The 55,964-nt window shown below is 64.6% G+C and carries 57 protein-coding genes (2 of these 57 running past the window's edge); 21 read left to right on the top strand and 36 right to left on the bottom strand.

The window, feature by feature from the left end; all coding sequences use genetic code 11:
• On the bottom strand, positions 1–719 hold the 5' portion of the coding sequence (locus ACOGXH_RS03925; RefSeq protein ID WP_419927813.1) for a Zn-dependent alcohol dehydrogenase. It extends 364 nt beyond the left edge of the window; only the first 719 of its 1,083 coding nucleotides appear in the window; its start codon is at positions 717–719; the stop codon falls past the left edge of the window.
• A gap of 72 nt (positions 720–791) precedes the next feature.
• Here ACOGXH_RS03925 and ACOGXH_RS03920 point away from each other — a divergent pair, with 72 nt between their 5' ends.
• Entirely contained in the window at positions 792–1,949 is a 1,158-nt protein-coding gene (locus ACOGXH_RS03920) for a hypothetical protein (RefSeq protein WP_419927812.1), read from the top strand.
• A 2-nt stretch (positions 1,950–1,951) separates the two neighbouring features.
• The gene (locus ACOGXH_RS03915; protein ID WP_419927811.1) at positions 1,952–2,962 is read left to right on the top strand and encodes a TIGR03617 family F420-dependent LLM class oxidoreductase; all 1,011 of its coding nucleotides are present in this window, start codon (positions 1,952–1,954) and stop codon (positions 2,960–2,962) included.
• A gap of 32 nt (positions 2,963–2,994) precedes the next feature.
• Here the strand turns inward: ACOGXH_RS03915 and ACOGXH_RS03910 are convergent, their stop codons facing one another.
• The 11 genes from ACOGXH_RS03910 to ACOGXH_RS03860 form a co-directional block, all read right to left on the bottom strand.
• Positions 2,995–4,176, bottom strand: a complete 1,182-nt coding sequence (locus ACOGXH_RS03910; protein ID WP_419927810.1) for a thiolase family protein — start codon at positions 4,174–4,176, stop codon at positions 2,995–2,997.
• Entirely contained in the window at positions 4,173–5,234 is a 1,062-nt protein-coding gene (locus ACOGXH_RS03905; RefSeq protein WP_419927809.1) for a branched-chain amino acid ABC transporter permease, read from the bottom strand. Before ACOGXH_RS03905 ends, ACOGXH_RS03910 begins: the two co-directional genes overlap by 4 nt.
• Positions 5,231–6,109 carry a branched-chain amino acid ABC transporter permease gene (locus ACOGXH_RS03900; protein ID WP_419927808.1) on the bottom strand — a complete coding sequence of 293 codons (879 nt, stop codon included), beginning with the start codon at positions 6,107–6,109 and terminating at the stop codon, positions 5,231–5,233. Before ACOGXH_RS03900 ends, ACOGXH_RS03905 begins: the two co-directional genes overlap by 4 nt.
• The gene (locus ACOGXH_RS03895; protein ID WP_419930316.1) at positions 6,109–6,840 is read right to left on the bottom strand and encodes an ABC transporter ATP-binding protein; all 732 of its coding nucleotides are present in this window, start codon (positions 6,838–6,840) and stop codon (positions 6,109–6,111) included. The genes ACOGXH_RS03900 and ACOGXH_RS03895 overlap by 1 nt, the downstream gene beginning before the upstream one ends.
• Before the next feature lie 5 nt (positions 6,841–6,845).
• Positions 6,846–7,574: an ABC transporter ATP-binding protein gene (locus ACOGXH_RS03890; RefSeq protein WP_419927807.1), complete on the bottom strand. Its 729-nt coding sequence runs from the start codon at positions 7,572–7,574 to the stop codon at positions 6,846–6,848.
• A gap of 63 nt (positions 7,575–7,637) precedes the next feature.
• Complete coding sequence (locus ACOGXH_RS03885) at positions 7,638–8,987, bottom strand: ABC transporter substrate-binding protein (RefSeq protein WP_419927806.1); 1,350 nt, start codon at positions 8,985–8,987, stop codon at positions 7,638–7,640.
• Entirely contained in the window at positions 8,984–10,075 is a 1,092-nt protein-coding gene (locus ACOGXH_RS03880) for a maleylacetate reductase (RefSeq protein WP_419927805.1), read from the bottom strand. Before ACOGXH_RS03880 ends, ACOGXH_RS03885 begins: the two co-directional genes overlap by 4 nt.
• On the bottom strand, positions 10,072–10,839 hold the full coding sequence (locus ACOGXH_RS03875; RefSeq protein ID WP_419927804.1) for a CoA-transferase subunit beta: 768 nt from the start codon (positions 10,837–10,839) through the stop codon (positions 10,072–10,074). Before ACOGXH_RS03875 ends, ACOGXH_RS03880 begins: the two co-directional genes overlap by 4 nt.
• Positions 10,836–11,645 (bottom strand): CoA transferase subunit A, encoded by an 810-nt coding sequence (locus ACOGXH_RS03870; RefSeq protein ID WP_419927803.1) that lies wholly within the window; start codon positions 11,643–11,645, stop codon positions 10,836–10,838. Before ACOGXH_RS03870 ends, ACOGXH_RS03875 begins: the two co-directional genes overlap by 4 nt.
• A gap of 37 nt (positions 11,646–11,682) precedes the next feature.
• Positions 11,683–12,651: a hydroxyquinol 1,2-dioxygenase gene (locus tag ACOGXH_RS03865; RefSeq protein ID WP_419927802.1), complete on the bottom strand. Its 969-nt coding sequence runs from the start codon at positions 12,649–12,651 to the stop codon at positions 11,683–11,685.
• 13 nt (positions 12,652–12,664) lie between these two features.
• On the bottom strand, positions 12,665–13,177 hold the full coding sequence (locus ACOGXH_RS03860; RefSeq protein ID WP_419927801.1) for a hydroxyquinol 1,2-dioxygenase: 513 nt from the start codon (positions 13,175–13,177) through the stop codon (positions 12,665–12,667).
• A 141-nt stretch (positions 13,178–13,318) separates the two neighbouring features.
• Here ACOGXH_RS03860 and ACOGXH_RS03855 point away from each other — a divergent pair, with 141 nt between their 5' ends.
• On the top strand, positions 13,319–14,074 hold the full coding sequence (locus tag ACOGXH_RS03855) for an IclR family transcriptional regulator domain-containing protein (protein WP_419927800.1): 756 nt from the start codon (positions 13,319–13,321) through the stop codon (positions 14,072–14,074).
• 45 nt (positions 14,075–14,119) lie between these two features.
• Positions 14,120–15,424, top strand: coding sequence for a vWA domain-containing protein (locus ACOGXH_RS03850; protein WP_419927799.1), 1,305 nt, complete (start codon positions 14,120–14,122; stop codon positions 15,422–15,424).
• 21 nt (positions 15,425–15,445) lie between these two features.
• Here the strand turns inward: ACOGXH_RS03850 and ACOGXH_RS03845 are convergent, their stop codons facing one another.
• A complete protein-coding gene (locus ACOGXH_RS03845) occupies positions 15,446–17,014 on the bottom strand; it encodes a sulfatase (RefSeq protein WP_419927798.1) in 1,569 nt (522 codons plus the stop codon).
• 111 nt (positions 17,015–17,125) lie between these two features.
• Between ACOGXH_RS03845 and ACOGXH_RS03840 the strand changes: the two genes are divergently transcribed.
• The 3 genes from ACOGXH_RS03840 (at position 17,126) to ACOGXH_RS03830 (ending at position 21,477) form a co-directional block, all read left to right on the top strand.
• Entirely contained in the window at positions 17,126–18,028 is a 903-nt protein-coding gene (locus ACOGXH_RS03840) for a LysR family transcriptional regulator (protein WP_419927797.1), read from the top strand.
• Between the two features lie 63 nt (positions 18,029–18,091).
• On the top strand, positions 18,092–20,791 hold the full coding sequence (locus ACOGXH_RS03835) for an ABC transporter permease subunit (protein WP_419927796.1): 2,700 nt from the start codon (positions 18,092–18,094) through the stop codon (positions 20,789–20,791).
• Entirely contained in the window at positions 20,788–21,477 is a 690-nt protein-coding gene (locus tag ACOGXH_RS03830) for an ABC transporter ATP-binding protein (RefSeq protein WP_419927795.1), read from the top strand. The genes ACOGXH_RS03835 and ACOGXH_RS03830 overlap by 4 nt, the downstream gene beginning before the upstream one ends.
• Here the strand turns inward: ACOGXH_RS03830 and ACOGXH_RS03825 are convergent.
• The 6 genes from ACOGXH_RS03825 to ACOGXH_RS03800 all read right to left on the bottom strand — a co-directional run bounded on the left by ACOGXH_RS03825 (position 21,459) and on the right by ACOGXH_RS03800 (position 25,582).
• Positions 21,459–21,668 carry a hypothetical protein gene (locus ACOGXH_RS03825; RefSeq protein ID WP_419927794.1) on the bottom strand — a complete coding sequence of 70 codons (210 nt, stop codon included), beginning with the start codon at positions 21,666–21,668 and terminating at the stop codon, positions 21,459–21,461. The genes ACOGXH_RS03830 and ACOGXH_RS03825 overlap by 19 nt on opposite strands.
• A gap of 66 nt (positions 21,669–21,734) precedes the next feature.
• On the bottom strand, positions 21,735–22,454 hold the full coding sequence (locus tag ACOGXH_RS03820; protein ID WP_419927793.1) for an alkylhydroperoxidase-related (seleno)protein: 720 nt from the start codon (positions 22,452–22,454) through the stop codon (positions 21,735–21,737).
• The gene (locus tag ACOGXH_RS03815) at positions 22,451–23,146 is read right to left on the bottom strand and encodes a dienelactone hydrolase family protein (RefSeq protein ID WP_419927792.1); all 696 of its coding nucleotides are present in this window, start codon (positions 23,144–23,146) and stop codon (positions 22,451–22,453) included. Before ACOGXH_RS03815 ends, ACOGXH_RS03820 begins: the two co-directional genes overlap by 4 nt.
• A gap of 67 nt (positions 23,147–23,213) precedes the next feature.
• The gene (locus ACOGXH_RS03810) at positions 23,214–24,014 is read right to left on the bottom strand and encodes a dioxygenase (RefSeq protein WP_419927791.1); all 801 of its coding nucleotides are present in this window, start codon (positions 24,012–24,014) and stop codon (positions 23,214–23,216) included.
• A 117-nt stretch (positions 24,015–24,131) separates the two neighbouring features.
• Complete coding sequence (locus ACOGXH_RS03805) at positions 24,132–24,434, bottom strand: muconolactone Delta-isomerase (RefSeq protein WP_419927790.1); 303 nt, start codon at positions 24,432–24,434, stop codon at positions 24,132–24,134.
• 11 nt (positions 24,435–24,445) lie between these two features.
• A complete protein-coding gene (locus ACOGXH_RS03800) occupies positions 24,446–25,582 on the bottom strand; it encodes a muconate/chloromuconate family cycloisomerase (RefSeq protein ID WP_419927789.1) in 1,137 nt (378 codons plus the stop codon).
• Between the two features lie 245 nt (positions 25,583–25,827).
• On the opposite strand from ACOGXH_RS03800, the gene ACOGXH_RS03795 reads away from it, so the two are divergent.
• The 7 genes from ACOGXH_RS03795 (at position 25,828) to ACOGXH_RS03765 (ending at position 33,857) form a co-directional block, all read left to right on the top strand.
• Entirely contained in the window at positions 25,828–27,243 is a 1,416-nt protein-coding gene (locus ACOGXH_RS03795) for a Rieske 2Fe-2S domain-containing protein (protein ID WP_419927788.1), read from the top strand.
• A gap of 181 nt (positions 27,244–27,424) precedes the next feature.
• On the top strand, positions 27,425–28,843 hold the full coding sequence (locus ACOGXH_RS03790) for an ABC transporter substrate-binding protein (protein WP_419927787.1): 1,419 nt from the start codon (positions 27,425–27,427) through the stop codon (positions 28,841–28,843).
• A gap of 24 nt (positions 28,844–28,867) precedes the next feature.
• Positions 28,868–30,280, top strand: coding sequence for a Rieske 2Fe-2S domain-containing protein (locus tag ACOGXH_RS03785; protein ID WP_419927786.1), 1,413 nt, complete (start codon positions 28,868–28,870; stop codon positions 30,278–30,280).
• Between the two features lie 18 nt (positions 30,281–30,298).
• Entirely contained in the window at positions 30,299–31,501 is a 1,203-nt protein-coding gene (locus ACOGXH_RS03780; RefSeq protein WP_419927785.1) for an alkylhydroperoxidase-related (seleno)protein, read from the top strand.
• 76 nt (positions 31,502–31,577) lie between these two features.
• A complete protein-coding gene (locus ACOGXH_RS03775; protein ID WP_419927784.1) occupies positions 31,578–32,294 on the top strand; it encodes an alkylhydroperoxidase-related (seleno)protein in 717 nt (238 codons plus the stop codon).
• 15 nt (positions 32,295–32,309) lie between these two features.
• A complete protein-coding gene (locus tag ACOGXH_RS03770; protein ID WP_419927783.1) occupies positions 32,310–32,762 on the top strand; it encodes a hypothetical protein in 453 nt (150 codons plus the stop codon).
• 9 nt (positions 32,763–32,771) lie between these two features.
• Positions 32,772–33,857, top strand: coding sequence for a hypothetical protein (locus ACOGXH_RS03765; RefSeq protein WP_419927782.1), 1,086 nt, complete (start codon positions 32,772–32,774; stop codon positions 33,855–33,857).
• 23 nt (positions 33,858–33,880) lie between these two features.
• Here ACOGXH_RS03765 and ACOGXH_RS03760 read toward each other — a convergent pair whose 3' ends face one another.
• On the bottom strand, positions 33,881–35,089 hold the full coding sequence (locus tag ACOGXH_RS03760) for an acyl-CoA dehydrogenase family protein (protein WP_419927781.1): 1,209 nt from the start codon (positions 35,087–35,089) through the stop codon (positions 33,881–33,883).
• A 102-nt stretch (positions 35,090–35,191) separates the two neighbouring features.
• Here ACOGXH_RS03760 and ACOGXH_RS03755 point away from each other — a divergent pair, with 102 nt between their 5' ends.
• Positions 35,192–35,812 (top strand): TetR/AcrR family transcriptional regulator, encoded by a 621-nt coding sequence (locus ACOGXH_RS03755; protein ID WP_419927780.1) that lies wholly within the window; start codon positions 35,192–35,194, stop codon positions 35,810–35,812.
• A gap of 18 nt (positions 35,813–35,830) precedes the next feature.
• Here ACOGXH_RS03755 and ACOGXH_RS03750 read toward each other — a convergent pair whose 3' ends face one another.
• Positions 35,831–37,072, bottom strand: a complete 1,242-nt coding sequence (locus ACOGXH_RS03750) for a cytochrome P450 (protein ID WP_419927779.1) — start codon at positions 37,070–37,072, stop codon at positions 35,831–35,833.
• Positions 37,073–37,100: 28 nt separating this feature from the next.
• Here ACOGXH_RS03750 and ACOGXH_RS03745 point away from each other — a divergent pair, with 28 nt between their 5' ends.
• The gene (locus ACOGXH_RS03745) at positions 37,101–37,757 is read left to right on the top strand and encodes a TetR/AcrR family transcriptional regulator (protein ID WP_419927778.1); all 657 of its coding nucleotides are present in this window, start codon (positions 37,101–37,103) and stop codon (positions 37,755–37,757) included.
• Between the two features lie 4 nt (positions 37,758–37,761).
• On the opposite strand, the gene ACOGXH_RS03740 is transcribed toward ACOGXH_RS03745, so the two are convergent.
• Together ACOGXH_RS03740 and ACOGXH_RS03735 are read right to left on the bottom strand one after the other, a co-directional pair.
• On the bottom strand, positions 37,762–38,070 hold the full coding sequence (locus ACOGXH_RS03740; RefSeq protein WP_419927777.1) for a hypothetical protein: 309 nt from the start codon (positions 38,068–38,070) through the stop codon (positions 37,762–37,764).
• Positions 38,071–38,074: 4 nt separating this feature from the next.
• Positions 38,075–39,466, bottom strand: coding sequence for an MFS transporter (locus tag ACOGXH_RS03735; RefSeq protein ID WP_419927776.1), 1,392 nt, complete (start codon positions 39,464–39,466; stop codon positions 38,075–38,077).
• Positions 39,467–39,541: 75 nt separating this feature from the next.
• Between ACOGXH_RS03735 and ACOGXH_RS03730 the strand changes: the two genes are divergently transcribed.
• Positions 39,542–40,390, top strand: a complete 849-nt coding sequence (locus tag ACOGXH_RS03730; protein WP_419927775.1) for an enoyl-CoA hydratase/isomerase family protein — start codon at positions 39,542–39,544, stop codon at positions 40,388–40,390.
• A 5-nt stretch (positions 40,391–40,395) separates the two neighbouring features.
• Here the strand turns inward: ACOGXH_RS03730 and ACOGXH_RS03725 are convergent, their stop codons facing one another.
• Genes ACOGXH_RS03725 through ACOGXH_RS03715 form a run of 3 tightly spaced genes read right to left on the bottom strand, consistent with a single transcriptional unit; the run spans position 40,396 to position 43,149 of the window.
• Positions 40,396–41,532 (bottom strand): acyl-CoA dehydrogenase family protein, encoded by a 1,137-nt coding sequence (locus ACOGXH_RS03725; RefSeq protein WP_419927774.1) that lies wholly within the window; start codon positions 41,530–41,532, stop codon positions 40,396–40,398.
• Between the two features lie 37 nt (positions 41,533–41,569).
• On the bottom strand, positions 41,570–42,757 hold the full coding sequence (locus tag ACOGXH_RS03720) for an acyl-CoA dehydrogenase family protein (RefSeq protein ID WP_419927773.1): 1,188 nt from the start codon (positions 42,755–42,757) through the stop codon (positions 41,570–41,572).
• Between the two features lie 53 nt (positions 42,758–42,810).
• Entirely contained in the window at positions 42,811–43,149 is a 339-nt protein-coding gene (locus ACOGXH_RS03715) for a P-II family nitrogen regulator (protein ID WP_419927772.1), read from the bottom strand.
• A 129-nt stretch (positions 43,150–43,278) separates the two neighbouring features.
• On the opposite strand from ACOGXH_RS03715, the gene ACOGXH_RS03710 reads away from it, so the two are divergent.
• Positions 43,279–43,674 carry a GntR family transcriptional regulator gene (locus tag ACOGXH_RS03710; RefSeq protein WP_419927771.1) on the top strand — a complete coding sequence of 132 codons (396 nt, stop codon included), beginning with the start codon at positions 43,279–43,281 and terminating at the stop codon, positions 43,672–43,674.
• A 3-nt stretch (positions 43,675–43,677) separates the two neighbouring features.
• On the opposite strand, the gene ACOGXH_RS03705 is transcribed toward ACOGXH_RS03710, so the two are convergent.
• A complete protein-coding gene (locus tag ACOGXH_RS03705; protein WP_419927770.1) occupies positions 43,678–44,472 on the bottom strand; it encodes a class II aldolase/adducin family protein in 795 nt (264 codons plus the stop codon).
• A gap of 83 nt (positions 44,473–44,555) precedes the next feature.
• Between ACOGXH_RS03705 and ACOGXH_RS03700 the strand changes: the two genes are divergently transcribed.
• Together ACOGXH_RS03700 and ACOGXH_RS03695 are read left to right on the top strand one after the other, a co-directional pair.
• Positions 44,556–45,212, top strand: a complete 657-nt coding sequence (locus ACOGXH_RS03700) for a nitroreductase family protein (RefSeq protein ID WP_419927769.1) — start codon at positions 44,556–44,558, stop codon at positions 45,210–45,212.
• A 22-nt stretch (positions 45,213–45,234) separates the two neighbouring features.
• On the top strand, positions 45,235–45,642 hold the full coding sequence (locus ACOGXH_RS03695) for a PPOX class F420-dependent oxidoreductase (protein ID WP_419927768.1): 408 nt from the start codon (positions 45,235–45,237) through the stop codon (positions 45,640–45,642).
• 17 nt (positions 45,643–45,659) lie between these two features.
• Here ACOGXH_RS03695 and ACOGXH_RS03690 read toward each other — a convergent pair whose 3' ends face one another.
• Both ACOGXH_RS03690 and ACOGXH_RS03685 read right to left on the bottom strand, forming a co-directional pair.
• Positions 45,660–46,484, bottom strand: coding sequence for an exonuclease domain-containing protein (locus tag ACOGXH_RS03690; protein WP_419927767.1), 825 nt, complete (start codon positions 46,482–46,484; stop codon positions 45,660–45,662).
• Between the two features lie 107 nt (positions 46,485–46,591).
• The gene (locus ACOGXH_RS03685; RefSeq protein ID WP_419930315.1) at positions 46,592–47,728 is read right to left on the bottom strand and encodes an LLM class flavin-dependent oxidoreductase; all 1,137 of its coding nucleotides are present in this window, start codon (positions 47,726–47,728) and stop codon (positions 46,592–46,594) included.
• 113 nt (positions 47,729–47,841) lie between these two features.
• Between ACOGXH_RS03685 and ACOGXH_RS03680 the strand changes: the two genes are divergently transcribed.
• Positions 47,842–49,065 carry an acyl-CoA dehydrogenase family protein gene (locus ACOGXH_RS03680; RefSeq protein WP_419927766.1) on the top strand — a complete coding sequence of 408 codons (1,224 nt, stop codon included), beginning with the start codon at positions 47,842–47,844 and terminating at the stop codon, positions 49,063–49,065.
• Here the strand turns inward: ACOGXH_RS03680 and ACOGXH_RS03675 are convergent.
• The 7 genes from ACOGXH_RS03675 to ACOGXH_RS03645 form a co-directional block, all read right to left on the bottom strand.
• The gene (locus ACOGXH_RS03675) at positions 49,062–49,961 is read right to left on the bottom strand and encodes an SDR family oxidoreductase (RefSeq protein WP_419927765.1); all 900 of its coding nucleotides are present in this window, start codon (positions 49,959–49,961) and stop codon (positions 49,062–49,064) included. The genes ACOGXH_RS03680 and ACOGXH_RS03675 overlap by 4 nt on opposite strands.
• 2 nt (positions 49,962–49,963) lie before the next feature.
• Positions 49,964–51,121: a thiolase domain-containing protein gene (locus ACOGXH_RS03670; protein WP_419927764.1), complete on the bottom strand. Its 1,158-nt coding sequence runs from the start codon at positions 51,119–51,121 to the stop codon at positions 49,964–49,966.
• Positions 51,121–52,188, bottom strand: a complete 1,068-nt coding sequence (locus ACOGXH_RS03665) for a lipid-transfer protein (protein WP_419927763.1) — start codon at positions 52,186–52,188, stop codon at positions 51,121–51,123. Before ACOGXH_RS03665 ends, ACOGXH_RS03670 begins: the two co-directional genes overlap by 1 nt.
• A complete protein-coding gene (locus tag ACOGXH_RS03660; protein WP_419927762.1) occupies positions 52,182–53,177 on the bottom strand; it encodes a Zn-ribbon domain-containing OB-fold protein in 996 nt (331 codons plus the stop codon). Before ACOGXH_RS03660 ends, ACOGXH_RS03665 begins: the two co-directional genes overlap by 7 nt.
• A gap of 107 nt (positions 53,178–53,284) precedes the next feature.
• Entirely contained in the window at positions 53,285–54,412 is a 1,128-nt protein-coding gene (locus tag ACOGXH_RS03655; RefSeq protein ID WP_419927761.1) for an epoxide hydrolase family protein, read from the bottom strand.
• Positions 54,413–54,428: 16 nt separating this feature from the next.
• Positions 54,429–55,283: an SDR family NAD(P)-dependent oxidoreductase gene (locus tag ACOGXH_RS03650; protein WP_419927760.1), complete on the bottom strand. Its 855-nt coding sequence runs from the start codon at positions 55,281–55,283 to the stop codon at positions 54,429–54,431.
• On the bottom strand, positions 55,280–55,964 hold the 3' portion of the coding sequence (locus tag ACOGXH_RS03645; protein WP_419927759.1) for a cyclase family protein. Its footprint extends 356 nt past the window's final position; only the last 685 of its 1,041 coding nucleotides appear in the window; the start codon falls outside the window, past its right edge; it ends in the stop codon at positions 55,280–55,282. Before ACOGXH_RS03645 ends, ACOGXH_RS03650 begins: the two co-directional genes overlap by 4 nt.

Raw genomic sequence — 55,964 nt, 5'->3', positions numbered from 1 at the left:
TTCTTGGCATCCTCTAGATCTTCGGGGAGCACCGCGTGGGTGGCGCCGAAGGAAATGGCCTCGTCCAGCTTGGCCGGGTTCTTGTCCACCGCCACGATCTCGGCCGCACCGGCGATCCTGGCCCCTTGAATGGCGGCCACGCCCACGCCCCCGGCGCCAAACACCACTGCCGACGAGCCCGGGCTGACCTTGGCGGTATTGAGAGCGGCACCAGCCCCGGTCATCACCCCACAGCCGATGAGAGAAGCGACGTCTAATGGGATGTCGGGGTCGATCTTGACAACTCCTTGGCGGGGCATGAGCAGCTTCTCGGCGAAGGTACCCGCTCCGGCCATGCCGAAAAGCTCGGTGCCCGCCTGGCGGAACTTCGTGCGAGCCATCGAAGCCAATGCGATGTTGGGGCACAGATTCGGCTGGTGGCGACCGGCGCAGTAGACGCAGTTTCCGCAAGAGGGCGACCACACCACGATCACATGGTCGCCGGAGGCCAGATTATCCACATTGGAACCGACCTCCTCGATGATCCCCGCTCCCTCGTGGCCGAGTACCGCCGGAGGGGCCTGGGGGATAGTCCCGTTCATGGCCGACACGTCGGAGTGGCACACCCCGGTGTGGGTGATCTTGATGGCCACGTCGTCTGGACCCAAGTCCATCATCTCAACGTCATCGCACACGTCGAGGTTGACGTCGCCCACTTCTCGCATAACCGCCGCAAGCATCCAAGAATGGTAGGCCGAGTGTGACCCCTCCGACACTCTTGGCCGCGAAACCGACCGCTAGCCTCATCAGCCATGCCGCAGACCATGGCGCTGGACACCCAGGAGCTGAACCGAATGGTGGAGTTCTGGGACATCCTGGTGTCGGAGAACTCCAAGCGGCGCACCGGCCTCACCTCGGGGCTCATTCCGGTGCGGGAATACACCAGCTACTCGGGCATGGAGGCCTGGCTGCGGTGGCCCGACATCTTGGCCCGCTGCGACGAGGTGCTGGAGGCATCCGAACTGGGAGCCAGGATGCGGGGTCCGGGCACCCAGACCACCAACGCCCACCCCTTCGCCCTGGTGTGCATACCGTTTGGCGGCTGGAGAGCGCTGGAGGAGCTATCAGCCATGGGGCTCACCACCCAGGTGGACGACGTGGAGGATCGGGTGCGTTTCCTCATGGACTACTGGATCCGCTGGGTGGAGCCCTGGCGGAGCGATGGCTTCCGCTCCTGCTGGGACGCGGCCGACACGCTGCGGACCTGTGACCCCGAGATCATCGACACCCTGTATGAGGCCGCCTGGCCGGTGGAAGGCGACGGCGACAACCGCACAGCCCGCCGTTTTGTAGCCGGACTCCAGCAATACCTCTTCCTGTTGTACCTCGACACCCGGCTGGGCACGGGAGACACCGGCCCCTATCCGCTGCCCAACGGCCGCCACATGATCGTGCGGGAGTTCTCCTCGCTGGCCCAGAGCTGGATCCCGTGGAGCCACGTGGCCGCCGATGTCCCCTACCAGAACCTGGTGGTGGGCTTGGTCTTCCGGCCCGGCATCCACAACCGGGTGAACGATCTGTCCACCACGTTCTCGGTTCCGGCCGACAACCTGGCCTGGCTGGAGGCCATTTCGGTATTCGAGCCCCGGCCGGGAGGCGAACTGGTGCCGGTGGACCGGGAGGAGATGCCCGAAATCCTGGCTGCGATCAAGAAGGCCCAGGCCGACGCCTACCGGTTGATGAACACCTGGACCTTCGAGGAAAAGGTCCACAACGGCACCTATGTCTACTTCCGGGGCCTGATGTGGCCGTTCACCAACATGCTGGGCATCGACGACGAGTTCGACTGGTCGCTCCCCCACCCCCACACCGCCGAGACGGTGTGGCCGATTTTCGCCGGCGGCCTGCCCGAACAGGAGGGCGCCGAAGAGGTCACCTTCCCAATGTTCCCCAGATTGAAAGGCTCCTGACTGTGAAATTCGACATGCCGCTGTCTGCTGATCTGGCTGGGACTCGAGACCAAGCCCAGGCCTATGAGGCCATGGGGGTCGACGGGGTGTTCACCTTCGAGGGCCAGCGCGACGTGTTCTTCCCGCTGCTCAGTGCGGCCCAGGACACCGGCCTCGATCTCTACACCAACGTGGCCATCGCTTTGCCCCGCAGCCCGATGCATCTGGCCTACCAGTCGTTCGACCTCCACCGGCTGTCGGACGGGAAGTTCGCCCTGGGCCTGGGATCGCAGATCAAGCCCCACATCACCAAGCGCTACAGCGCGGTGTGGGACCGCCCGGTGGCCCAGATGCGGGAGCTGATGGCCGCCACCAAGGCCATCTTCGCCCGCTGGCAGGACGGCGACGCCCTCGACTTCCGGGGCGACTACTACACCTTCACCCTCTCCACCCCGATTTTCGAGCCCGAGCCGCTGGAGTGGGGGACGCCGCCCATCTGGGCCGGGGCGCTGGGTCCGAAGATGACCAAGATGGTGGCCGAAACCGCCGACGGCATCCTGATCCACCCGTTCTGCTCCGAGCAGTTCCTGCGGACCAAGACGTTGCCCGCAGTGGAAGCCGGCTTGGCCTCCGCCGGGCGCAGCCGGGACGACTTCCTATTCGGCGTGGGGGTAATCGTCGGTCTGTATGGCGACGACGCCGACGAGACAGAGGCTTGGCGGGTGGAACAGCTCTGCCGCTCGAACTTGGGCTTCTACGGCTCCACCCCGGCCTACCGGGTGGTGCTCGACGCCCACGGCTGGGGCGAGCTCCAAGACGAGCTCAACCGCCTCACCAAACAGGGCCGCTGGGGCGACATCGGCGACGTGTGGGACGACGAGATGGTCCAAACCCTCAGCATCCAGGGCACCCCCGCCGAGGCCGCCGCGGAGATTCACAACCGCTTCGGCGGCCTGGCCGACCGCGTCCACCTCTCCCTCCACGGCGCCCCCCAACCCCTGGTCGCCGAACTGTTCGCCAACCTCAAGAGCTGAGCTTCGACCTCCAGAGGCTCCAGCAGGATCGGTTAGGCCGACTCCAACACCACCGCGATGCCCTGGCCGACGCCGATGCACAGTGCGGCTACACCCCAGCCGCCTACACCTTTGAGCTGATGGGCCAGCGTGACGGCGATCCGGGCCCCCGATGCACCAACGGGATGCCCGATGGCGATGGCCCCGCCGTTGGGGTTGACGATGCCCTGATCCAGCTCAGGCCACTCCTTGAGGCAGGCCAACGTCTGGGCTGCAAATGCTTCGTTCAGCTCCATAACTGACAGGTCCGACCAGTCGACTCCCGCCCGCTTCAGGGCCGATCGCACTGCCTCCACCGGGCCAATGCCGTACATGTGGGGGTCAACACCGGAAACCGCCCGGCTGGCCACTCTAGCCAGCGGAGGTCTCCCGATCAGCTCCAACCCTGCCTCCGAAGCCAGCAGGAGGGCGGCAGCGCCGTCGTTCATCGGCGAGGCGTTCCCCGCGGTGACGGTGCCGTCGGATCGAAACGCCGGCCGCAGTCGGGCCAGCGCGTCGGCAGTGGTGTCGGGGCGAATGCACTCATCAGTAGCCAAGTCCGCGCCCCATGGAGGCACCACCTCATCGTCGAACCGACCCGCCCGCCATGCGGCAGCGGCCTTCTGGTGGCTACGCAAGGCATAGGCGTCTTGTACCGGCCGGGAGATCTCGTACTTGTCGGCCAGTATCTCAGCCCCCTCCCCCAGTGCCACCGTCCACTGGTCGGGGTGGCGGGGGTTGACCAGCCGCCATCCCAGTGTGGTGGAGTGCATCTGCTGATGGCCCCGCTCGTAGGGCCGCTCCGGCTTGGCCACCACCCAGGGCGCCCGGCTCATCGACTCCACCCCGCCAGCGATCACCACATCGGCGTCGCCCACCGCCACCTCCCGGCTGGCTCCGACCACCGCCTCCAAACCCGAGCCGCACAGCCGATTCTGGGAGACGCCGGGCACCGAGGTGGGCAGTCCGGCCAGCAAACTGGCCATCCGGGCCACGTTTCGATTCTCCTCTCCCGCCCCATTGCTGTTGCCAAAGTACACGTCATCGATCCGGGCCGGATCCAACTCGGGACACCGCTCAACCAGCGCGGCAATCACCCCTCCGGCCAGGTCATCGGGCCGAACGCCGGCCAGTGCTCCCCCGATGCGGCCCACCGGCGTCCTCACCGCGTCGACAACGAACACCTCGGCGGTCACTGGCCATCCTCCACGACGGCTTCTGGCTCTGCCGCTTGAGGCGGTGCGTTTGTGCTTGGCCCGCCTGCCAGGCGGCGGCGCACCGGGAAGAACTGCAACGGCCGCCACTGCTGAAGCAAGCCGTAGACGCCCTTGGGAGCAACCGTGGCCATCACCGCGGCGATGCCGCCCAGGATGATGAAGCGCCAGGCATCGGCGTCGCCGAGTTGCTCGTCGATGATCCAGTACACCAGCACGCCGATGATGGGCCCGGTGGTGGATCCGACCCCGCCGATCACCACCATGAATATCACCAGCGCGGTCCACCGGGTGACGCTGAATGCTGACCCCGCGGTGGTGGAAGTGGTGTGAAGCAGAATCACCGCTCCGGTACATCCGGTCCAAAACGCCACCACCACCCAGGTGATCAACTGGGCTCGCCCAATGCTCACCCCCAAGCTTCGGGCCCCGCCCTCGTTGTCCCGGGCAGCCCGCAAGGCCAGACCCAGCCGGCTGCGCAGCACCAGCACCACGATGGCCGTGCCCCCCACCGCCAGAGCCAGAGCCAGCCAGTACACCGAATTGGTGCGGGTCTCCAGCGAGTATCCGCCCAGCGACTCCCGAGTGAGCGCCCTCACGTCGCCGCCTCGGAAATCGTTGCTCTCGGTGGTTAGCAACCGCATCACCTCGGCCACCACCCAGGTTCCGATGGCGAAGTAGCCACCCCGCAACCGGAAGGCGAACGCCGCCACCGGAATCGACAATGCCGCGGCCAATAATCCGGCCAGAGGTATCGCCACATACGGGTCCACGCCCCCCACCTCGGCCATCTGGAGTAGCCCGTATACGCCAATGCCCACAAACATCTGCTGGCCGATGGAAACCAGCCCCGCGAATCCGGCAAGCAGGTTCCACATCTGGGCCAAGGCCAGGTAGTACAGAATGGCCACCAACGGCGTTTGGAGGCTGCCGTCGGAATCCCACCACGGCAGCGTTGCCAACACCACCACCAGGGCGCCGAAGCCGATGAGACCGACGGTGGACTCCGGGGTGCGTCGGGAGATGCGATAGCCGCTCATCCCTGCCTCCGTCCCAACAGGCCCGATGGTCGCACCGCCAGCACCACCAAGAAGATCAGGTGGCCGAACAGCGGCCCCGATAGCACGTTGTACTCCACGTCAACCTGGTTGCCCACCGTCTGGGCCACCCCCAGGATGATTCCGCCTAGAAGCGTGCCCCACAGCGAGCCCAAGCCGCCGATCACCACCGCCTCGAATGCGAAGATGAGCTGGGCCGGGCCGTCGGTAGGACCGAACGTCTGGCGGATGCCTAGGAAGAGCCCGGCCACCGCTACCGTGGCGAAGGCGATGGCCATGACCACGGCATAGATATTGCGGTCGTTGATGCCCATTAGCCGGGCCGTGGAGGGGTTGTCGGAGGTGGCCCGGAAGGCCCGGCCCATTCTGGTGAACGACAAGAAGAGCTGAAGCCCCACCAGCACCACCACCGCCACCCCCAGAATCAGCACTGGGAACCAGCCCACCGCAATGTCATCGGTGAACTCGATGCTGCGGGTCTCGAATGAGCCGACATCGAGGCCTTGGGAATCGGCCGAATACTGCTCAAGCAAGGCGTTTTGGATCACCACCGCCAAACCAAACGTGACCAATATGGATGGAAGGGGATCGGCGCCAATCGACCAGTTGAATCCGAACCGCTGGAGCACATAGCCGCCCGCCGCCATGATCGGCACCACCAAAGCCATGGTCACAAAGGGGTTGACATCCAGCGTGGAAGCAAAGGACACCGCCAGAAAGGCGGACAGGATGGCCAGGTCTCCGTGGGCCAGATTGACGAAGCGCATCACGCCGAAGGCCAATGACAATCCGGTGGCAAACAAAGCGAACAGCCCACCCAGCAAGATGCCCTGAACGATGGCGTTGACCCACTCCATCAGCCTTCGCCCCCGTCAGCTCCAGCTTCCGACCGGTGACCCATGCCGAAGTAGGCCGCGGTGATGTCAGAGCGCTCCAATCCGCCCGACGGCCCTTCAAGAGACACCCGCCCCTCCAGTAGGCACACCACTTGGTCGGCCACGGTCATGGCTTGGCCGATGTCCTGCTCCACCACTAAGGCGGTGGCCCCGTGGGCGGTGATCTCGGGCAGTGCGGCATAAAGCTGGCGCACCACCACCGGGGCCAGCCCGAGCGACACTTCGTCGAGCAAAATCAGCCGGGGGTTGGCCATGAGCGCCCGCCCGATGGCCACTGCCTGCTGCTCGCCGCCCGATAGCACCGACGAAGGGCGGCCCAGAAGCGGTGCCAGCAGGGGGAACACCTCCACCACCCGCTCGACCGTCCAGGGGCCCGGGCGCCGACCGTGGCCTCCCACCAACAAGTTCTCCCGCACATTCAGGCTGGGAAACAGCAGCCGGCCCTCGGGAACCATGGTGATGCCCTCAGCCACCCGCTTGTGAGCCGGAATCGAAAGCAGATCCTGGCCGTCGAATCGAACCGATCCCGACCACGTCGGAACGAGCCCGGTGATGGCCCGCAGCAGCGTGGTCTTGCCCGCGCCGTTGGCCCCGATCACCGCCAGGGTCTCGCCCTCGTTCACCGTGATCGAGATGTCGTAGAGCGCTCGAAAATCGCCGTACCCCGACGACAGCTCCGACACCTCCAGCAACGGACTCACTCCGGCTCCACCCCCATGTACACCTCTTGCACCTCGGGGCTGGCCATGACCGTCTCGGGATCGCCCTCTGCGATCTTGACCCCGAAGCTCATGGCCATGATCCGGTCCACCACTCGCAGCAAAGCGTGAACGATGTGCTCGATCCACACGATGGTGACTCCCTCGGCGTGGATCGATTGGATGGTGCCCACCAACTCGTCCACCTCGCCCTCGGTGAGGCCACCGGCAATCTCATCGAGCAGCAGGATGGTCGGCTCGGTGGACAGCGCCCGGGCCAGTTCCAGCCGTTTGCGCCCCAACAGGGGCAGCGATCCGGCGGTGCGATTGGCATCGGCCAACATGCCGGCTCTCTCCAGAGACGACACCACGACATCCACCGCGTCGGCCTCCCGCCGGGGAATTCCGGCACCAAACACCGCTCCCACCAGCACGTTCTCGAACACGGTCATGCCCTCGAACGGCCGGGGGATCTGCGAGGTGCGGGCGATGCCCTTTCGGCAGCGGGCTTCGGCGGGAGTCCTAGTGACGTCCTCGCCTTGGAACAGCACTCGTCCATCGTCGGGTGACAAGTCGCCGGCCAACAGATTGAGCATGGTGGTCTTGCCCGCGCCGTTAGGACCCACGACACCGAGGGCGTCGCCGGTTTCCACCGACAGCGACAGGTCGTCGATCACCCTCACCCCGAAGGACTTCACCAGCCCTTCGACGGTCAACAGCGCTGACACCTCAGCTCACCCCCTACCGTCCGCAGGCCGACTGCTGGAACAGTCCGACTGCGTCCGCTTTGATCAGCTTATGGGAACGATGTCAGCGTCCTTGGGGACGCTAGGTAGCTGGGAGTTCACGTTGATGGCCAACTCCAGCGGATACCGGGTTCCGGTCACCCACTGCCCCGACACCAACGGTGTCTTGGCGAAGTTGGGGATGGGGAAGGCGCTGAAGTTGATGTTGCCGACGACGGTGTCCAGATTGGTAGCTCCGATGGCGGCGATGAGCGCCTCTTTGTCCGACGAACCGGCCCGCTTGGCGGCATCCACTGCCACTTCGAACAGGGCATGGGCAAAGCCCAACGGCTGGGTCCACTGAGCACCGGTGGCCGACTCAAAGGCCGCGGCCAGCTCGGCTGCACTCTGCCTGGTGACGCTGGATGAGAACGGATGGCGGTTGGTCCACCAAACTTCTGAGCTGAGGCCCTCGCCCTGAGGGTAGGTCTCCACCGCGGAGGGGAATAGCAACGCCTTGGCCATGGTCATCACCGGGGGGTTGAATCCCTGCTGCAAGGCCTGGGCCTGGAAGGTGGCGAATACCGGCGGAGGCACCACACCGGACACGATCTCCACTCCGGCGTCCTTGAACTGGCTGATGATGGCGCTGTAATCCTGGGTGGCCAGGTCGAATCGCCCAACGTCAACCACGGTGAACCCTGCGGCCTCCAGTGCGGGCGGGAAGCCCACCACCGGATCGCTCCAGGCATTGCCGTCGGGATCGTTGGGCCACATGCCGCCCACGACCTTGGCCACGCCAGCTTGGTTCCACAGCTCGATGAAGTTCCCGATGATGTCTTCAAGGCCCCAAAAGAAGTGGTAGTTCCACTCTGAGGCCACCGGGGGCTCGGGAAAGTCTGGGCCAAGACCACCACCGGTGCCCAGATAATGGGCCTGCCATGGGGCCACGCTGGTCAGGCACGGCACCTCGCCCAGATCACAGGCTGCCGCAACCGGCACCGAGATGTCGGGAGTTCCGGCGGCCAGCACGATGTCGGCGCCCTCGCTGATAAGTGCCGCCGTAACCTCGCCAGCCTTGGCCGGGTCCGACTCGGCGTCCTTGTCAGCAATCTCCACGTTGCCGCCCAAGGCCGCGGCCATCGCCCCCAGCACGAAGGTGTCCGCCTCTCCGAAAGGAGCCAGCGGGCCAGTGCGGGGCGTGACGTAGCCGATCTTGATCGGCGGGATTTCCGGCGCGGCAGCCGTTGGTGCGGCGGTGGCCGGAGCGGCGGTTGGTGCCGCAGTCGCGGCCGCCGGTGCGGCATCGTCGTCGTTGCCGCAAGCCGCGGCCACTAGACCGCCGCCTATCGCCACCACCGCGGCATTGCGGATGAACTCCCGCCGGGACGTGCCCGGATTCTGTTGGTTTGTCATGAATTGGTTCCCTTTGTTGATGGCGGACTGCCCGGCCTCCGTCCGAAGTAGGCGTTGTCCAGCATCTGCCGGATGCCGTCTTCTTCGGGAGGCCGCACGTTGGCCGCCGCTTCAATGACGACCCGTCGGGCCGCTTCTTCGAGACCATCAGCAGGCATGCCGATGGCTTCGAGACTGGTTGGCGCGCCGATGGTGGCGGCCAAGTCGAACATGGCGCCAGGCACGCCGGGGGCATCCACCCCCACCGCACCGGCGATCCGGTCCATGCACCTGGGAATGGCCGGGGCGTTGTAGGCCAATGCGTGGCCCAGTACCACCGCATTCATGTCACCGTGGTTCAGGTTGAACATCCCGCCCAACACATGGCAGGTCTTGTGATGCAGGGCGGTCCCGGTGCCCGCCAGAGAAACCGCGGCCAGATAGGCGCCGTAGAGCACATGGGAGCGCCCGTCTAGATTCTCGGGCTCGGCCACCACAACCGGCAGTCCAGTGTAGAGGGCGGCGATAGCCTCGACAGCCATGGCCGAGACCACCGGGTTGGCTCCCGGACCGTAGAGCGCTTCCACCGCGTGGGCCATGGCATTCATCCCCGACGGCCCGGCAATGAAACCAGGCAGTGTCAGAGTCAGCTCAGGGTCGTACACCACCACGTTCGGCTTGACCCGGGCATCCTTGCCGGTCTGTTTGTGGTCGCCCTCGGTGAGACCCCAGATGTCGGTCATCTCCGACCCGGCGTAGGTGGTGGGCACAGCAATCAAGTTGACGTCCAGCGAGCGGGCGATGATCTTGCCAAACCCGGTGGCCGACCCGCCCCCAATGGTCACCACGGAGTCGGCTTCAACTTGGCGGGCCTGAGAGATCGCCGCGTCCGCCTGGGCGATAGGCACATGCTGGGCCACGTCGGAGAACCGCCCGACAACCAAATCGCCCAGGACTCCGGTCACTTCGGCGGCAATGGCATCTTCGGCTACGTCGGCCACCACCAAGACCCGACGGCTTCCCAGTGCGGCTGCCTCGTCGGCCAGCGACCGACGAGATCCAATCCCGAATACCACCCTGCCGGCCAGCACGTCATAGGTGAAGTTCATGATGCCGCCTTCAGCTCTCGCAGCACAGCAAGCTCTTCAGATGCGGGGGGCGGCGTGGTGGACAGGTCGTCGGCCACCGCCAGTTCCCATCCTGTGGCCGACTGCACATCGTCCACTGACACTCCGGGGTGAACGCTGGTCAGGGTCAGCTCCTTGGTGACGGGGTCAGGACGCAGCACGCACAAGTCGCTAATCACCGCCGACGGTCCCCGGCCCCTCAGACCTAACTGCTCGCGGTTTCCGCGGCCAGTGCCGTGCCCCAGCGAGGTGACGAAGTCCAGTTGCTCGACAAAGGCCCGCCGACTGTGGGGCAGGGTGATGATGACCTCCCCGCAATTTGCTGCGATCTCTGGAGCCCCTCCCGCTCCGGGAAGCCGCACAGAGGGAGTGTCATAGGCACCGATAACGGTCGTGTTGATGTTGGCGAATCGGTCGATTTGGGCGGCGCCCAGAAAGCCGACATCGATTCGACCGGCCTGGAGCCAGTAACTGAAGATCTCCACCACGCCGACGTTGGCCACCGCGGTCTCCGACAGCACACCGTCGCCGATGGAGGCCGGCAACCGGTCGGGCCGCGACCCAATGCAGCCGGACTCATAGATGAGCACCGCGTTCGGAGCATGCATCCGCCGGGCCAAGTTGGCCGCAGTGGAGGGCAACCCGATGCCGACAAAGCACACCACACCGTCGCCCAGCTCCCGGGCTGCGGCCACCGCCATCATCTCGTCTGATGTCCACTGGCCGTTCTGGTGGTCGCTGCTCATGACGCCTCACCGGTCACGCCCGCCAGCCAGTCGGCAAAGGAGTCACGACTGCGGGCAATGGGGTCCCACGAGGCATAGAAGTCGTTGTCGCGTTCGCTGTAGTCGTGGGCATACGACGGATGAGGTCCGCCGGGCACCACTGCCACCGCGTCTACCGCCCAAGCCGGCAGCACCACTCCGCCAGTGCGAATTGCGAACTCATCCACCACCTCTTCCACGGTGACAATGCTGTGGCGGCTGGCCAGCACGCACTCCTTCTGCACGCCGGTTATGCCCCAATACATGACATTGCCGTCACGATCAGCCTGCTGGGCGTGGATGATGCCCACATCGGGGTGAATGGCCGGCACCGCGGTGAGTTCCTCCCCGGTGAACGGGCAGGAAATCGAAGCGATGGTCTTGGTGTGGTCGGCCAGGCTGGTGCCCACATATCCCCGCAGCACGCCGAAGGGCAGCCCAGCCGCCCCTGCCCGCCACCGCTCGGCCAGCCCGGCGTGCGAATGCTCCTCCACCTCAATGGGGCGCGGGTACTGGTTCTCCACCGCGTCCCGCATCCGGTGCAGCGACCCGACGCCGGGATTGCCCCCCCAACCGAAGATCAGCTTGCTGACACAGCCGGCTCCAATGAGCTGGTCGTACACCAGATCGGGGGTCATGCGCACCACAGTGAGATCCCGGCGCCCCTGGCGGATGATCTCATGGCCAGCCGAAAACGGGATCAGATGGGTGAAGCCCTCCAAGGCGACGGTCTGGCCGTCCTCCACATAGCGGGCCACCGCCTCTCGAAGTGACAGGAATTCGCCCATCGCCGCTCGCTGCCTTCAGAGTCGCTCGGACCCGGACTTAGAAGGCCACCGGATGGACCGGAGCCTCGCCGTTGGCGATCATCTCGGGAATGCGGGGAGAGCCGTTCTCCCACACCAACAGCATCGAGCGCTTAGGGGCATAGCCCTGGTGGCGAATATCGGCGGGCATAGCCGATACGTCGCCCGCCTTCATGATCACGCGGGCCCGCTTTGCCCCGGTGTCGCGGTCTTCCACGTCCCACTGGATCTCGTCGCTGAGCTGCACGAACCACTCCACTCGGTCGTTGCCGTGGATCACCGGCAAGATGAACTCCTCGGTGGTCGGGCAGTACAGGCTCTCCTTGCAGGCCGACACCACCGACGGGTTCCAGGTGACGTCGGAGCGCGACAGATAGGCAAACAGGTTGAACGAGTTCACCTGGTCCTCGTAGCCGGGTTCGGCTGAAATCACCGGCTCGTCCTGGGAGACATCGGCGAAGCCCCGGTTGATGGGGAAACCAGACTCGTCAGATCGGATGGGCTCGTCACCGGGCATGCTCACCATGCGCTGGGCCACCACCCGCTTGCGGGTCACCGCCTCGTCGTTGTCACCCCGACTCGGCCCGTAGGCGCTGCCCGTCTCCATGGGGGCGGCAAACGGGTCGTAGCCCTCGTTGGTCCAGTCTGAGAGCATGGCGGTGAAGCAGCCCAGCAATTCGTCGTGGTCGAAATTCTCGTTGTAGTCCACCTCGGCCCGGCGATAGGCCTCGTTGAACCGCCCGGCAAACATGTCCACGTTGCCGTAGTGGTTCATGGTGCCGATCACCTCGTCGAAGTTGACGATGCCGTAGAAAAAGCCCCAGGCCACGTCCCGCTGCACACAGCGGAGCCATTGAACGATGTCCATCTGGTGGCTACCGGTGGGCCAAGTGATGGTGACGAAGTACTCATCGCGGCTGAAGGTGAAGCCCCCCACGGAAAAATCTCTGTAGCCGCTGGCGTTAGGGGCCGTCTCTGTCATGGTCATTGCTGGTCTCCTCTCAGACGGTCTGGCAGATATCGGCCCAGCGATACACCGTGTCGGGGCCCTCGATGGTTTGCAGCAGCACGACGGCCACACCGTCGCTGTGGAATCGGTACGCCTTGCCGGCCGGCAGGAGCGTCATATGGCCTTGCCCGGCCTGAACTCGGCCCATGGGATTTCCATCCGGCTGGCCGTCAAGCCCGATGGATCCTGAGGCATCGGGATCCACCAACGACTTCTCAGGGTCAAATAACTCGATTTCCACCGACCCATCCATCACCAGGGCGAACTCGTCGTGGGGGGTGGCCCGCCATTCGCTGGTGCCCTCGGCTCGAATCACTTCCAGCACGTACTCAAGGTTCTTGGCCACCGCCACCTTCTCGTACGGCCTGGCTGCCGATGCCACCTCGAACATGTTGGAGAAGGCGTAGTACTTGGGATCGTCACTGATGACTTCCACTCCGCCTTTGTCGTACTGGTCCAGCGAGCCAAACACCGTGGTGTACTGCCCCCCTGTCTGGTCTGTCATCTGAGTCCCCCTTTGCTCAATCGATCAGGCCTTGTTGGTCCGACAACCTAACCGCGAACCTTGTGCTAGTGTGTTCGATATGCGAACATTTGTTCGTAATATGAACACTAGGGCAATTGACACAACGAGTCAACCCCGACCATGAGCGATTACGTCCAGTCGCTGGCCCGGGGTATTTCGGTCATCCGGTCTTTTTCCACCGAAGCCCCCCGACAGACCCTCTCCGAGGTAGCCCGACAAACCGGACTCACCCGAGCCACTGCCCGCCGTCTCCTCATCACGTTGGAAGAGCTGGGCTATGTCCGCAGTGACGGGCGCCATTTCGAGCTCACCGCTCGAGTTCTCGACATCGGGTACTCATATCTCGCCTCGCTCAATCTCAACGACATCGCCCAGCCCTTCCTGGAGTCATACAGCGAGGCCCTGGGAGAATCGACATCGGTCTCCGTGCTCGACGACACCGACATTGTGTACGTCCTGCGGGTGCCCACCAAGCGGATCATGACCGTGTCCATCGGGTTGGGGTCGAGATTCCCCGCCTACCAGACCTCGATGGGACGAGTGCTGCTGGCAGAACAGGATGACAGCGAGGTGCTGGATCGGTTCAACCGAAGCGATCAATCGCGGACAACCGAGTTCACAGTGGTCACCGGAGAAGCCCTTCTCGAGCGGTTGCACGCGGTACGCCAGCAGGGTTGGGCCCTCGTCGACCAAGAACTGGAGGTTGGGGTCCGCTCATTGGCCGCCCCCTTGCGCGATGCCAGCGGCACGGCAATCGCGGCCGTCAATGTGTCCACCCATGCCGGTCGCACCAACCTGCAAGAACTCACCGAAGATTTCCTGCCCCGGCTCCTGGAAACTGCCGCCAGCATCAGCCGGGCCATCGCCATGCGATGATTGGCATCTCACCGGCGACAAAGCGGAGAGGAGGCGGGTCGGTCGATGGCAGCTGAGGCCTTGAGCGGCAGTGCGATTACTGAGCGAGTAATCCGCCTGGGCCGTTCGTTGCAGGCTGGGGGGGCATCAGTGGCCGTGGTAGAGATCATCGACGCAGTGCGGGCGGCCTCGGCCATCGACCTGGGGCAGAGAACGGAACTGCGGGTAGCTCTGCGAGCCACGATGGTCAAGCATCCCCGCCACAATGAACTCTTCGATGCTGTCTTCGACCGCCACTTCCCCGCCCACCCAGCCGATTCCGGCCCGTCAGGCATTCCCCTCGGGTCATCCGATGCCGCTGACCTAGCCATTGCGAACAGTGATCTGCAGACGCTAGCTGTCAACCTCGTAGAGGCCCACGCCGGGTTGGACGGCGACCGCCGCAGCGAGGGACACCACTTGCAACGGGCCTACCGGGGCGCCGACCTGGCCCGCATGATGAGCGACGCCCGTCGGACCGATCCTTCCTTGTCATCAGCGGAATTGCGGGCGCGGATCGATCAGCTCAAGCGCCTCATGGCCGCCGAGGTGCGGGCGCGCCTGGGTCCGCCAGACCACGAAGTGTTCGCCGGTCCCACCGAGGACATCGAATTCCTCAAGGCTTCGCGGGCTGAACTGGATCGAGTTCGAGAGGCAATCCGGCCGTTGGCCCGAGTCATGGCCGCCCGCCTCACCCGCAAACGGAGGTCGCTCTACCGCGGCCGGGTCAATCTCCGCCGCACCGTCCGACTGTCGCTCAACTCTGGCGGCGTGCCCTTTGACGTGGCCTATCGGCGACCCCGCCCTCACCGACCAGAGCTGTTGGTTCTCTGCGACATCAGCGGTTCGGTGGCCGAGTTCTCCCTTTTCACCCTCACCCTCATGTCAGCCCTCTCCGCCGAGGTGGCCCGTACCCGATCATTCGTGTTCGTCGACCGCATGGACGAGATCACCGATCTCTTGGCCAAGACCGAATACAGCATCGAACCGTGGCAGATCATGCGCAATACCAACGTGATCGCCGACGACGGGCACTCCGACTATGGCGCGGTGCTCAGCCAATTCCGCGACGAGGTGACCCAGTCCTACTGGGGACCGGCACCCACTCTGCTCATCACCGGCGACGCCCGCACTAACTACCGCGACGCCTGCCCCGGCGCGCTGGAAGCCATCTCCCGGTGCTGTCGGCGGGTTTACTGGCTCAATCCCGAGCCCCGGGCCGAGTGGGACAATGAGGACTCAGAAATCTCGACCTATGCGCCCTATTGCCACGGGGTGTTCGAAGTCCGCAACCTTCGCCAGCTCCTTACCTGCGTGGAGGAACTGATCTAGCGCCTGGCCGCTATGGATTGGTCAGGCAATTCCCTGCGGCGGGGTGAGTGGCCCGCTCAGCGGGGGGAGGTTGTCGTAGAGGTCGGCAACGAGGTCGCTGCGCACCGAGGCTGCCGCGGGATCGTCCCACCGGTTCACCATCTGAAGAGGGTCTTCGGCCAGGTTGTAGAGCTCACCCTCGGTTCCCTCGAACTCAATCCTCGCCGGCAGCTCGATCCCCAGCATCTGCCCCAACATGGCCGTGGGCAGTCCCCAATCAGTGGCGTTGGCCTCATAGGCGGTGCAAATCCAGCCGTCGCGCACCAGCGTGCGCATCCGATACCCGGTGTCCAGCGTGCTCTCCCAGTCCACCAGGGCTCGCTCCCGACCCGATCCCGGTCTGGTTGGGAGTGTCTCGCCATCCATCTCCTCGGGGGCTGGCACTCCGGCGATCGAGCAGATGGTGGGGGCCAGGTCTTGCAGGCCCACTGGTTCCGATACCACCGCCGGGTCAACCCCAGCCGATGGAGCGGGTCGCCAGATCAAGGGCACCCGCATGAGAGCGTCCACGTGATAGGGCCCCTTGTACAACAGGCCGTAGTCGCCCTGAAACTCCCCATGGTCGGCGGTGTAGAAGACGTCGGTATCGTCGGACCAGTCCCGTGCCGCGATGGCATCGAGAACACGACAGCAGGCTTCGTCGACCAACTCATTCGAGATGTGAACGATGGCATTCACTTCTCGGAAGTTGTCCTCGGTAAGGCGACTGGGGACAACGCTGGGCATACATGCGCCCTCCAAGTTGGCCCCGGAACCGTCGTACCAGGCCAGCCAATGACCTGGCTTCTGGCCCAGCACTTCGGTGGCCTCATCGGGGGCCAGATAGCCCTCGGGAAGATCCAGGTCCCGCCAATTCACCCGGTGGCGCTCCGACGCGGGCGGATCCCAAGGATGATGCGGGTCGGGGAAGCTCATCCAGCAGAACCAGTCGCAGTCGTCGTCGAGCGAGTCGAGCCAAGCCGTCACCCGCTCGGCCACCCAATCGGTGTGGTAGAGCTCCCGGGGCACCGGGTTGTACACCAGCTCGGGAACCCCCGTGTCCCCGCCAAGGGTGGGATCGAGCGGCTTGACGAAGCCAGCCGCAGCCTCAGGGTGGTGCTCGTTCAACCACTTGGCATAGTGATTCATGCCTGCCGGTCCGTGGACGGCCAGCTCAGCATGGTCGAATCCCCGATACGGTCCGGTGCTGTCTTCGGCGGCCAAACGGTTCTCTGCGAACCGAAGGTCTCCGGCTAGGACCGGCTCGAAGTGGGCCTTGCCCACGATGGCGGTCTTGTAACCGACGCTGCCCACCAGGCTGGCGATGCTCAGAGCGTCTTCAGCCAGCGGTATCCCGCTGGCCACCAGACCATGGGTCCTGGGATGCTGGCCGGTGAGAATAGTGGCCCGAGAGGGCATGCAAATGGTGTTTTGCACATAGGGCCGCTCGTAGCGGATTCCGTCCGCTGCCAAAAGGTCGACCACCGGCGTGCGAGCCACCTCCCCGCCGTTGCAGCCCAGGGCATCCCAACGCTGTTGGTCGGTGGTGATCAACAAGATCTTGCGTCCCATGGCCTTCCCATCTGTTTGTCGAGCCCAATGGCGAGAGGTCAAGGGGGATGATACTGATCACCGAAGTTCACCTGCACGAGCCATGAACAGGGTTTGACTACCGTGTTGGCCGTGGGATTGGACATCCGGCAGCTCGAGTGCTTCATCGCGGTCGCCGAGGAAGGGAATCTGGGCCGCGCCGCCGCTCGGCTCCACATGACCCAGCCGCCTCTCACCCGTCGCATCAAAAGACTGGAAGCCGATGTGGGAGCGACACTGTTCATACGCACGCCGAGGGGAGTAGAGATCACCGCACCGGGGCAGGCGCTGCTGGAGCAGGCCCGCCGCATCGTCGCCTTGAGCGACCTCGCCCTTGAGATCACCTCAGCCGCTCACGCCGGCGAGGTCGGGCAATTGGTAGCCGGCTACTTCGGCTCTCCGATTTTCGGCGACGTGCCTCGGCTGCTGTCCGAGTTCTCCCAGGAGAATCCGGGGATCGAGATTCGGCTAGAGCGAGTTCCCAAGACCGAACAACCCGACGCGCTGCGCGACGGGCGCATCCACATCGGGTTCAGCCGGATTTACTCCCCTGCCGACGACCTAGTGACCCTCGATATTGCCCAAGAAGCGCTGTTCGCCGCGGCCAGCGTCAGCCACCGGCTGGCGAGCAGGGCGTCGATAGAACTGGCCGATCTGGCCAATGAACCGCTGGTGCTGTTTCCCCGGGCCCGACCCAGTTTCGCCGACGAGGTACTGCAAATGTGCGCGGCCGCCGGTTTCAAGCCTCAGGTGCACAGCGAGGTTGAGGACGCGGTCACCGGGTTGGCCAACGTGGCGGTGGGATCGATCGTGGCCATCGTTCCCGCGTCGGCAACCAATATCGCGCTTCCCGGCCTGGCCTTCATCCCCATCGCCGATGCCCCCCGACAGGCGTTGTCTTGCATCTACCGGGCCGACGACCCATCGCCGGTGTTGGCCAAGCTGTTGGAGTACATATCGGCATGGCCACCTCCTGGCGATAGGGAAACGGCATGACTAGTTGCCAATTAGGGTATTGGACGGTATGAGCGAGGTTGCTTAGCCTCGCCAGCGATCGCCATGGAGACTTGGATTCGCTTCGGACTCCTCGGCCTTGGCCCTGGGGGGATCTACGCGTTGTCGGCGCTGGGCATCGTTATCGCTTACCGCGCTTCGGGGACGCTGAACTTTGCCAGCGGTGCCATGGGGGCGTTGGCCGCCTTCCTCTTCTATGAACTGCGCGATGCCTACGGCATCGCCTGGGAGCTGGCCTTGGTGGCCACATTGGGCCTGGGGGCGGCCATGGGGGCCGCCCTGCAAATCGGCGTGCTCAGGCAGCTGCGAACCAGCTCGCCGCTGACCAAGCTCATCGCCACACTAGGCGCCCTCATCGTGTTCCAAGGCCTAGCCGTGGCCATTTGGGACGACGAGCAGCGCTTGGTCCGGCCAGTGATCAAAGCCGTTCAGGTCAACTTCACCGACACCCTCAGCGTGGGACGTGACCGGCTCATCCTGCTCGGGTTGGCGGTAGTCCTGGCCGCCATCCTGGCGATTATCTACCGAAAGACCATGTTCGGGTTGGCCACCACGGCGGTGGCTGAGAATCGACGGGCCGCGGCCAGCGTCGGCTGGTCGGCCCCCCGCATCGAGCTCTACAACTGGATGATCGGCGGCGCTCTCAGCGCCCTGGCCGGGGTTCTGCTGGCCCCCATCACCGGCTTGAAGGCCTCCACCCTCAGTCTCTTGGTCATCCCAGCCCTGGCAGCGGCCCTCATCGGAGGATTCTCCTCGTTCACCCTTACCGTTGCCGGCGGTCTCATCATCGGCATCGCCGAGTCGGAGTTGTCCCGCTACAACGGTGACATCCCCGGCATTTCCCGAGCCGTCCCATTCCTGATCATCGTGGTGGTCATGATCGCTGGGGGCCGGGCCCGTCCGACTCGGGCCGATCTGCCCACCCGATTGCCTCGGCCCGGAACCGGGCGAATCCTGCCCACAATCTCCCTAGTGGGGGGAGCAGGAGCAATCGTCTTTGCCCTGCTGGCCTCTGACACTTGGGTAACCGCGCTGATCTTCGCCGGCATCGCCGGGCTCATGATCCTCTCCGTAGTGGTGGTCACCGGTTACGGTGGCCAGCTCTCGCTGAGCCAGTGGGCGTTGGCCGGCTTTGCTGCGTGGGTGTCGAGCCGCCTGGCCATTTCGACCTCGTTGGGATTCTGGGAATCGGCGATCATCGCCGTCATCGCCACCATTCCCGTGGCCGTCATTGTGGGCCTTCCCGCCTTGCGAAGCCGAGGGGTCAATTTGGCCATCGCCACTGTCGGCCTAGCCCTACTGATCGAGGCGATGATCTTGGGGAACGGCGACCTCACTGGTGGGTTTGACGGTACCAAGACGGTTCCGCCCAACTTCTTCGGGCTGGAGCTGGATGCGGTTATCACCCCGACTCGCTATGCCATTTTCGCCATCGTGGTGGTGGCCTTCTCCGCCATGATCGTCGCCAATGTCCGCAGAAGCCGCACCGGGCTGCGCCTGTTATCGGTGCGAAGCAACGAACGGGCCGCGGCCGCTCTGGGAATCAACGTCTTCGGCGTCAAGCTCTATGCCTTCGCCCTGGCATCGGTGTTCGCCGCCTTGGCCGGTGTGCTGGCCGCGTTCCAGAACCGGTTCGTGCTCTTTCAGCAATTCAACGTCTTCGGTTCGATCGAATACGTCACGTATTCGGTGATCGGAGGCGTCGGCTGGGTGTTGGGAGCGATGTTGAGCGGCTTGGCCGCTCCCAATTCCATATTGCCAAAGGTGCTGGACACCCTGTTCGACTTGGGCGACTGGATCATCGTCCTGCTCGGCGGCGTGGTCTTGATCATCATCATGGCCGCCCCCGAGGGCATCGCAGCCCGATGGGCTCAGGTTGGACGGAAGATCCGAAAACCTCCGGAGCCCAAACCCTCGCCGGTCATCGAGCGGCGCCCCCACACTGATTTGACCATCCGCATCGAGGATCTGTGCGTGCAATTCGGAGGGGTGGTTGCCCTCGATCATGTGAACATGGAGGTTCCACCTCGCTCGATCACTGGCCTGATCGGGCCCAACGGGGCGGGGAAGACCACCCTGCTCGACGCTGTCACCGGCTTTGTCAAGCCCTCGTCGGGGCGCGTGGTGGTAGACGAACATGACATCACCTCCATGTCTCCAACCCGAAGGGCGCGACTCGGTCTGGGCCGGTCGTTCCAAACCGTCGAATTGTTCGAGGAGATGTCGGTTCGGGAGAACCTCCTCACCGCAGTCGAACGCCACGACAACAAGCGCTATCTCATCGACCCACTCAAGCCCGGCCTGCTGCCGGTCAGCGAGCTGATGCTGCAAGTGGTCGACGATTTCAACCTCGAGCCCCACTTGGGGACATCACCGTCAGAGTTGCCTCAAGGACTTCGTCGCATCGTGGGCATCGCTCGGGCTATCTTGAACGAGCCCTCCGTGCTGTTCTTGGACGAACCTGCTGCCGGCCTGGATGAGCGCGAGACTGCCGAGCTCGGACACCTGCTTCGCCGGATCGTGGACGAGTACAAAATCGCCATCGTCTTGGTCGAACACGATGTGCCGCTGGTGATGGACATCTGCTCCCACATCGTGGTCTTGGACTTCGGCGGCATGATCGCCGAAGGGGACCCCGAGTCGATCAAACGAGATCCGAAGGTCGTGGCTGCCTACCTGGGCAGCGAATACGGGGAGGATAGAGATTCAGACGGTGAGCCGGCACCGACGGGGGCAACGGAGTGAGGCCGCTACTGACCGCCCGGGGGCTGTGCGCCGGATACGGCGGCACGACCGTGGTAAGAGACGTGGACATCGACGTTCACGAGGGAGAGGTGGTGGCCCTGCTCGGCGCCAACGGGGCCGGCAAGACCACCACCCTGCTGACCCTGAGCGGCGACCACCCCGCCTCGGAAGGCGAGGTGCTCCTGTTCGGCCAGCCCACCAAGGCTCCCCTCTCGGTCCGGGCTTCTCAAGGACTGGCCATGGTGCCGGAAGACCGATCGGTTTTCTCCGGCCTGACCGTTCGAGAGAACCTGCGGGTCTCGCGAAGCGACCAAGACCAGGCCCTCGAGTTGTTCCCCGAGCTGGTTTCCCTCATAGATCGCAAAGCGGGCTTACTGTCCGGAGGCGAACAGCAGATCTTGAGCCTGGCCCGGGCCCTGTCCCGCAGTCCCCGTCTTCTGCTCGCTGATGAGCTGTCGCTGGGCTTGGCCCCCAAGATTGTGAACCGCCTCATTGAGGCGGTGAGCGATGCGGCCGTCAATCGCGGTGTGGGGGTCTTGCTGGTGGAGCAACACGCCCAACAAGCACTGCGGGTGGCTGATCGCGTCCTGGTCCTGCGCCGGGGCCGCATCGTCTTGAACATGACCGCCGAAGAAGTCAGCAAGGATTTATCCCTGCTAGAAGACTCCTACCTGACTGGAGGCTGAAGATCGGCGGCCGCCACCTCGTCGGCCCGCAAACCGGCGGCATCGGCCAGTCGGTCCATCCGCTGAAAGGTGGCAAAGACTCCGGCGACGTCCACAACCGCCGGTGGGCCAAGCACTGTGCTCAATTTCTCGCGGGCAACCCCCAAGTCCGCGCTGCGGTCCACAGCCGCCTCCACAAAGGCATCAAGCACCGCCTCGCCGGCTACTGGCTCAGTTTCCGGCCTGCCCGCCCGGAGCAGGGTTCCATGCGCTACCGCTCAATAGACGCAGCCGTTGCGCTCGGACACCCGGGTGGCGACAAACTCGATCTGGGGTCGATTGAGTGATCGCCCTGGCGACCACGCCATGTCGGCCACAAACTGGGTGGGGACGTAGTGCAACTCGGTTAGGGCCATGGCCATCCGCATGGCATCGGGAACCAGGCTGAGGCTGCGAATCACGTTTCCCGTCCGCGCGCCGGAAAATAGATCAGCTTCGGACTCTTCCCGGGTCACGGGGTCTAGCGTCGGCACCCAGTGCAGGTTGCGGACCGCATTGGCCGGGCGGTAGTTGTCGGGAGACCCCGGCCGGGGTGCGGGCAGGGGGTCGAGTGCTATTCCGAGCACGCGGTTGAACTCGTCGATGTTGAGCGCGCACGTCACCACCCCGAGCAACTCCACGTAATGGTCGTCGGTGATGCCGGCTTGGTTCAGCTCGTCGAGCCAGGTGCGGGTCAGCCGGGGGGCATCAGTCACCACCCGGTGGACGGCGTCCACCACCACATCGTCGAGGACCGACTCAGTGCCGCCGCAGAGCTCTCCCCACGCGGGGGAAAGCGCCGCTCTCCGCTCGGCGCACCGGCCGCAATCCCAAGCCCGACGGGCCGCCTCCACCATGGCCACCCGCTCTTCACCGGTCCACCACGATCCGGAGCCAGCGATCTGCTCCCAAATTCGGCTGTGCAAGCCATCCAGCCCCGAGGGCAGCGGCCAATTCACGCCGGGAGGCGCTGGTTCAAGTACGCGAGAGTTCTCTTCCATGAGTCGACGGCCGCGGCCGAGTCAACCCGGTCTTCCACTATTCCCTGAAGGAACGCGTGGCCAGCGTCGGGATAAATGTGGGCCTCATAGTCGACGCCCTGGGCGGTGACGGCATCGCCGAACCGGTTCATGACCTCGACTCCGATGTAGTCTTCCTCGCCCCAGAAAGAGAGAATCGGCCCCGTCATGTCGGCTACCAGGTCGATGGGCCGGGGCGAGGGCACTCTCACCGGAGCGGAGATTCCCTCGGGGAATCCGTAGTAGCTCACCGTCACCAAGTCGTCGCGCTGGGCGGTCAGCACGAAGGCGAACAAGCCCCCCAAGCAGAACCCCAGCACTCCCGCTCGGTTGGCTCCGAATCGCTCCTTCACGAAGTCCAGCGCAGCAGAGGTGTCGGCGATGCCCCGCGGTTCATCCATCTTGCTGCGGCGCTCGAACGCCGCTTCTCTGGTGTTCTCCGTCAACTCCCCCTCGCGCCAAAAGACGTCGATGAGAAGCGCGGGGTGGCCGGCGGCGGCCAGTCGCCCTGACACCTCATGGTAGAAGGGAACCATTCCATAGATGTCGGTGATCAAGACGACTGGCCCGCCGGAAGGGGCGTCTTGGGGTTCGTACAGCATGCCCGGCAGCACGCCGTCAGAAACCTCCACTTCAACTGGGACTCGCCGCGCTCGGGCCTCCGAGGTCGACCCAACCCAGTCTTCGTGGCACACGTTGTCAGCTAGAGGGGCGGAGCCGCCAGGAGTACTCGGCTGTCTGATACGGAACCGGCACCCCATACGTCGAAGCGATCTCTGGGTCAGAGCCTTCGCCGATGGAAATGATGAGCTCGTCCTTCACCCCGCCGACTATGTCTCCTTGGCCTTCGATGATCGCATCGCCCTCGAAGTAGATCTGGGTAGTGAGTGGGTCGTATCCCTCTTTGTTGAGTTTGAAGTGGAAGTGGGCTGGTCGCCAGGCGTGGCGCCCGATCATTAGGAGGAACTGGCCGGTGGGGCCAGCATGGGGTATCTGGTAAGGCGCGGGCCGAATGCTGGCAAACCGGAACTCGCCGTTCTCATCGGTTTCCATGATCCCCCGAAGATTGTCCTCCGGTGGTACCGGATTGAACCCGGAGTACGTGCCGTCGTTGCCCGAATGCCAAGTGTCCACGCTGACTCCGGCCAGCGGATTGCCGTCGAGGTCGGTGATCTTGCCCGAGAAGATGATGGGATCGCCGGGCTCGTCCTCGCGCATCGGCAGGCGGTACGGCGGATCAATCTTGCTGTGCTCCTTGAAATATGGGCCTTGCACTGCCCCCTTTGTGCCCGGCTTGTGGTCGAAAGTGATCCGCTCCACTGCCGCCTCGAAGAAGACCATCATGAACAGCGGCATCTCGCCGGAGCCTGCGAGCTTGCCCATGAACTGGACCGCCGCCATGAACTCCTGGTGGTTGACGTCGTGGGCCGCCAATCGGTCTTTGATGGTTTCGATGATGTCCACGGCCACTTTCGTGACTCGGTCATTTTGCTCGGTCATTTGGCTCCCTCGTTTCTGTGGTGGCATTTGGCCCAGTGATAGTCAAGCACAGCCATTCCCGCCAATACCTTTTGTGACCGCTGGACATACCCAATGTGAATGAATAGCCGCGAAGCTTCAACCGCCTGTTTCCGGGTCGGATTCGCCGAGCCAACTTGGGTGGGCGGCCAAAGGCGTTACCGAGATTTCGAGGTAGGGAAACAGCGGCAGCCCTGACAAGATCTGGTGGAGTTCGTCGTTGTCCTCCACATCGAAAACGCTGTAGTTGGCCCACTCGCCCACGATCCGCCACAAACCAGTCCACTTCCCCGCCCGTTGCCACTGGTGGGAGTACTCCCGTTCTTGCTCCAACAGCGTTGCTACCAAATCCGGATCGAGATCGGACGGCAGATCGACCTTCATACGTACGAGGTACTCCACGGCCAGCCTGCTCAGCTGGAGGAAGAGGGGCGCTGAAACTCGGCGACCTTGTCCCAGTCGACTTCAATGCCCAACCCTGGCCCTTGGGGCACGACTAGGTCGCCGTTTTCGTATTCGAGCGGTTCGACCAGTATCTCTTCGGCCAACAGAAGCGGCCCGACGAGCTCAGTCCCGAGGTCTAGCTGGGGCAGCGCGGCGAACAGGTGCGCCGAAGCCGCAGTGCCGATGGGCGACTCCAGTGCTGTTCCCCCGTAGCAGCCCAATCCGGCCGCAGCGGCAATTTGGCCTACCGCGAGTCCCCGTAGCAGCCCGCCAGCTTTGGCTACTTTCACCGCCACACCGTCGCAGGTCCGAGTACGGGTGGCCCGGAGCGCATCGCTCGGTGTGCAAACCGACTCGTCGGCAATCAGGGAGATCCTGGTTGCCCGGGAGGTTAGATGGGCGAGACCTTCAAGATCGTCGCGGCGGATCGGCTGCTCCACATAGGACACACCGAGTGTCTCGAGTTCGTCGATCACCCACCGAGCGGTCTCCAGCGACCACGAGGCGTTGGGATCGACGAGATAGTCCTCCTCGGGGCCGAGCGCGTCGATCACCGCGGCCACTCGCTCCACATCCTCTTTAGGATTGACCGCCCCCATCTTCAGCTTCAGCGCGGTGTGGCCTTGATCGAACCGCTCTCTCACCTCCCGCACGATGGACTCGATGTCGGCCGCCCCCACCGCCCACCGCACTGGGATGCGGTCGCGGGCCGGACCACCACCGAGCAGGGTGGAAATTGGCAGACCGAGTTGGTGGCCGAGGGCGTCGAACAGCGCCATCTCGACCGCGGCTTTGGCAAAGTGATTGGCGTAGGCCACGGCATCGAGATGCTGGACCACCGTGGGAAGAGAGACCGGGCCGAGCTCTCGCAATGCCGGAAGAAAGTGGTGCTCGATCATGGCCTGTTGGGTTTCGATGGCCTCACCGCTCCACCACGGACCGCCCGGAGACACTCCCTCGCCCATCCCTATGGCACCTTCGCCGGTTTCCAATCGCACGAGCACGTAGGCCTGCTGGTTGATTTCCAGTCCGGCGAAACGATGCGGGCGAATGCTGGGGACATCGATGATCGTGGTGGTGATGTCCTTGACGGTGAGAGTCTGCACTTGCTTGGTCTCCCTGCCAGCGTTCCAATTTTCCAAAGCCGGGCGCCGCTGAGCATCACACAGCACAGGCCCGCGTCTCCAATACCTATTGCGGCCCTTCCCAATACCGAATTGGAATTGATCATTCAATAAGCCGGTATTGACGCGTATGGCGGTGCGTCTACAATCGGAGATGCAGCCCGGATGCGCCGGTGTCGTTGCCGGAGCAACCTAGATCCGACAGCGCTCCCAAGGGAGTTGGTCACATGACGCTGGCCCCCGAATCCAGCCAAGCCAAGAGGGCTCCCACGGTTCCCCCAGTGGGACTTCGGCGGCGAGTCGCAGACGTAACCCGTTGGCAAACCAGGGAATTGCTTCTGGGAGTACTGAGGCGGTTCGGCCCATGGGGGGCCAAGTACGACCAACCCCGTCGAGAGCCTCTGCACTCGGGTTCAATCAAACTCTACCGCTGGCACAAGAAGGCGTATGGCTCGGAAGACAAGCCCATCTCGCTGCTGGAGATCCCCTGGGACTACGTGGAGGAAAATCAACACCAGACCCCCTTCCTCGGGCTGCGGGAGTACTGGTATCCGGCCTTGATCTCCAAGGAACTCCGAAACAATCAGCCCAAAGCCATAACGCTGTTGGGCGACAATCTGGTGTTCTTCCGCGACGGCAGCGGACAGGCCCGGGCGCTGGATAACCGATGTCCCCACCGGGGCGCTTTCTTGTCCCTGGGCCAAGTCGGGGTGTACGAAGCCGGAACCATCACCTGCCGGTACCACGGCATGACCTTCGACGGCAACGGCGAGTGCGTCGCCTATCTCACCGACGGCCCCAACAGCTCGATTCCCGGCCGAATCAGAGCCCGCTCATACCCGGTCGAAGAGCACAACGGCGTCATCTTCATCTACATGGGCGAACGGGAGCCCGAACCGGTGATTGATTCCGTGCCCCACGCCGACACCGTTCTGAAAGGAGAGGGCGAGTTCTTCCTCGATCGGGTCCAATTGCCTTACAGCTACCTGAACCTGCTGGACAACACCGTCGATCTCACCCACCCGGGCATTCTTCACCGCAATTGCCTCCAGTTCATCGGCCAGGCCACCGAGGTGGGATCGGTCAGCACCAAACGGCTTCCCGATGGCGGCCTGTACGCCTACTTCACCGATACTCCCGACCATCCGGGAAGAATGAATCTGGTGGACCAGACGTGGTACCTGCCCAACATGATCTACGCCCCCATTGGTCGCAGTCCGGTGCTCGCCGGCGGTGGATGGGGCTGGTTCGTCCCCGTCGACATCGGTAACCACCACTTCTGGTTCATCGCTCGCCTGACCAATCCCGAGCGTGCTGAGAGGAAGCTGCTGACCAAAGCCAAAAAAGGCATGGCATCGTTCGCCATGGGCCGTATCGCCGGGAGAGACTTCTTTTGGCCCGGTAGCGCCAAATCGTGCCTCGATGGCGGTGACGCTCCCATACAGGCATCGCAAGGCCGCATCGTTCGCTGGGACATGGAGAAGCTCACCAGCGCCGACCGGGCTACCGTCCAAGTCCGCCGCATCATGCAGGAGGCTCATCAAGCGGAGATTGCCGAGCGGGCGGCCAATGGCATCCCCGAACGGCGAATTCACCGCCCCCTAGCCCCCATGGAGCGGGAAGCCCCGGTTCACGTCCGCTGACTCTCCGGGCCGCGTATGGTTCAGCCCCTTTCTCATACCAGTTGGGCATAGCGCAGCGCCTCAAATGGTATTGGCGGCTCTGCCACTGCCGATGTGATACTCAGATTTGATTGAGATGGGGCGGACTGCGATCTCCACGATTCGCAGCCAGCCACATTCTGGACCAGAGGAGACCGCGGATATGTGGACACGACGGCACCGGACCAAGCACTTGCTCATCGCACTGCTAGCTGTGATCGCCATGCTGGCAGCTGCTTGCGGTAACGATGACGACGGCGATGGCGGAGTTACCGGCGGTGCGGAGCAACAGCCAACCGCAGCACCGGCTGATGAGCCCGAACCGGCCCCAGCCGAAGAGCCAGCCGACGAACCCGAACCGGCCGACGAACCCGCCCCGGCTGAGGAGCCGGCCGACGAACCCGAACCGGCCCCCGCCGAGGAGCCGGCTGATGAGCCCGAACCCGAACCTGAGCCCACCGAAGCGCCCCCGCCCCCCGAGCCGACCGGACCGCCCATCAAGCTGATGGTGTCGGGATCAATGACCGGTGGAGTGGGCATTCCCGAATTGGAGGATGGCGCCGAGGCTGCCGTCGCGGCTATCAACGCCGCCGGTGGGGTCAACGGCCGCCCCATAGAACTGCTGATCTGCGACGACGAGTCCAACCCGAATCTGTCGGTCGAATGCGGCCGCCAAGCAGTGGACGAAGGCGTGGTGGCGGTGGTCGGCGCCACCAGCGGATTCGGTAACGAGTACATGGGCGTGCTTGCCGATGCCGGAATCCCCTCCATCGGCAACTTGTCCCGTAGCCAAATGGAGCTCTCCTCCCCATTGTCGTTCCCGATCGGGGGCGGCATCGCCGTTTCCTTGGCCTCAATTGGCTATGGCCTCGGGGAGAATGGCGCCACCACCGTTCACGCCGCCATCCCCGCCACCGGCAACGCTGCTGCTCTGGCCGGCCTTTTCCTGAATGCCGGACTCGCCCCCTATGGCCTGAGTCTCAAGGGCCAAACGGGATTCCCTCCTGATGCCGCTGACATCACTCCGTTGGTGCAAGCCACCCTGGAGGGTGGGACCGACGGCGTGGCCTTCATCATGACCCCGGACCTGATCAACAAGTACCTGCTGGCCTTGCCCAATCTGGGCGCCGACCCACTTCTAGTGTCCTCAACCCTGGTCTACTCCCAGACCAACTTCGACATCGTGGGGGATGCCGCCGAAGGCCTCATTCTGGCCGGACAGATCCTGCCCTCTTCGTACACCGAGAACCCCGGCGTGCAGCGCTTCCACGATGACCTGGACGCCATCGGGTCGGATGCGCCTCGCAGCGAGTTGGGGATGAACACCTGGGCGTCGTTCCACATCGTGGCCGAAATCATGCGGACCATGGACCCGGAGGCAATCGACTCCGCGTCGCTGGTCGCCGCCATGGAGTCAGCTGGGGAAATCCACTTCGAGCCCTTGCCGCCGTTCAATTGGGCGGAACCGATCATGGCCTACCCACCGGCATCCCGAGTGTTCAGCGACTATGTGGTGCTCTCGGAAGTGCGCAACGGTCAGATTGTGGCCTTGACCGGGGAGTACGTAAGCCTCACCCGATGATCCTCTGACACCCTTGGAGGCACCATGACAACAGCTGAAGCTCCTCGGATTCCCGAGGAACACGAGGACACCGCCGAGCGGCACGCTGCCGCTCTGCCCTCGATTCCCGCCCCCGCCCGCATTCAACAGGTGCTCGTCCAGCAGGCCAAGGAATGGGGAGTCAGCGTGCTGAGCCGATTCCCCAGCCTGAAGCCTCTGGTGGACAAGCCTCGTACCCAGCCGATGAAGTCGGGGGCCTATCGCCTCTACCAATGGTGGAAGAGCCCCTATGGCGTCCCGGAAAAGCCAGCCTCGGTGGGCGAAGTCCCCTGGGACTACGTCGAGGAGAACCAAGACAAGATCCCGTTCCAGGGCCTCCGCGAGTATTGGTATCCAGCCATTGAGTCAAAGGACCTGATGCACAACGAGCTGAAGCCGGTGACGATGCTCGGCGACAACATCGTTTTGTTCCGAGACGCCGATGGCAGGGCCCGTGCCCTGCAAAATCGCTGCCCCCATCGAGGGCCGCTGCTATCGCTAGGCCAAGTCGGCGTGTGGGCGCCGGGGACGCTTACCTGCCGCTACCACGGCATGACTTTCGACGGAGACGGCGAGTGCGTGGCCTTTTTGGCCGACGGCCCCAACAGCAACGCCTGCGGGAAAGTCCGGGCGCGTTCGTACCCGGTCGAGGAGCACAGGGGCGTGGTGCTCGTCTACATGGGCGACAAGGAACCCCTCTCTTTCATGGAGACCTTTCCCCACGCCCAAACCGTGTTCGGTCAAAAGCTCATGATGATCCAGCAGCTCGACCTGCCCTACAGCCACCTCAACATGCTGGACAACACCGTGGACATGACCCATGTGGGATGCCTGCACCGGACGTGTTCGCTGTTCAACGGGCAGAAGCCAGCCGGAGACATGGAATTCGAAGAGATCTTCGATGGCCGCGGCCTCCACGTGTGGTACACGGAGCCAGACGAACACCCGGGGACGTTCAGCATCGACCACATCGAGTGGTTGTTGCCCAACCTCGTGTACCACGCTCCCGGCGATCTGGCCGGTCCCCTCGATGAGGGCTATTTCTGGTTCGTACCCCGCGATGTGGGCAGCTTCACGGGATGGTTGATCATGGGGAAGACCGACTTCGGGACCCCCATGCGCAACACGCTTGCCGCCCAAGCCATCAATCTCATGATGGGTCGGTTCTTCGGCCGCATCTATCCGTGGCCGGGCAGCATCACCAGCTGCATTTACGGCGGCGACGCCGTCTTGCAGGCCGCTCAAGGGCGGGTGGCTCGCTGGGACATGGACCGGCTGGCCCGCACCGACCGCCCGGTGGTCAAGATCCGCCGAATGCTCCAGGCGGCCCACCAGGAAGAGGTGGCCGAGCGCAAAGCACGCGATGAGCAGAAGGTCCACCGCATCCGCCGCCCCGAACCGGAGCCCTCATCCGGCTAGCTAGGAGCCAGCAGCAACATGAGCATCGCGACGTCCGATCAAACCACCGGCATTGATGTCCGCAACGACCTGATCGAGGCCCACAATGGCTACTGGGACCATCTATCGAAACCCGGAACGTGGTGGTCGGGAGCGGAGCGGGTGGCGATAGCCCGCGAGACCCGGCTAGCCCGGCAATGTGCACTCTGCTTACGGCGGAAGGCCGCGTTGTCGCCTTACGGCATCGAGGGCGAACACGAAGATGGCGGAAGCGGACTGGCCCCAGGGGTGGTGGACGCCGCTCATCGCATCGCCACCGACGCCGGCCGATTGACCAAGACCTGGTTCGATTCGGTTATCGATGACAAATTCACCGACGCCCACTACGTCGAGCTGCTCGGCATCGTGTCATCGGTGATGTCGATTGACACCGTCCACATTATTTTGAGCCTTCCGCTGGATCCGCTTCCCGAGCCGGTGCCCGGAGAGCCGACCCGTCAGCGTCCAATCGGGCTCGAGGACATCGGCGGTTGGGTGCCGGCGATCGATCCGAGCAAGGCTTCGGCAAGCGAAAAGGACCTGTTCGCCACCCGTCGAGCCAGCAATGTTTCCAAATCACTGAGTCTGGTGCCCGAGGAACACCGATCGATGAAGCGGGTCCTGGCTGCCCAATATCTCCCCATTGAACTGGTGCCCTCACCGGGCGAGAACGGGGGGCGGGCCATAAACAGAGCGCTCATGGAACTTGTCGGGGCGCGGACCTCAGCCATCAACGAGTGCTTCTATTGAACCAACGGTCATTCGTTCCTGTTCCGTGAGAACAGCAAGCTCAACGGCACCCCAGGCGATCCGGTCGCCGCCACCGACCGAACCCGAGACAGCGGCGTTGTTGGTGGCAGCGAACTTCTCGACCTGGCCGATGCCGCATTGACCAACCCCGATCAACTTCCCGAGGCCCGGGCCGCGGTCGTCGACCGGCTGGGCGAGGCCGCCTTGGTGGATGCCGCCGGCGTGATCGGTGCATTCCAGCGGATGAACCGGTTGGCCGACGCTACCGGCTTGCCGGTTGACAAACCGCTGGCCGTGCTGACCGCGGGTCTGGACGACGAACTCGGAATTCGGCACTTCAACACCGCGCAGCACTCCAAGAGGCTGCCGTGGGTGGTGCGCAAGCTGGGCCAGATGATGCGTCCGTTCGGGAGCGTGATGATGAAGGTGCTTGCCCCTAAGAACGACGTCTGATGGCTCCCGAGCAATGAGGGCAAAGACGGCACCGTCCTTTTTCCTCAACAATTCTCCTTATCCAATCCGAGAGGGGGTGCTGGAGGCGTACCGCGAGCTGTGGCAGCGCTTCTCCCAACCGGGAGACTCCTGGTCGGGGGCCCAGCGTCTCGCCATTGCCCAAGAGACCCGAGACGCCAGGAACTGCGATCTCTGCGTCCGACGCAAGCAGCAGCTCAGCCCTTATGGCCTGGATGAGAGCCACGTCCTGTCCGAGACCGGGGGGCTGATAGGGGCAGCGGCGGTGGACAGCATCCACCGCATCGTCACCGATCCAGCCCGCCTGAGCCGCCGAATGGTGGAGGAAGCCCGCAGGTCGGGGTTGTCTGATGAGCAGATCGTGGAGATGATCGGGGTCGCTTGTGTGACGATGGCCGTCGACGAGCACTACCGGGCCCTCGGACTGGAACTGGAGCCGCTGCCCGAACCAGTCCCCGGCCCTCCAACCGGTCGCCGTCTCTCCGAGGATCGGCTGGAAGTCGGTACCTCTTACGTGCCGATGCTGGCTCGAGACAGCGCGGTGGGCGAGGAGGCCGATCTGTGGTCGGGTCGGCGTACCGCCATTCACATCCTCCGTGCCCTCAGCCTGATACCCGATGCGCTCCGCGACCTCACGATCCTCAGCAATGAGCAGTACCTCACGCTGGAGGAGGCCCCGGCATTCGCGCTCCAGCCCGAGGGCCGGGCTATCAACCGGCTTCAGATGGAGTTACTCGCTACCCGCGTCTCGCAAGTAAACGAGTGCTTTTATTGAGCGGTCGGCCATGCCATGGCGTTCCGTGTGGCCGCCGACATGAACGACACCGGTGCCGATGTATCACTGCTAGACCACGCAGAGAGCGGTCCACCGCCAGAAGAAGAGCAAGGGGTGGCCTACGCCACCGAATTGGCTGCGTTTGCCGAGGCTCTCGCCAGCGGTGACTCGGCAGAATTGGCGGCAGCACGAGCCGAGCTCGATGCCGTGGCCGGTCGCGCCGTGACGGCCGACGCGGCGGCCATTGCTGCCAATTTCCAGTGCATGACCCGGGTGGCCGACGCCACTGGCATCCCTCTGGACACTCCGATGATGGCGGCCAGCCAATCGGTGCGAGACAAGCTGGATTTCCACCACTACGCCTCCGCGAACAACAGCAAGCCAATCCCCAAACCACTGCGCCCTGTGGCTCGACTGCTGGGCAAATTGATCCCGGCCATCCTCAAACGGGTGCGCCTGAAACTGTAAGAAATAGGGATGGCTGAATCAAGCGACGGACGCCGAGTGCTCTTGGTCGGATCGTTGCCGTATCAGGATGAAGCATCGGCCATGGGCCGGGCGGTGGAGTTGATCCAAAATCGGCTGCTTGCCCTGCCCGACGGCGAGGTCGGAGAACGCTCCGACCGATTCCCCAACGGCGAACGCTCGGCCTGGGTCGTCGGTCTGATTGAGCGTCTCAAATCGGAGACTGAGCTGTTCGATGTGGTGAGAACCGGCGAAGTGAACGAACAGGGCCTACCTGTCAACTTCCGGGGGCTGACCAGGTTGCGTCCGAAATTGAAGCCCGATGAGCTGGGCCAGAGCCTCCATCTTGGCTATGACCGGTTCGCCCTGAGCAGCTGGCCCCATTTTCAGCAACTCCGTGACGATGGAGGGAACCAGGCGCTGAGGTTTCAAATCGGCTTTCCCTCGGCCCTCGATGCCGCATTCACCATGCTCGGTCCCCCCAAGGCTCTTCGCTACTACCCGGCCTACGCCGCATCCCTAGCCCGCGACGGCGATACCATCGCCCGTGAATTGGGCGCCGAGAATCTCTTGTTCCAAATCGAAGCGCCCGCCGAGGTGATAGCCGCCCACAAACTGCCCAAACCCCTGGTCAGGCTAACGTTGAGGCCGATATTGAACCTAGTGAGACGACTGGATCCTCAGGTTCCCATCGGCATCCACATGTGCTTCGGCGACCTCAACAACGAATCGCCCTTTGCTCCAAAGAACGCCGACCGGCTGGTTTATTTTGCGCAACAACTGGTCAACCGCTGGCCATCGTCTCACTCGATGGCCTACATCCACATGCCCTTTGCAGCAGGAAAGTCGCCACCGCCCACGAAGGCGAAAGCCTACCGGGCTCTGCGCGATCTGAAATTGCCTCCGGGAACCCGTCTGGTGGCCGGCTTTGTGCATGAGCAGATGTCAATGCAGGAGCAGGCCGAGTTGCTCGGTGTAATTGAAGAAGCCAGGGGTGGACCGGTCGACGTCGCCACTGCCTGCGGCCTGGGTCGCCGTCCTACCGAGACGGCCGATCTGCTCCTTCAGCGGTGCGCCGAGTTGGCCTCGGCAAGCTGAGCGTCCGATAACCCTCGTCCGGTTTACAAGAACTTGCGTCCCGCGAGGTGGGGTCCTCCGGGCATGTTCCTGGTGATCCAATAGGAGCCACACGAGGCCAACTCCACCTCGGCCGTGATGATGTGGTTCCAAGCGGTGGCCATGTCGCGGAAGATCTTCTCCAGCTTCCGGCCCCGGAACACTGCCGAAGAGCCCGCCATGTGGAAGATGAGATCAACAGCCTCTTTGCACACCTGGGTGGTGTAAACCATCGCCTGGCGCAACAGCACCTTGTGCTCGAGGTCGCAGTCCTTGCCCTTCTCCGCATTCTCGAGAGCGTCGATAACCGTCTGATGGGTGAACAGACGGGCCGACCGAACCATGGAGTCGGCCTTGGCGTAGTTGATCTGGTGGATCTGCTCATTGCCCATGAGCATCTTGCGAATCGATCCGGGAGCGGCCTTCTCGGTCATGATCCGAGTGAACTCGTCGAGCGCGGCCTGGGCCAGCCCCAAAGCGTGGGAGGCGTGGGCGTGGACCGGCAGCAGACGGATCCGGAACATCGGCCGGTCATAGGTGAGGCCGTGGAACCCCATCTCGTTCACCATGTCGGTGGGAACGAAGAGATCCTCGACAACCATGTCGATGCTGCCGGTGCCCCGGAGCCCGAGTCCGTCCCACGTGTCGATGAAGGTCGTCTGCTCCGCCGGCCACTGACCCATGATCAGCCAGGGCAGGCCGTCGGGGTGCATCACCGTTTGGCCTTCATCGTCGACCAAGATTGATGCCCCGCCCACATGGGTGGCCTCGGGAGCCCCGCTCATGAACGGCCACCGGCCCGAAATCTGGTAGCCGCCCTCGACCTTGCGGGCCATGCCGCCCCAGCGGCCGATCTGCATGGCGTGGATATAGCGGCCCTTCTCGTCCTTGATCTCCTCGAATTTCTCGGGGGGGAGGTAATTCATGAAAAAGCCGCAGTTGTTCATGGCCAGCCAGCCGATCGATCCGTTGATGGCCGACAATCGCTCCCCCATGTGGAGCCATTCGATCGGGTCCATCTCCTCGCCGCCGCACTCCTTGGGGATGAACGTTTGGTACATCCCGATCTCCCAGAGAACGTCGATCACCTCGTCGGGCAGGCGGTAGCCCTCCTCGATCTCCTCCTCGTACTTCTCGATGATCGGCTGCGCGTAGTTGGCCCGTTCGATGCCGTTCATCTCGCTGACTGGCTTCTGGTCAGTCTTGGTTGCCATGGTGTCCCCCTTGCAAATTTGACAAAGTATCTACTCGGTGAGTGTATCCTCGGTGAAATGAGGAAGCAAGGGGCCGCGGTCAGGGAGACTAGAAGGGTGAGGATGGCCGAAGATCAGCCCCGAACTGCTCGCCAGGAGCAAGCGGCCGCCACCCGGGCCCATATTGCCGATGTAGCCCTCCGATTGTTTGCCGAGCGGGGCTATTCGGCCACATCCACGAGGCTGATCGCCGAGGAAGCCAACGTGTCAGAGGGGGCGATCTTCCACCACTTCCCCACCAAGCACGAGATTCTGCGGAGCATCCCCGAGTACCGAACGACGTTCATTCGAGAGGCCGAGTTGCTGGTCGAGCAATCCAAAGGAGCCAACACCGAGACCTTTCTCCTCGCTCTCTTCGGCCGATTCGGGGAGCTGCTGGAGACCGAGAGGCACTACGTCCGGTTGCTGCTCACCGAGTCGGGGGCCGATCCGGCGATCGACGATGTCTTCCAGGAGATGATCGACCGCACCGCGACGACGGTGGCTGGCTTTCTCGACCAACGAGTCGCCGTTGGCGAGCTCCGCGCCGACCTCCCCGCCGAGAGCGCGGCGCGGTCTTTGCTCGGAGCATTGCTGCTGTTCCTCCTGAGCGACCGCGGCGGAACCGTTCAGCAGCGGCGGCATCGTTTGGCCGCTTACTTCGACAACGTTCTCGATGTTTGGCTGCGGGGCGCTCTCGCGTAGCGACGCGGCCAATAACGCTCAGGCCAAGCGCACCGGCAGCGACTCGAGTCCAGCGACAAAGTTCGAGCGAAGAGACTCCGGCTCCCCGTCCAGGCTCATGGTGGGAAAGCGCCGGGCAAGCTCGCCGATCATCAGGCGGAGTTCCATGCGAGCGAGATGGGCCCCCAGACAGTAGTGGGGGCCACCGGCCCCGAAGGCCACGTGGGGATTCGGGTGGCGGGTCAAATCCAGCTCCATGGGATCGTCGTACACCCCCTCATCGCGATTGGCCGAGGCGTACCACATCACGACGCGTTCCCCCTCCTTGATCTGCTTGCCCCCGAGTTCGTAGTCGCCAATGGCGGTTCGATACATGTGCTGGGACGGGGAGGTGAAGCGGAGAATCTCGTCGGCGGCAATGTCGAGCCAATCATCGTCCCCAGCGTTCTCGCATAGGAGATTCCACTGATCAGGACGCCGCAGCAATTCGAGCACGCCAGCGCTGATCGCGTTTCGAGTGGTCTCGTTGCCCGCCACCACCAGCAACAGCGCAAAGGCGTCGAACTCTGCTTCGGTGAGGCTGGTCGGCTTTCCGTCGTCGCCCTCAACCTCAGCTCGGGCCAAGATCGACAAGATGTCGTCCTTTGGCTCTGCCCGTCGGTCAACCCCCAGTGCGTGGGCATAGCCGAAGAGCTCAAAGGCGGCCTGCATGCTGTCTTCATTGGGATGGGACGGGTCTTCCAGCTTCCGGATGCGCTCCGACCAGTCGTAGAGCTGGGCCCGCTCCTCCTGGGGCATGCCCATGATCTCGGCGATGGCTTGGAGCGGCAGTTCCGCGGCCACGTCGGGCACCAGATCACAGGCGTCCATCTCCGCCACCCGATCCACGATCGAGTCCGTGCGCTGGTGAAGCTCTCCTTCGAGCAGGCGCATCGTCCGAGGCGTGAAGCCGCGATTGACCAAGCGCCGGTATCGAGTGTGCTGGGGCGGGTCGGTCATCATCATCATCACGCCCCGGGGATCGACTCCCTGTTCGGCCATCACGAGGTCGACCCGGGAAACACCGCCGCGCTGACTGGAAAAGACTTCCGGCTGTCGGCTCACCTCGGTCACATCGGCATGGCGGGTGACCGACCATTGGCCCTGGCCGTCTTCATCGACATGCCAATGCACCGGGTCGGTGCGGCGAAGGTCCCGAAAGATGTCGTGCTGCTTACCGGCGACAAAGTCCTCCACGGTGAGGATCGGCTCTTCAACCACGGATTCTCGCTGAGTATTCACTCAGTCAGTGTCTCTCATAGGTTCTCTAATGTCAACCAAACGAGACCCAATGAGGGAGACTCACTTTGTGTCCAATGGCAACAGGAGTCAGCGTCAAGACCAAGCCGATACCACGCGGCGCATCATCCTCGAAGCCGCGCTACAACTCTTCTCTCAACAGGGGTACGGGTCCACCTCCACCCGACAGATCGCGGAGGCAGCAGGCGTCTCGGAGGGACTGATCTTTCATCACTTCGGAACCAAGGCTCAGCTATTCCGAGCCATTCCCGAACAGCGAGGACGACTTCCCCGGGAACTGCACGACCTGCTCTTGGCCATGTCAGACCGACCGTTGGATGAGGTTATGGCTTCGCTGGTCGACCGGTTTGTAGGGCTGCTCGACCAAGAGAAGGATCTGGTGCGAGTGGTGTTGAGCGAGTCGGCCACTGATTCGGACGTGGGCAATATGTTCCGCGACCTGCTCTTGGGTTTCGAAGCCGACCTGGCTTCCTACCTCACCGGGCGGCAGGAGGCCGGCGAGATGAGCACCGCAGTACCGGCCTCCAGCGCGGCTCGCGCCCTCATCGGCGCGCTGTTCTACTTCGTACTGATCAGCCGAGATGAACAGCGCCAAGACTTGGGCGAGCGGGCCCGACGCCACGCCAACGAGGTCCTCGCCGTTTGGCTGGACGGGGTCCGCCGCTGAGGAATCAGCCCGGGGGTTGGATGTGGGCTTCGACTCGGTTGGCGGGCTCGTCGATCCAGCCCTTTGAGTTGGCGTAGGCCAGCATGCCGTCGAACTGGGCCTGCCACTCGGCGTCGGCGGCGTCGGCGGCGTCGCCAGCCAGTTCTTGCACGAAGGCGATGTCGATCCACAGGTGGTTGTCCCGCTTCGAGGCTGTGGCCCGGCCATCGAAGGCGGCTACCGCGGCCGCTATGTCGCCGTCAATTGCCACGTGAAATTCCCGGAAGTTGCCTGAGTCTTCGAGGGTGATCGTGTCGGCAATGGCGATGAACATGGCCTCAGCTTGACGCTTGGCGATGGCGGGTGTCGATCCGAGAGCTGAACGGCAGCGATAGCAATGCGGTGACCACCACCATGCCCATGAGCAGGTCGATGGCCTGGGAAGCCGAGGCTGCGGTGGTGGCGAAGGTGAGGCCGAGGGCCACGCCGATGGTGGTGGACACCCGCTGAGCGGTGAAGTTGATGCCGGTGGCCAGGGAATGCTGGTGGGGTGGCACGTCGTGAACCGCGGCGGCGATCAGAGACGGGAAAACCATGCCAGTGGCCACCCCGATCACGGCCATCCCGATGACGAACGCCGCCACATTGGGTTCTTCTCCCAACACCACCCAAAGCACCATGGTGGTGCCGACGTAGATCGCGGTGCCGGGGAGAATAAACATGCGATGGCCGGTGCGATGGGCGATTCGGCCGATAAGCACGCCGACCAAACCGGCGAACAGCGCCAGCGGCGCAATGGCAAACCCGCCCTCGATGGGTGTCCACCCCCACGACCGGATGATGATCACGGTGAAACCGAAGAACATCCCGAACCATGACGACGCGAAGATCAGCATGGCCAGATTGCTCCGCCGGACGTTGGGAATGCGGAACATTCGCAGCTCCACTAGCGGATTGGGGTGATGCAGCGACCTCTGCACAAACACCCCGAACATGGCCAGACCTCCGAGGATGCTGCCGGCCATCTTCCAGTCGAGCCATCCCCACGGGTCGCTCTGCACGATGCCCAGAGTGACCAGGGCGGTGGCTACCGCCACCATTGCGCCCCCTACCGGGTCGGGCAGAGCCCGGGTCTCGGCGCTGCGCGACTCGCCGTAGACCAGCGGCACCGCCACCAACACGAAAAGGCAGAACGGGACATTCAACCAGAACATCCACTCCCATCCCTGCCACTCGATCATCAGGCCGCCCACCGGTGGCCCGACCGCCGATGAAGTGCCGCCGGCCACCGCCCAGATGCCGATGGCCAGCGGCAGCCGATTAGCCGGCATGGTGGCCAGCAGGAGCGCCACCGCGGCGGTGTTGATTACTGATGAGGCCACCGCCAGCACCGCTCGAGCCCCGATCAGCACCCCCACGGATGGGGCCAGCCCGCCCACCACCGAACCGGCCAAGAAGAGCGAGGTGCCGAACAGGAGCATCCGCCGACGACCCACCCGGTCGGCCAACGCGCCCGCAGGCACCAGGGTGGCCGCCCCGACGATGGTGAAAATGTTGGTGACCCAAGACAGGGTCGGGTCGGAAGTGCCGGGAAACGCCTCTCCCAGTGCCGGATATCCCACTGTCATGATCGACAGACCGATGCCGGTAAGTGAGGCGGCAGTGATCAGCGCGGTCAGCCCGACCGCCGGATGGCGCGTGATCGGTTGGGGAGCCGCTGCTGCGGTCACCTAGCGTTTGTGGGCAGGAAGTTCGGCGATGATTTCCTTGGCACGAACCGCCACGCTAGACGAGGAGCCGACAAGATGAGCAGCAACGACGAGAGCGGCACCATCACCGAAGTCCTCGGCGGCGACATCTTGGCGACCCAAGACGGTGGGGTGCTCACCCTCACCCTGAACCGGCCCGACGCCCATAACGCCATCACCCCCGACCAGCGGAATTTCTTGGCCGACGAGTTCGCCCGAATCAGTGAGGACCTGTCGGTGCGGACAGTGATATTCACCGCCACTGGCAAGGGCTTCTGCACCGGTGCCGACCTGCGGATGGCCCGGCCCGACCCGGTGCGGCCGCCAGGAGCCCCCGACCGGGCCATCATGGAGGTGGCCCGGGGCATCAAGGACGGGGCCCAGAAGCTGGTATCGGCCATCTTGGACTGCGAGAAGCCGGTGATCGCCGCGGTCAACGGCACCGCTGCGGGTATGGGCGTGCATATGGCGGTGGCTTGCGATCTGGTCGTTGCCGCCGAGGGGGTCCGCTTCATCGAGGTGTTCGTGCGCCGGGGCCTGGTGCCCGACGCCGGTGGCGCGTACCTGTTGCCCCGACTGATCGGCCCGCAAAAGGCCAAGGAGCTGATGTTCTTCGGCGACGACGTGAGTGCCGCCGACGCGGCCGACATGGGCCTTATCAATCGGGTGGTGCCCCCCGACGAGCTGATGCCCACCGCTCGGGCCTGGGCCGAGCGGCTGGCCGCCCAGCCCACCAAGAGCTTGACCATGACCAAGCTGCTGGTAAACCGCAGCTTTGAGACCAGCCGCCAGACCATGTTCGAGATGGAGTCGTGGGCCCAGGAGGTTCTGATGGCTGGCGAGGACGCCGACGAGGGGGTCCAAGCCTTCAAGGAGCGGCGCGATCCGAACTGGAAGGGCTGGTAGCAGTCCTACCCAGCCAAGGCGCGGCCGATAGCGGCCAACTGGCGGCTGCCGCCGCCGAAGGTGTTCTCCAACTGCTTGACCCACAGGAAGTAGCGGTGGACGGGATAGTCGACATCGGCCCCCATCCCCCCGTGCAGATGCTGGGTGGCATGCACCACCCGCTGGCCAGCATCGGCCGACCACCACTTGGCCACCGCAGCAGCATCGGCGATCTCAGTGGGTGAGCGTCCTTCGTCGATCAACCAGGCGGCTTGAAGCAGGGTGACTCGCATGCAGTCGGTGTCGATGTAGCAGTCGGCCGCTCGCATAGCGACCCCCTGATTGGTGGAAAGGGGGCGCCCGAATTGCTCGCGCTCAGACGTGTAGGCCGCAACCATGGCGGTGGCCTCCTCGCAGCACCCCAGCGCCACCGCGGCCACCGCTACCTGGGCCCGAACCAGCATCCACTCCACAATCGTCCGACCGTCGGACCCGCCCAGCGCCGCATCTTCTCCGACCACCACCGATCTCAGGGTGAGTTCGCCGTGCAACTCCCGATTGGTGGTATCGCTCAGCGTCACCTCTACACCGTCGGCATCCAGGTCGACGACGAACACGGCCAGATCGCCGCGGTCGTCGCCGTCCACTACTCGGGCGGGCACTACCACGGCGTCGGCCACTCCCGCGCCTGGAACCGCAGGCTTCGACCCGGTCAACTCCCAGCTCCCATTGGCTAGGCGGGCCGCGGTCACCGACGGAGACTGGGCGTCGTCGGCCCCCCACTCCGATAGCGCCCCGGTGAGCACTGCCTGGCCGGAGGCCACCGCGCCCAACCAGCGGTCCCGCAGCGCGGGAGTTCCAAACTTTTCAATGGGCATGACCCCCAGCACCAGCGTGGGCCACAGCGGCACCGGCGCCACCCGCCGGCCCTGCTCCCTCAGCACCAGCGCGGTCTCCACCATGCCCAAGCCGAGCCCGCCGTGCTCCTCGCCAATGGACACTCCCAGCAGGTCGGAGGCGGCCAAGTCGGCCCACAGTTCCCGGTCGAACCGATCAGCGGTGCGCTCCACTTCAGCCACCCGATCAGCCCCCGCCGAGCCAGAGAACACCTGCTCGGCCAGCGCGGCCACCGCCTCCTGGGTCTCGCTGAAGTCGAAGTTCATGGAGAGACACTCCCCTGCGAATCGCCCAGCATCGAATTCACCGTCGACCGCCCCTGGCCATCTTCAGCCCTGTCCAGGCCACGATCTCCCGCTGGACCTCGTTCACCCCTCCGCCAAAGGTGTTGATCTGAGCAGTGCGAGCAGCAGCCTCCACCTGGCCGGCCAACAGCGCACCCGGCGTCCCCTCCCGTAGGTGGGCGCCCGCCCCCAGCACCCCCAGCAGCAAGTGGTAGATGTCGCTCACCGCCTCGGTGCCGTACACCTTCACCGCCGACGCCCGGGCCGGAATCAGAGAGTCAGCGGCCACCGCCGCGGCCATCTGCCAGTTCAGCAGCTTCATGGCCTCCAGCTTGGCGTGGCATCGGGCCAAGTCCATCTGCACCCAACCCTGGTCCAGCACCGTGGCCTCGGCCCCTTCGGCGACCGGAGTCTCCCCCGCCCAGGCCAGCACCTCCTCGTAGAGTTGGAATGACAGAGCCCCCACGGCGGCCAGCCCCACCCGCTCGTGGTTGAGTTGGCTGGTGATGAGCTTCCATCCCTCGTTCTCCGCTCCCACCAGGTTGGCGGCCGGCACCCGCACCTCGTCGTAGTACGTGGCCGTGGTGGTGGCGCTGCCCACCGTCACGATGGGGGTATAGGAGAAACCGGGAGCGTCGGTGGGCACGATGATGATGGAGATGCCCTTGTGTTTTGGGGCGTCGGGATTGGTGCGGCAGGCCAACCAGATGTAGTTGGCCTCGTTGGCCCCGGAGGTGAACACCTTCTGGCCGTTGATCACCCACTGGTCGCCGTCACGCACCGCCCGGGTGGCGAGCGACGCCAGATCGGTGCCCGCGCCCGGCTCGCTGTAGCCGATGGCGAACAGAGTGTCGCCGGTCAGAATGCCCGGCAGGTACTTGGCCTTGTGCTCTTCGGAGCCGTGGGCCATGAGCGTCGGCCCAACCGTGTTGAGGGTCACAAACGGCATGGGACAGCCCGACCGCTGGGCCTCGTCGAAGAAGATGAACTGGTCGATGACCGATCGCCCTTGTCCGCCATAGGCCTTGGGCCAGCCGATGCCCAGCATGCCGTCACGCCCCAGTTGGCGGAAGATCTCCCGCCGGGCCGGGCTGGTCTCGTGGGCCCCCAAGAGGGCTTCACGGACCTCGTCAGTCATCAGGCCGGTGAAGTAATTCCGGAGCTCGTCGCGCAGCTCCTGCTGCTCGTCTGTGTAGTCGAGGTACACCGGGCCGCGACGCTATCAATACGGCGCCGGTCAGTCTTCAGATGGTTCGGAGACTAGAGGGCGTCGGAACCCTGCTCGCCGGTGCGGATGCGGGTGAGGCCCTCCACCGAGGAGGTCCAGATCTTGCCGTCGCCGATCTTGCCGGTGCGGGCTGCGCCGGCGATGGCCTCGGTGGCCGCGGCCAGGGAGGAATCGTCCACCACTACCTCGATGCGGGACTTGGGGGTGAACGACACCTTGTACTCGGTGCCCCGGTAGGTTTCGGTGTGGCCGCCTTGGCGACCGAAACCCTGAGCCTCGCTCACGGTCATGCCCTGGACGCCGACCTCGGCCAGCGCCTCCTTGATGTCTTCAACTTGATGGGGCTTTACCACCGCAGTGATGAGCTTCATGGGAGCCGTCCTTTCTGGTCGCCGACCGGGACGCTATCAGGTCAATACAAAACTGGCAACAACCGCAGAATATTGGGTTTCTTGGACTCTATTGTGCTTTATGAGTCAGTACATTGGTACAATCCTGCTGTGCGGATTTGGATTGACGAGAACGCTCGCATTCCGCCCTATGAACAGCTGCGGGCCCAGCTTCGACTGATGGTCTCGTCCGGCCAGCTCAAGCCCCGAGAACGGCTGCCCCCTATCCGATCACTGGCCGAGGAGCTTGGCTTGGCCCCGGGGACGGTGGCCCGGGCCTACCGGGAACTGGAATGGGAGGGCATCGTGGAAGGCCGAGGTCGGGCGGGCACGTTCGTGGTGGACGAGCCCCCCGTGGCGTTCTCGGTAGTGGAGCGTCAACTAGCCGATGCCGCCGAGGCGTTCGCCGCCGAAGCCGACCGACTAGGGGCCGGACAACAGGCGGCCTTGCTGGCCCTCGAATCAGTTTTCTCGGCCCGGTCCGATCCCGAAATGGAAGCGGACTGACGCTTAGCCCAGCACCACCGAGGGGTCGGGCACCAGGTCGCGGGCCAGCCACTGGAACATCCGCCAGCCATTGTTCGCCGAGAACAGTGAGGCCTCGACTTCTTTGGCCGCTTCCTCGCTGATGGCCTTGGCATCGGGAGCCTTCACATGGACTTCGGCCACCCGTTCAGCGGCCACAAACCAGCCCACCGCCTCCCCCGGTGAACGCCCGCCGGTCAGCAAGCCGTGATTGCGGAGGATACACACCCGGCTACCGCCCATGGCCTGGGCAATGGCTTCCCCGCCAGCGACGTCGTTCACCTCGAGGTTCTCGCCGTCGTACAGCGACTGGTCGAACACGAACCCGCACGATTCCTGGCTGATGGCTCGAAACGGCTCGACGTTGGCCGACCACGGCGTGCCGTAGGGAGTATGGGTGTGGGCGGCCGAGGCTAGTTCGGGGCGGGCGTTGAGGATCGGCCAGTGGATGTTGTAGGCCGCAAAGTTCACGCCCATGTCCAGGGGACCGTCCACGCCCTGGCCGTCGGGGCCCACCAGGGTGAGGTTGTCGATGGTGGCATCGCCGAAGCGGATGCCGTAACCCAGCACCCAGAAGTGGTCGGTGAGGATCGGATCGCGTGCGGTGATGTGGCCGTCGCCGGTCTGGCCCCAGCGCATAGCGGCAAAGATGCGGTAGCCGATGGCCGCCTCCCACTTGCGAAGCAGGCGCAGCTCCTCGAGGTCGCTGACTTCAGGAGGAGAGCCGCCGTAAGTGACGCCGTAAGTGATGCCGGGATAGCGGTCTAGCAACAATGCCATTGCCAAATGATACCCATAGACAGCGCAGACACCTCCCCGAGTACAAGGCTGTGTTTGCCGCCACGACTGACTAGAACAGGGGGATGGCCAATCTGAATCTGAGCGCCGACGAGGTGCTCACCACCACCAGGGCGGTGCGCCGGCGCCTAGACACGTCTAGACCGGTCGCGCCGGAGTTGATCACCGAATGCCTGGAGATCGCCGTGCAGGCCCCCACCGGGTCGAACCGGCAGAACTGGCGGTTCATGGTGGTCACCGAGCCCGACCTGATTGCCGCGCTGGCCGACCTGTACCGCCGAGGTGGCGAGGTGGCCGGCGACTATCTGGGGGTGCTCCCCCGTCTCGAGCCTTCCGACCCGGCCCAGCTGGAAGCCACCAACGAGAAGATGCATGCCTCGGCCGGCCATCTGTTCGAGCACCTGGACGAGGTACCCGGAATGCTGATCCCCTGCCTTGTCGGGCGGGTGTGGGACCAACCGCCGGTGACCGTGGCCTCCCACGTGGGGTCGGTCATCCAAGCGGCGTGGTCGTTCATGTTGGCCGCCCGAGAGCGGGGTATCGGCACGGTGTGGACCACCATCCACCTCTGCTACGAGCAGGAGGCGGCCGAGCTGCTGGGCATCCCCTACGACGAGGTGATGCAGTTGGCCCTCATACCCTTCGCCCACACGGTCGGCACCGACTTCCGTCCCGCCCGCCGCGAGCCCCTGGAGCTGGTCACCCGCTGGAACCGCTGGTAGCGCCCCCTTCTAGGATCTCCTCATGGACGCAGCAAAGGCATTGGACTACGTCAGAGAGAACACCAACGCGGTTCTAGCCACCGCAAGGGGGGACGGCACCCCCCAGATGTCGCCAGTCACCCTGGCAGTGGTGGACGACACCGTGGTGATGAGCACCCGGGAGACGGCCTACAAGACCAAGAACCTGCGGCGCGAGCCCCGCAGCTGGCTGTGCGTGTTCCCCCGCAACTTCTTCGGCGACTGGGTGCAGATCGAATGCCAGGCCGAGATCATCTCCGGCCCGGATGCTCTGGAGCCGCTGGTCGAGTACTACCGCACCCTGCGGGGCGAACACCCTGACTGGGACGAGTACCGCCAAGCCATGGTCGCCGACCAGCGCTGCCTGGTGAAGTTCCACATCCTCCGCGCCGGACCCGACCGCTCGGGCTGATCGCCCGTTGGCTCTGGTCAGCCTTCTTCGACGACGCGCCGCAGCTTCTTGTCGAACTTGGCCCGGTAGTTGAGGTCGTTGCGATGAGCGTCCCTCTTCTCCTCGAATAGGGCGTCGATCAGCCCGGACATCTGCCCGGAGGTCTTGAGGAGGGGAAGAACCTGCCGGTCGTCAATGCCCCGCTCGCCCAGCAGCTTCTTCATGAGGTCGACTTGGCGACTGCTGGGCGGATTGGTCGAGCCTCGGGAGACCCGCCTCATGGCTTGCTGGCTTCTCTCCCGCCACCCTCTATTGGACGCTTGGATCAAGTCGACTGCGGTACCCTTGCTCCACTCGGCCGCCAAATGCTGGGCCAGCGCCAGCGTTGCCGCCGCGTCCGATCCGGCGTCGTGGGCTTTCTGCTCTATGCCCAACTCCTGGCAAAGCGTGATCAGGCGGTAGGACTTGGTCCGCTCCGGCCACACCAGATGCGCCATCCGCAGCGTGCAGCCGACCGATCCGAAGGCCGGCTCGGGCTGCTCGTGGTGGGTCATGGCGGCGTTGATGCAGTTCATATCGAACTCCGCATTGTGGGCAATGACCGTCCGCCCGCCAATGAAGTCAACCGCCTGGGTCCAAGCCTCCGGAAATCCCGGCGACGACACCGTGTCTTCCGCCGTGATGCCGTGGATTCCCACGTTCTTGATGTCGTACCGGTTGCCGGGGGGCTTGACCAACCACGATCGCGAGGCGATCTTCCCGTCGAGAATCGCGGCAACCCCAATTTGGCAAACGCTGCTTGCGCTGCTCGTGGCCGTCTCGACATCCACCGCGGCCACACCGGTCAAATCGACTCGACTCAAGCTCCACCCTCCACAATTCGAGCTGACCTCGAATCATCGAGCCAACCCTGCCTCGTTGCAGCATCTAGAAGTTACATGCCCAAACCCACGGCACGCACAAGTCAGCGCTAAGCCGGTACTGCTGCCTCTTCTCTGGCCCGGAAGTGGGGGATGACGTGGTGGCCGAACTGGCGAATGGTTTCGAGCATGACCTCTTGGGGGATGGTGCCCATTTGGATCATGCACATGATCTCGTCGCAACCCACGGCCTCGAGTTCGCTCACATAGCGGATGGCGTCTTCGTAGTCGCCGTAGGCGTGCTCGACATTGAACGTGCTGGTGGCGTTGGGACTCAGCGGGATGTTCATCTCGCTGATCTTGGCGTGGACGTTGCCCACCGCCTCGTCGATGGCCGCCGCAGTGTCCTCATCGGCTGATCCTGCCCGAGGAGGGGGCGTGCCCAGGTTCCAGTGCATGATGGCCTCGGCGAAGAACCGCTGGCCCCGGGCCCCGATGCGGAACGCCTCGTCCCGGTCGTCGAGGATCGTGGTGGGACACAACGCCGAGAACCAGTCGTTGGGATGGTCGCTCACGAACCGCTCCCCGGTGCGGGTGGCGATGGCCTCGTCGTAGGTCTCCTTCATCAGCCGGATCTCATCGGCGCCGGCGAATCCCAGCACCAGCGCACCGATGCCCAACTCGGCGGCCAGCTTCACGGTGTCCACCTTGGTGCAGGCCAGGTAAAGCGGCGGGTGGGGGTCTTGCACCGGCCGGGGCAGAATCGGATGAGGCGAAATGTCCAGCAGGCCGTCCCACTCGAACTCGTCGTCCCGCCAGCAGTTGGAGATGATCCGCAGCGACTCCTCCACCTGGGCATAGGTGTCCTCGGGCTTGACCCCGAATGCCGACATCTCCTGGAGAGTGGCTCCCCGGCCGGCACCCACGTCCAACCGCCCACCCGACAGCACGTCCAGCATGGCGATGCGCTCTGCCGCCCGTAGCGGGTGGTTGTAGCCGAAGGGCATGCACACCACCCCGTGGCCAATACGAATCCGGGACGTGCGGGCCGCCACCCAGGTCAAGAAGATCTCCGGTGCGCTCATATGGGCATACCACTTCAGGCAGTGGTGCTCCACCGCCCAGATCCGGTCGAAGCCCACCTCCTCGGCCAGCACCGCCTGGTCCACGCAGTCGCGGATGACCTGCTGCTCGGTTTCGCGTGACGGATCGGCCATCTGGGCCTCGAAGATCATCGAGAATTTCACGGCCATCATTGAACCATCCCCACCTCGCTGAGCCCGAATGCTGGCGAAACCCCTCGATTGCCCGGCTGTCCGGTGGGGACTGCCGGGAGCCCTCTGGCTACCATCAACGCGGCATGGATTTCGACGAGACACCTCAGGAAGCCGCCTTCCGGGCCGAGTGCGTGGAGTGGCTGGACGCCAATATCCCGGCCGACGGCGGCGGTCCCCGTGACCAGACGGCCATCACCATTTCCGACCCCGAGGTTGAGAACGCCTACGTGGCCCGGTGCAAGGGGTGGCAGCGCACCAAGTACGACGGCGGATGGGGCTCCATCACCTGGCCTGTCGAGTACGGCGGCAAAGGGTTGAACGGCATCCACGACGGCATCTTCAAGGAGGAAGAGGCCAAGCGGGTGTCGGCCACCGGAGTGTTCGCGGTAGGCATCGGCATGACCGGCCCGACCATCATCGCCCACGGCACCGACGCCCAGAAAGAGCGGTTCCTGCCCGCCATGCTCAGGGGCGAGGAGGTGTGGTGCCAGCTGTTCTCCGAGCCGGTGGCCGGGTCAGACCTGGGCGGGCTGCGGACCACCGCAGTGCGCGATGGCGACGAGTGGGTGGTGAATGGTCAAAAGGTGTGGACCTCAGGCGCCCAATACAGCGACTGGGGCATCCTGTTGACCCGCACCGACCCCGACCAGCCCAAGCACCGGGGAATCACCTACTTCCTGGTGGACATGAACACCCCCGGTATCGAGGTGCGACCGCTGGTGCAGATCACCGGCGCCGCCCACTTCAACGAGGTCTTCTTGTCGGATGTGCGGGTTCCCCACGAGAACATCCTGGGCGAGGTCAACGCCGGGTGGGGCCCGATCATGACCACCTTGTCCAACGAGCGGGCCCTGATCGGGGGATCCAACGCCCGGACCCGCTTCAAGGAGTTGGTGAAGCTGGCCCAGCAAACCGGCACCGACCACGACCCGGTAATCCGCCAAGAGCTGGCCAAGACCTACACCCGCATGGAGATTCTGAAGTACCAGAGTTACCGGGTGCGCACTGCGGCCAGCCGAGGCGAGCTGCCCGGACCGGAGAGCTCCACCATGAAGCTGGCCATCTCCCAGCACTTTGGCGACATGGGCGACCTGGTGATGTCCATGAACGGTGCTTCAGGGATGCTCCACGGCGAAAGCGCCCGCGACGAGGGGCGTTGGCAATACGAGTTCTTGGGTCAGTGGGCGTCGCGCATCGGCGGCGGCACCGACAACATCCAGCGCAACACCATCGGCGAAAAGGTGCTGGGCCTGCCCCCCGATATCCGGGTGGACAAAGGCGTCCCCTTCCGGGAAATCCCCAGCTAGCTAGCGCCGTAGACCGGTGCCGGCTCCGGCGATCCGGCAATAGAAGCGTGCACCGCCTCACCCACCTCAGCAGCAGCAAACTTGCGCCCCACGTCGACTACGTGGCCATGCTGCCAGCCGTCGCACACATTGAGCGCCCCGCCAGCGATCTCGAAGACCCGTCCGGTCACATCGCAGGCGTCCGACCCCAGCCACACCACCAGCGGTGAGGCATTGGCCGGGTCCTTGTCGTCCCAGCCCTCGGGAGCCTCCTCGGTGTACATGATCCCTGCGGTCATTCGGGTGCGGGCGTCAGGAGCTATGGCGTTCACCATTACCCCGTAGCGGCCCCACTCGGCGGCCTGCTGGATGGTCAGCGCCGCCACCCCGGCTTTGGCCGCGGCATAGTTGCCCTGACCGATCGAGCCCAGCAGTCCGGCACCCGAGCTGGTGTTTATCACCCGCCCCTGCACCATCTCCCCGGCTTTGGACCGGTCCCGCCAGTGGGCCGCCGCGTGGCGGGCGGGGGCGAAGTGCCCCTTGAGGTGAACCCGCATGATGGCGTCCCACTCCGCTTCGCTCATGTTGGCCAGCATGCGGTCGCGCAAGAAACCGGCGTTGCACACCAGCGTGTCGAGGCGACCCCACGTGTCAACGGCCTGGGCAATCATGGCCTCGGCTTGGTCCCAGTCGGCCACATCGGCGGCGTTGGCCTCGGCCTCGCCCCCAATGGCCCGGATCTCGGCCACCACCTCTTGGGCCGGCTCCGAGGCGCCGCCCGAGCCGTCGCGCTCCACTCCTAAATCGTTGACCAGAACCCTGGCCCCCTCGGCGGCGAATTCCAGAGCGTGGGCCCGGCCCAGCCCCCGGGCCGCTCCGGTGATCACCACCACCCGGCCCTCGGCGATACCGGCCATCACTACAGCTCCGGATTCAGCTCAGACGACACCATCCACATGGCGTAGTACTGGGCGGCGCCGCCGTAAGCATGGCCGATGGAGATCTTGGCCCCCGGCACCTGGTACTCGCCAGCGGTGCCCCGCACCTGGTTGGCCGCCTCCAGGCAGCGGATCATGCCCGACGCCCCAATGGGGTTGGACGACAGCACGCCGCCCGACATGTTCACCGGGAACGACCCACCCAACTCAGTGTCGCCGGCGTCGGTCATCTTCCACCCATCGCCCTCCTCGGCGATGAGGTGCCCCTCCAGCCACATGGGCTCGTACCACGAGAACGGCACGTACAGCTCGGCGCAGTCGATCTGCTCGCGGGGATTGGTGATGCCTGCCTTGCGGTAGAGCGCCTCAGAGCACTCCACCCCGGCTTGGGGCCGCACCGTGTCGCGCCCGGGGAACTGGCCGAACTCGGTCCGCTTGGCGTGGGAGATCACCCACGCCGGCGGGCGGCCCGACTTCTTGGCGATGTCGTCGTTGCCCAGCACCATGGCCGCGGCCCCGTCCGACGACGGGCACGACTCCAAGAAGTGGAGCGGATCCCACAGCATGGGCGACTCCCGCACCTTCTCAACGGAGATGTCGGGCAGGTGCAGGTGGGCGTACTCGTTCTTGAGGGCGTTGAGCCGGTCTTTCACCGCCACCATCCAGCCGATGTGCTCGGGTGCCTTGGAGCGGGCGATGTAGTTGCGGATCCACGGGGCGAACGTGCCGCCCGCGCCCTGCCCGCCGCTCTTGCCGCCCGACAGCGCCCAGGTGGCGTTGCCCTCCGACTGCTTCTCGTAGGCGATGGTCAGCACGGTGTCGTACATGCCCGACTCCACCAAATTCACCGCGGAAATGGCGGTGGACGCCCCTACCGACCCGGCGGTGTGCACCCGGTGGATGGGCTTGCCGATGGCACCCAGGGCATCGCACAGGCTCAGCAGCGGCATCATCACCCCTTCGAGAGCGTCGGGGGCCTTGCCGATCACAATTGCGTCGATGTCGTCGAAAGTGGCCCCGGCGTCCTCCAGGGCCCTCAGGGCGGCCTCCCGCACCAGGCCGTCCAAGGTCACATCGTCGCGGCGACGCTTGTACTTGGTCTGGCCGATGCCCAGTACTGCACAGGGTCGAGGGGCCATTATCCGTCTCCTTCCAACACGCAGAGCAGGTTCTGTTGGAGCGCCGGCCCGCTGGATGCGTGGGCCACGCCTCGGCCGCCATCGCCGTTGCGGATGGCCCGGGCCAGCTCGATCACCCGAGTGAGGCCCACGGCCATGAACGGGCTGCCGGTCAGCGGCCCGCCCGACGGGTTCACCGAGGTCTGTCCGTTGAGTCCTAGAGCATCGCGCAAGATGATCTCCTCGGGGCTGTAGGTCACGGTCAGCTCGGCGATGTCCACCGGCCCGGCATGGAGTCCGACTCGATCAGCCGCGATGCGCACCGACGGGGAGTCGGTGAGGTCCCGCAGCGTGGGGTGATGGGAATCGATGCGGTGGTCGATGGCCCGGATCCACACCGGATTGTCACACAGCTCCCGAGCCCTGTCGGCCCGGGCGATGATCATGGCCGCGGCCCCGTCGCTGGTCGGCGGGCAGTCGAGGCGGCGCAGCGGCTGCTGCACGTAGGGCTCGGCCAGCAGGTCGTCCACCGACAAGTCGCCGCTGAGCTGGGCGTAGGGGTTGTTCTTGGCGTTGGCGTGGCTGCGGGCCACCACCTCGGCGAAGTCCCGCTCGGTGGCCTTGCCCGCGGCGATAAGGGCCTGGGCCTGGAATCCGGCCTGGGTGCGGGGGTCCAGGCCAATAGGGGCATGCACGTAGGGATCGGTCTGGAGCGAGAACCCCTCCCGGTAGCTGCCCGGCGAGCACTTGCCTGAGCCCGACACCAGCACGGTGTCGATATCGCCCGACTGGAGTCGCACAAACCCCTCGAACAGTGCCCAGGCGCCGTCCATCTCCACATGGCTCTCATACACCGGGGGCCACGCCCCCACCGCGTCGATGTTCATGACGAAGGCGAACGGCATCCCCGACAGGTAGTCGCAGCTTCCGGCGATGGTGAAGTCGATGTCGTGGCGGTCCATTCCCACCTGCTCGATCACCGAGTTCACGCACGGCATGATCATGGCCGGCTCGCTGTCGTTGAAGTGGGCGTGGGATGGAGTCTGCTCAAACGCGACGATGGCGACGTCTTCGGCCAGGCTTACCATGAGTGCTCCTTGAGATCGTCGGCGGGCACGTCGGGTTCGCCGGTGGGCTCGAACCGGGCGTACACCGTTTCGGGGATGTTGCCGTAGCGGTTGTCGATGTCTTCCACCGAGCGCTCCTCGGGGTCGCGCCAGATGCAGCGCATCCTCATCCCCACCCGCATCTCGTCCACCGTCATGTCGCGGATGTCGATGCCGATCACCGGCTGGTCGGTCCCGTCGAACAGGATCGAGCAGCGCACATAGGGTTCGGTTTCGGTCTGGCCGTAGTACTGCACCGGGTTCAGCTCGGTGAACGCCACCACGGTGCCGACGTCGGACACTTCAACCTCGTCGGATTCGCTCATCAGCACCCGGGACATGTTGTCGTAGCCCCGGCCGGGCACGTACACCTTGCCGGTGACTGGGCTGCGCTGGCCGATGATCTTGCCGTCCAGCAGTCCCTGGGCGAACCGGGCCCGATGGGGGTACAGCGGCTCGTTGATCCGCAGGCCGATGAGGTGCTCAGTAATGGTCACCGGCTCGTCGCCCGGCTCGATCAACTGGTCGGCGGCGTCGGCCTCGGGCACGAAGTACACGTCGGCAACCGATCCGTGGCGCTCCTCCCGAAACTGGGCCTGCACTCTCATGCCGGTGCTGATGGCCTCGGGATCGCCGCTGGAGTCCACCGCGTGCACTAGGGCGGTGTCGGCCCCGTCCAGCTTGATGAAGGCAAAGCCGAACGGCCGGTCAAAGGGGTGCTTGCCCGAGGGCTCGGCCACCCAGGTCCAGTTCTCCACCACCCCACCGGGTCCGACCTCAACCAGGTCGGGCTCCAGGCTGGCGAAGGTGTCCGGATCGAACTCCATGGGCGGGCACAGCACCCGGTCGCCGCACCGCTGGCCGAGGATGCGCCCGTCGCGCAGACCGGTCAGAAACGGACCGATGACCGGTCCCGTGGTGCGGGTATATGGGTACTCAAGGGTGTAGTCAACGTCATGCAACTGGGGCACGGCGGCAAGTTCACCACACGCCTGCCACCGCCCCCAAAGCAGACCAGCTGTCTGTTCTGCCCCCCTCTGCCACCGCCCCCAAAGCAGACCGGATGGCCCGCCGATGATCAGGTCAATGAGTTGAAATACTCGACAACGTCGGCGATGTACAGATCGGGGGCTTCGAGGGAGGCGAAGTGGCCGCCGCGGGGCATCTCGGTCCAGCGGACGATGTTGTACCAGTACTCCACCCAGGGACGGGCCGGACGGATGCCGTCGCCGGGGAATCGGGCGTAGGCGGTGGGCACCTCCACCCGGCGGTCGGGCGCGGAGGCCCCTCGGCCACCCATGCGGGTCTCGTAGTAGAGCCGGTTGGCCGAGGCGATGGTGCCGGTCACCCAATACACCATCACGTTGGTGATCAGCTCGTCTTTGGTGAAGCTGGCCTCGATGTCGTTGTCGGGGCCGATGTCGCTCCACACCAAGAACTTCTCGATGATCCAGGCAGCCAGCCCGGCCGGAGAGTCGTTCAGCCCCACCGACAGCGACTGGGGCCGGGTGGCCTGCTGCGCCCGGTAGCCCCGCTCCACCTGATTTCGGGCCCCGGCCTCGGACCGGTCGGCCCGCTCTTCATCAGTCAGGTCGCGCACGGCGCCGGGTGGCGGCTCGGGGGCGATGGCCAAATTGAGGTGGATGCCCATCAGCCGCTCGGGAGCTTGCAGGGCCATCTGGGCGGTGACCATGGCCCCCCAGTCCCCGCCCTGGGCCCCGAACCGCTCGTAGCCCAGGCGACTCATCAGCTCCAGCGAAGCCGCCGCCATTCGCCGTGGCGTCCAGCCCGGCTCTGCGGTCGGCCCGGAGAAGCCATAGCCGGGCAGCGACGGGCAGACCACGTGGAAGTGCTCCCGCAGCGGTTCGATCACCTTGGTGAACTCAGTGATGGAACCGGGCCAGCCGTGGTGGATGACCAAGGCCATGGCATCGGGGTTGCGACAGCGGGCGTGGATGAAGTGCAGCTTCTGGTTGTCGATGGTGGTGGTGTACTGGGGGAACTGATTGAGCTGGGCCTCGACAGCCCGCCAGTCGTAGTCGTGGCGCCAGTAGCGGCACAGCTCTTTGAGGTAGTCCAGGTCGGTGCCCTCATCCCAACCGGCCCCAGGCAAGGGATCGAACCACCGAGTGGAATCCAAGCGGCGGTTTAAGTCGTCGAGCACCTCATCGGGCACCTCGATGGCAAACGGCTCCACGGCGGTCATCGCGTACTCCCTCCAGCTAGCCGGTGCGGTCGTGGAGAGGACCGGCCGGCAGGCGGCCGTCGACGTCGGTGAAGCCGTAGGCGTCGGCCATGTCTCGGGCTGACACCGCCAGGCCGGTGTGACGGGACCGATCGGCGTCGATGGCCAATGCGGTCACTGCCCGTCCGGTGAACCGGGGCGACTCGGCCGCCGACAGATCCAGGCTCGGTGGCAGCTCCACCCCGGACTCCACGGCCATGTCGATGCGCTCGGTGCGCACGAAGCCAGGCCACACCGACACCATCGAAACCCCGGTGTCTCGGAGCTCGCGGGCACAATCGGCGGTCATGCGGTCGAGAGCGCATTTCCCCACCCCATAGGCCACGTGCCAGGCATACTCGACCGCCCCCGAGGAGCTGATGTTGGCGATCAGCCCATCGCCCTGCTCGATCATCACCGGGGCGGCCAGCACCGAGGCCACGTAGGCTGAGCGGGTGCCCACGTCCATCATGTCGTCCCAGTTGGAGATGGGCACCTCCCAGAAGGGCAGCATGGCGGTCAACTCGTCGGGAATGGCGAAGGCGTTGTTCACCAGCACGTCCAACCGACCATGGTCGGCGGCAATCCGGTCGAACACCGCCCGCACCGCGTCGTCGTCACGATGGTCACAAGACACCGCCACCGCACTGCCGCCCGCGGCGGCAATCTCCTCTGCGGTGGCCCCCACCGTGCCCGGCAGTGGGTGCTGACCAGCACCGGTGGTGCGGCCAGTGACATAGACCGTGGCCCCCGCGGCGGCCAGCTCCAAGGCGCAACCCTTGCCTATGCCCCGGCTGGCCCCGGTGACCAGGGCCACCTTTCCGGCTAGCGGTGATCCGTCCAAGATGCTCATGATGGTTCCTCCGGTGGATTGGCACCAGGTGGGTTAGCAATGGCCATGGGGGGCGACGAGCACGATGTGGACCCCTTAGCCCGAAACGGTGAGTGGCAGAACACGAAGCGGTCGACCCCGGCAGCGGCAACTTCCTCACAGCTCATCGACTCGGCCATACGGATGCCCTCCTTCACCAGCATGATCTGGTGGCCGGCCGACACCCAGCCGCCGGTGGCCTCAAAATCGAACACCCCCCACATCCAGCTATCGGTGGACACCAGCGCCGGCCGGTGGAAGGCCAGCCACTTGTTCTCGGCGATCCACGGGCCGGGCGAGGCGGCCAGGAATCTCTCGGGGTCCTCTCGGGTGAGGCTGATCCACCCGGTGCGCAAGCACAGGGCGTCACCCGGTTCGGGTTCGGGGAGTTCTTGGCGCTCGATGGCGCCCTCGATCTGCTCGACGGTAATGCGGTGGCGGTCCATGAGCCGGGGCAACCCAGCCTGGTTTGATTCCACATCGCCGGTGGTGTCGGCCACATAGGCGGCCACATCGATCATCAGCCCCCGAGTGAGCAGCGGCGGCCCCCACGACGGCACGTCCATCGCGGTCACCCCCTCGGTTCGGGCCAAGTCGGCGCCTTGGTGGCCGTTGTAGAAAGTGCCGTCCACTGCCGCGTGGGTGAAGCCGTTGATCTTGGAG

This window comes from Candidatus Poriferisocius sp., from assembly GCF_965208355.1.
GTDB lineage: Bacteria > Actinomycetota > Acidimicrobiia > Acidimicrobiales > Bin134 > Poriferisocius.
Note: the sequence above shows the minus strand (reverse complement) of the source record. Positions and strands in the feature narration are given on the sequence as shown.

Excerpts from the sequence above, each read along its gene's own strand:
- ACOGXH_RS03920 (WP_419927812.1), top strand. The coding sequence starts at position 792 with ATGCCGCAGACCATGGCGCTGGACACCCAGGAGCTGAACCGAATGGTG.
- ACOGXH_RS03905 (WP_419927809.1), bottom strand. The coding sequence starts at position 5,234 with ATGAGCGGCTATCGCATCTCCCGACGCACCCCGGAGTCCACCGTCGGT.
- ACOGXH_RS03900 (WP_419927808.1), bottom strand. The coding sequence starts at position 6,109 with ATGGAGTGGGTCAACGCCATCGTTCAGGGCATCTTGCTGGGTGGGCTG.
- ACOGXH_RS03885 (WP_419927806.1), bottom strand. The coding sequence starts at position 8,987 with ATGACAAACCAACAGAATCCGGGCACGTCCCGGCGGGAGTTCATCCGC.
- ACOGXH_RS03880 (WP_419927805.1), bottom strand. The coding sequence starts at position 10,075 with ATGAACTTCACCTATGACGTGCTGGCCGGCAGGGTGGTATTCGGGATT.
- ACOGXH_RS03875 (WP_419927804.1), bottom strand. The coding sequence starts at position 10,839 with ATGAGCAGCGACCACCAGAACGGCCAGTGGACATCAGACGAGATGATG.
- ACOGXH_RS03870 (WP_419927803.1), bottom strand. The coding sequence starts at position 11,645 with ATGGGCGAATTCCTGTCACTTCGAGAGGCGGTGGCCCGCTATGTGGAG.
- ACOGXH_RS03865 (WP_419927802.1), bottom strand. The coding sequence starts at position 12,651 with ATGACCATGACAGAGACGGCCCCTAACGCCAGCGGCTACAGAGATTTT.
- ACOGXH_RS03860 (WP_419927801.1), bottom strand. The coding sequence starts at position 13,177 with ATGACAGACCAGACAGGGGGGCAGTACACCACGGTGTTTGGCTCGCTG.
- ACOGXH_RS03855 (WP_419927800.1), top strand. The coding sequence starts at position 13,319 with ATGAGCGATTACGTCCAGTCGCTGGCCCGGGGTATTTCGGTCATCCGG.
- ACOGXH_RS03850 (WP_419927799.1), top strand. The coding sequence starts at position 14,120 with ATGGCAGCTGAGGCCTTGAGCGGCAGTGCGATTACTGAGCGAGTAATC.
- ACOGXH_RS03845 (WP_419927798.1), bottom strand. The coding sequence starts at position 17,014 with ATGGGACGCAAGATCTTGTTGATCACCACCGACCAACAGCGTTGGGAT.
- ACOGXH_RS03835 (WP_419927796.1), top strand. The coding sequence starts at position 18,092 with ATGGAGACTTGGATTCGCTTCGGACTCCTCGGCCTTGGCCCTGGGGGG.
- ACOGXH_RS03810 (WP_419927791.1), bottom strand. The coding sequence starts at position 24,014 with ATGACCGAGCAAAATGACCGAGTCACGAAAGTGGCCGTGGACATCATC.
- ACOGXH_RS03795 (WP_419927788.1), top strand. The coding sequence starts at position 25,828 with ATGACGCTGGCCCCCGAATCCAGCCAAGCCAAGAGGGCTCCCACGGTT.
- ACOGXH_RS03790 (WP_419927787.1), top strand. The coding sequence starts at position 27,425 with ATGTGGACACGACGGCACCGGACCAAGCACTTGCTCATCGCACTGCTA.
- ACOGXH_RS03785 (WP_419927786.1), top strand. The coding sequence starts at position 28,868 with ATGACAACAGCTGAAGCTCCTCGGATTCCCGAGGAACACGAGGACACC.
- ACOGXH_RS03770 (WP_419927783.1), top strand. The coding sequence starts at position 32,310 with ATGGCGTTCCGTGTGGCCGCCGACATGAACGACACCGGTGCCGATGTA.
- ACOGXH_RS03765 (WP_419927782.1), top strand. The coding sequence starts at position 32,772 with ATGGCTGAATCAAGCGACGGACGCCGAGTGCTCTTGGTCGGATCGTTG.
- ACOGXH_RS03760 (WP_419927781.1), bottom strand. The coding sequence starts at position 35,089 with ATGGCAACCAAGACTGACCAGAAGCCAGTCAGCGAGATGAACGGCATC.
- ACOGXH_RS03755 (WP_419927780.1), top strand. The coding sequence starts at position 35,192 with ATGGCCGAAGATCAGCCCCGAACTGCTCGCCAGGAGCAAGCGGCCGCC.
- ACOGXH_RS03745 (WP_419927778.1), top strand. The coding sequence starts at position 37,101 with ATGTCAACCAAACGAGACCCAATGAGGGAGACTCACTTTGTGTCCAAT.
- ACOGXH_RS03740 (WP_419927777.1), bottom strand. The coding sequence starts at position 38,070 with ATGTTCATCGCCATTGCCGACACGATCACCCTCGAAGACTCAGGCAAC.
- ACOGXH_RS03730 (WP_419927775.1), top strand. The coding sequence starts at position 39,542 with ATGAGCAGCAACGACGAGAGCGGCACCATCACCGAAGTCCTCGGCGGC.
- ACOGXH_RS03725 (WP_419927774.1), bottom strand. The coding sequence starts at position 41,532 with ATGAACTTCGACTTCAGCGAGACCCAGGAGGCGGTGGCCGCGCTGGCC.
- ACOGXH_RS03715 (WP_419927772.1), bottom strand. The coding sequence starts at position 43,149 with ATGAAGCTCATCACTGCGGTGGTAAAGCCCCATCAAGTTGAAGACATC.
- ACOGXH_RS03705 (WP_419927770.1), bottom strand. The coding sequence starts at position 44,472 with ATGGCATTGTTGCTAGACCGCTATCCCGGCATCACTTACGGCGTCACT.
- ACOGXH_RS03700 (WP_419927769.1), top strand. The coding sequence starts at position 44,556 with ATGGCCAATCTGAATCTGAGCGCCGACGAGGTGCTCACCACCACCAGG.
- ACOGXH_RS03695 (WP_419927768.1), top strand. The coding sequence starts at position 45,235 with ATGGACGCAGCAAAGGCATTGGACTACGTCAGAGAGAACACCAACGCG.
- ACOGXH_RS03680 (WP_419927766.1), top strand. The coding sequence starts at position 47,842 with ATGGATTTCGACGAGACACCTCAGGAAGCCGCCTTCCGGGCCGAGTGC.
- ACOGXH_RS03675 (WP_419927765.1), bottom strand. The coding sequence starts at position 49,961 with ATGGCCGGTATCGCCGAGGGCCGGGTGGTGGTGATCACCGGAGCGGCC.
- ACOGXH_RS03670 (WP_419927764.1), bottom strand. The coding sequence starts at position 51,121 with ATGGCCCCTCGACCCTGTGCAGTACTGGGCATCGGCCAGACCAAGTAC.
- ACOGXH_RS03665 (WP_419927763.1), bottom strand. The coding sequence starts at position 52,188 with ATGGTAAGCCTGGCCGAAGACGTCGCCATCGTCGCGTTTGAGCAGACT.
- ACOGXH_RS03655 (WP_419927761.1), bottom strand. The coding sequence starts at position 54,412 with ATGACCGCCGTGGAGCCGTTTGCCATCGAGGTGCCCGATGAGGTGCTC.
- ACOGXH_RS03650 (WP_419927760.1), bottom strand. The coding sequence starts at position 55,283 with ATGAGCATCTTGGACGGATCACCGCTAGCCGGAAAGGTGGCCCTGGTC.